Below are 41861 nucleotides of genomic sequence, written 5' to 3'. Positions count from 1 at the left end.
ACCGGGGTTTGTCAGTAATCTGAAAAGGACCCTAGGGTCCTTTTTTTAGTGCTAACACAAAGATTAACGGCCTTTAGCAATAATCTCCTGGGCCATAATATCGGCGACCAGGTGGGTAGATTTTTGCTCGCTGTCGGCGCGTTGGAAAATTTGCAGTAGGGTATCGTAAATTTGCTTTACCTTAGCGGTAGCGTCATCGGCATTGTAACCTTCCGGCCGCATTTCCATGTACACATTGATGATGCCACCAGCGTTGATGACATAATCCGGTGCGTACAGAATACCGCGTTCGCGCAACATGTCGCCATGACGGGCTTGTTGCAGCTGGTTGTTGGCGCAACCGGCCACTACTTTGGCATTCAGTTGTGGAATGGTGTCATCATTGAGGGTAGCACCTAAGGCACAAGGGGCGTAAATGTCGACATCCTGGGCATAGATTTCATCCAGAGCCACTGCAGTGGCCCCAAATTGCTGCACAGCGCGCTCAACTGCTTGTGGGTTGATATCGGTGACGAAAAGTTCTGCACCTTCTTTATGCAGATGCTCGCACAGATAAAAGCCAACACTGCCAAGGCCCTGAATAGCTACTTTCAGACCTTTCAGGGAATCCACCCCAAATTGATGTTTGGCAGCAGCACGAATGCCCTGGTAAGTACCGATGGCGGTGAAAGGCCCTGGATTGCCACTTTTGCCTTCCAGTCCTGCTACATAAGGGGTTTCCTTATTCACCATCATGATATCGCCAGTGGTGATATTGACATCTTCGGCACTGTAATAGCTACCGCCCAACCGGTGCAGGTGGCGGCCAAAAGCGCGGAACAGGGCTTCGGATTTAATGGTTTTGGCATCGCCGATGATAACGGACTTGCCACCACCGATCGGCAGGCCAGCCATGGCATTTTTGTAAGTCATGCCTTTCGATAAACGCAGTACATCACGAATGGCTTCTTCGTCATTGGCGTAGTTCCATAAACGACAACCACCCACTGCTGGTCCCAGAGCGGTGCTGTGAACCGCAATAATGGCTTTTAAACCGGTTTCCTGATCACTGCAAAAGACAACTTGTTCGTGCTGATCAAACTCTGTGTGATTGAATACGGCCACTTTGACTCTCCGCTGGCATAAAAGTAATGGGTCCGTACAGCCTAATAAGGCTGAACAGACCGTATTTTGCGCTGCGCAATGTATCATTTCAGACCGGGTTTCGCCAGTAGCTGACAGATTTATTGACTGCTCGGACCTGGCTAATTGTCGACAATCATGAACAAGCCCAAACAGACTTGATTGTCGGTTGGAGCTGGCATAGAGTAGCCTCATGGTTTAATGAAGTAGATAGTAAGCATGAATGAACAACTAACAGAGCAGCAACAAAGTGAGTGGGTGCGCAAGCAATTCCAAAAAGGCAATGAGTATCTGGCTGCCAAAGGCATCCTTCCTGATCAGGTGGTGGTGCAAGATTCACGTTATTTAGTGCCACTGATCGCGGTATGGCGGATAAAAAGCCAGGATCGCAAAGAGTACTGGGTGTTGACCGGAGATTTGCCAACGGATCATATGGCACTTAGTGCGGCGGCTGATGCAAAAGACGCCATTCGTGCCTTTTCATTGCATTGGCAACTAAAAGCGCAGCAGATATTGAATGCTAATCAGGGCGATAAAACGCAACTCGATTTCGCGGAACTCTTGATTAGCCGGGCACATAGCCTGTATGAGCTGTTTGACAATGATGCCATTTGGCAGAATCAACCATCGGAAACAGTGTAAAGATAACATGACATAGCCACTGTCAGCTGGCTATGTCATCAAGCCTTATTCCACAAAATACCAATAACCTTGATTGATCAATTGGGTGATAAAGGCCAAGCGCTCAGGGGTCTGACTGAAGTGTCGGCTTTGCTGTTCGTTTAATTGGATCTGATCGGTGAGCAAGCGGGCACTATCGAGCTCACTGGGTGGCAAAGGGAAGCGATCACCGTTAATAAATAACTGCACATCCGCATCGGCATCGGTTTGCTGGTAACAGCAGCGCAAGCCACCAAGACGGCCAAGCACTGAGCCTTCTGTCAAATACTCGGCAATTTCTTCAAGCTGATAATGCGGCTCTGGCTCTTGCAGATCCAGTTCGCGCTTGGCTTGGCTGATATAGCTGCCAAACCAGTGGCTTAGCAAATCATCATCTGCCAGCAGTTGCTGCATTAGTTGCCTTACCTGTGCCAGATCGCGGCTACTGATTTCACCCGGTGACTGGCAGCGCAACCTGCCAGGATCATTGAAGCGCTTTCCTTCCATTTGAAAGTCGAGCAGGTAATCGGCCAGGCCGCCTACCAGATCCTTTTGTGCCGGAGCGCGAAAACCAACCGAGTAATTCAGGCTGGGCTCAAGCGAGATACCATCGTGCGGACAGCCTGGTGGAATGTAGAGAATATCACCAGGCTCCATCACTTCGTCGATACAGGCGGTAAAATCACTGACCTGCAACAGACGTGGGTGAGGGCAGAATTGCTCCAGACTGGCATCGGGCATGCCAACGCGCCAGCGTCGTTTACCTGTTCCCTGAATGATAAACACATCGTACTGGTCCAGGTGTGGGCCAACACCACCTCCGGGCACAGAGAAACTGACCATCAGGTCGTCAATCCGCCAGTTGGGAATAAACCGAAAGGGCTCCAGCAGTCTGGCAGCATCCGGTTGCCAGTAATCGACGGCTTGCACCAATAAGGTCCAGTTTTGTTCACCGTATTTATCAAAGCTGTCAAAAGGGCCCTCATCCAGCAGCCACTGGTTACCCTCTTTTTGGATCAGACGGCCATCGACCTGCTCATCCAAAGCCAGCCCAGCCAGTTCATCGGCTGAAATAGGATCCTGAAAGTTGGCAAAACCGCCCTTGATAAGCAGTGGTTTTTGCTGCCAATATTCGGCCAAAAATTGTTCAACGCTGAGCGTGCCGAGGTGTAAGCTGTACATAATCTTTGCTCCAAAGCCATTAAGGCAAGCGATCAACCAGGGCGATGGCGTCCCCAATGTAACCTGCAGGGGTAAACTGCTGCATCATGGCTTTGCCTTCTGCCGGCATGTCTAATTGCTCAATAAAAGCATGTAAATCTGCCGGAGTTATCCGCTTACCGCGGGTGAGCTCTTTTAGTTTTTCATAAGGCTTTTCAATGCCAAACTTACGCATCACGGTTTGAACCGGCTCGGCCAGTAGTTCCCAGTTGGCATCCAGTTCGGCCAGCAGGCTGGCCTCGTTGACTTCCAGTTTGCTGATGCCTTTTAAAGTTGCCTGATAAGCAATCAGGCTGTAGCCGATGCCAACACCCAGGTTGCGCAATACCGTGGAGTCGGTCAGATCACGCTGCCAGCGGGAAACGGGTAATTTGGCAGCCAAGTGATCAAAAATTGCATTGGCCAGCCCAAGGTTGCCTTCCGAGTTTTCGAAGTCTATCGGGTTTACTTTATGCGGCATGGTGGATGAGCCAATTTCACCGGCGACTGTTTTTTGTTTGAAATGGCCCAGTGCAATGTAGCCCCAGATATCACGATCAAAGTCGATCAGGATTGTATTAAAGCGGGCGATGGCATCAAACAACTCGGCGATGTAATCGTGCGGTTCAATCTGGGTGGTATAGGGGTTCCAGCTTAAGCCCAGACTGGTAACAAACTGCTCGGAAATCTGGTGCCAGTCAAGCTTTGGGTAAGCCGACAAATGGGCATTGTAATTACCAACGGCACCATTAAATTTACCCAGCAGGCTAATAGCGGCAATTTGATCACGTTGCCGCTTGAGTCGCATATAAACGTTGGCCATTTCTTTGCCCATGGTCGTGGGGGATGCTGGTTGGCCATGGGTACGTGCCATCATGGGGATGCTTTTGTAATCGACAGCCAATTGGCGGATGGCATTTAGCAACTGATCGCAGTAGGGCAGGATCACTTGTTCGCGGGCATCTTTAAGCATCAGGCCATGCGATAAATTGTTGATGTCTTCCGAGGTACAGGCAAAGTGAATAAACTCCGTCACGGCATGCAGTTCGCTATTGGCTGCGACCTTTTCTTTGAGTAAGTATTCCACCGCTTTCACATCGTGGTTGGTGGTGCGCTCTATCTCTTTGACCCGTGCAGCATCGGCCAGGCTGAAATCTGCCACTATAGCGTCCAGCACGGCATTGGCCTGGTTGCTTAGAGCTGGTACTTCAGAGATACCAGCAATGCTGGCCATCTGCTGCAACCAGCGCACTTCCACAGTAACCCGGTATTTGATCAGGCCAAACTCGCTGAAAAAGTCGCGTAGTTCCGTGGTTTTACTGCCATAACGGCCATCCACCGGCGATAAAGCGGTCAGTGCGTTCAGTTCCATGGTGCTTCCTCTAAAGCTAAAAATAAAATTCGGTTAGTCTTGCAACGCTTTACGCGCCTCTTGGACCAAATGCTTGCGTTTAAACAGCAGGTGCCAACGGCTGCCTCCAGCCTGTCGCCATAGCACAGCAGCACGAACTGCTGCTAACAGCAAAGCGCGTACCTTATGTTGCACCTGAGTTTGCTTGAGCAGCTCAGGCTGGCCTGCCACCTGAATGCGTGTACCAAGGGTGCTAATGCATTCAATGTAAATATCCGCCATGTTTGCCAATAAGGTATCATCGGTAATGCTGAAATGCTCCAGTTGGCGTGCCAACTGCTGCAAGCGTTTGCCAAGGGCTGCCATATTGGAGCCGCTTTTTGCCAGGCGTCGCTCCAGTGCCAGCACAGCGACCACATAACGGGTAATTTCAACATCTTTGTTCGGGTTATCCCCCAGTTGTTGCAGCAACACTTGATAGCCGCTGCGCAAATGCCTTTGCTCGCCGCCATAAATATCCAGGGGGGTATCGGCATCCAGTATGGCGACACTGTTCAGCATCAACTCCAGCTCGGTTGGATCGACTTCTTTGGTTTTGGCGACAGCTTTCACCAAACTGAGTGCCTGGCACAAGGCCGCCAGGGCCATTACTTGGGTAGAAAAACTTGCTTGCATAGGTTAATTCAGTGCCTTATCAATAATGCCACCACCAAGACAGACTTCATCCAGATAAAAGACCGCCGACTGGCCAGGTGTTACGGCTTTTTGTGGGCTATCGAATTCGACAGCCATGGAGCCATTGGCTAATGGGGTAAGGGTACAAGGAATGTCGTGCTGGCGGTAGCGGGTTTTTACAGTACAGCGCAGTACTTGCGTGGGACCGGTACGATCTACCCAGTGCAATTGGCTGGCTATCAGGCCTTTTGCAAACAGGCTTGGATGCTCTGCGCCCTGAACCACCAGCAGGCGATTATTGGTTAAGTCTTTTCCTGCTACGTACCAGGGATCGTCGCCACTGTTTTTCAGGCCACCGATGCCAAGCCCTTTGCGCTGGCCTAGCGTGTGGTACATCAGACCTTCGTGCCGGCCTATGACGTCACCCTCTGGCGTGACGATATCACCGGGTTGGGCTGGCAGATACTGCTGCAAAAAATCTTTGAACTTGCGTTCACCAATAAAGCAAATGCCGGTGCTGTCTTTTTTGTCGTGGGTAATAAAGCCTTGCTGCTCAGCAATGGTTCGTACTTCATGCTTTTCCAGCTCACCAACCGGGAACAGGGTTTGCGCGATATGCTCTTCCCCTAGGGTGTACAAAAAATAGCTCTGATCTTTGTTTTGATCGAGGCCACGCAGTAATTGCCATTGGTTATTGAGCCTGCGGCGGCGGACATAATGGCCGGTTGCAATGTAATCCGCCTGCAGCGCCTCTGCAGCAAACTCAAGGAATGCTTTAAATTTAATTTCCTTGTTGCACATGATATCCGGGTTGGGGGTACGGCCTGCTTTGTATTCAGCCAGGAAGTACTCAAACACCTGGTCCCAGTACTCGGCGGCAAAATTCACTTTATGCAGTTTAATGCCCAGTTGGTCGCAAACCTGCTGCGCATCCGCCATATCTTCAGCAGCAGCACAGTATTCATCGTTGTCGTCTTCTTCCCAGTTTTTCATAAACAGGCCTTCGACCTGGTAGCCTTGCTGCAACAGCAAATAGGCGGAAACGGATGAATCCACACCGCCGGACATGCCGACGATGACTTTCTTTGGCGTGGAAGCTGACATGAGGCCCTTACAACTCGGAAAAAATTGGGCCGGATTATACCATTATTTTTTGCCCTTCACACCCGAAAAGCGCCGGGGTTTTGCCGGATAGGACTGGTCCGACACTGTGGTTTTGCCAAGGAAGCCGGCCGGGATACTCAGCTCACGGTGCTCCCCGGGGGCCAGGTTCTGCAAGTGCCAATCACCTATCGCTACCCGAATAAGACGTAAAGTAGGGAAGCCAACGGCGGCAGTCATACGCCGTACCTGACGGTTACGACCTTCGGTAATGGTGAGCTCAAGCCAACTGGTGGGGATCTGTTTACGTTGTCGGATCGGTGGCTGCCGTGGCCAGACCTCTGGACTGCTAAGCAGTCTGGCTTTGGCGGGCCTGGTTGGGCCGTCATTCAGCTCAACGCCCTGTTCCAGTAGCTGCAGAGCTTCTGCTGTGATACTGCCTTCGAGCTGTACCCAATAGGTTTTTTCCAGTTTGTGTTGGGGGTTGGCGATGCGGTGTTGCAGGGGGCCATGATTGGTTAATAACAACAAGCCTTCGCTGTCGTAATCCAGACGGCCAGCTGCATACAGATCCGGATAGGGGATGAAGTCTTTCAGCGTTTGCCGTTGCTTTGGGCTTTGATCGGTAAACTGACAAAGCACTTGATAGGGTTTGTTTAAAGCGATCAATCGGTAAGGTTCGACCTTGGTCGGATTGTGTTTTTTCGGCTTCACTGTAGGGTTCTGTGTACAAAAAGCGGTTGCGATGGCTGACAGGCTAGCATAAAAAACCATTTGGTTCAGGTTTGAAACTGTCAGCTGCTTTTTTTGCGCTTACTAGGCGTGGCTTAGGGGAGCTGTTATAATCCCGGCGTTTTTCTACCTATCCGGCTGCAGCTGAGTGTGTGGTGCATGCTGCCAGCTGCAGCCGGATAGGTAGCATGCTGTCAGGTTGTTAGTGCTTGCAGTACGCAGGGCTTTGTGTTTAAAACAACGCCGGGCCTGAGGGAACACACTGCAATTCCGGGCCCTTATCATGGGGAAGCCATTTCAATAGGAATCATTATGTCGACTGAAAACTCAAAAATTATCTACACTGAAACCGATGAAGCGCCAGCGCTGGCGACCTACTCCTTATTGCCAATTATCCAGGCTTTTACCAAAGCAGCCGGGGTTTCAGTTGAAACACGCGACATCTCATTATCTGGCCGGATTATTGCCAATTTCCCGGAGTTTTTAACGGCAGAGCAGCGCCAGTCCGATGCACTGGCTGAGCTGGGTGAACTGGCGAAAACGCCGGCAGCTAACATTATTAAGTTGCCGAATATTAGTGCCTCGGTCCCGCAATTAAACGCTGCCATTAAAGAGTTGCAACAGCAGGGGTATGCACTGCCAGATTACCCGGCTGAGCCAAAGACTGAACAAGAGAAAGACATCAAAGCCCGTTACGACAAAATCAAAGGCAGTGCAGTGAACCCTGTGCTGCGTGAAGGCAACTCTGATCGTCGTGCACCGGCATCGGTGAAAAACTACGCGAAAAAACACCCCCATAAAATGGGTGTCTGGAGCAAAGAATCCAAGTCGCATGTCGCTCATATGCAAGATGGTGATTTTTTTGGTTCAGAGCAATCCACTACTTTTGCGGCTGCCGATGATTTGCAGATCCTGCTCAATAGCAATGGACAGCAGCAAGTACTGAAAGCCAGTGTGCCAGTACAGGCCGGCGAAGTAGTCGATGCGGCTGTAATGAGCAAAAGCGCATTGTGTACTTTTTTCGAAAAAGAAACAGCGGCAGCTAAAGCGGAAGATGTGTTGTTGTCGCTGCACTTAAAAGCCACCATGATGAAAGTATCCGATCCCATTATGTTTGGCCATGCCGTCCGTGTTTATTTCCAGGCTCTGTTTGCCAAACACGCCGACACCTTCAAACAACTGGATGTGGACCCCAGCAATGGATTTGGTGATGTAGTTGCAAAAATTGCCCGGTTAGACGATGCCAAACGGGCAGAAATTGAAGCCGATATTCAAGCTGTCTATCAGCAGCAACCAGCGCTGGCTATGGTTAATTCTGATAAAGGAATTACCAACTTGCACGTACCGAGCGACATCATTATTGACGCCTCCATGCCGGCGATGATCCGTGAGTCTGGCCAAATGTGGGGACCGGATGGCAAGTTAAAAGATACCAAGGCGCTGATCCCGGATCGTTGCTACGCAGGTGTCTATCAGGAAACCATCGCCTTTTGTAAAGAGCATGGTGCTTTTGATCCGTCCAGCATGGGCACAGTGCCAAATGTTGGCCTGATGGCGCAAAAAGCAGAAGAATATGGCTCACATGACAAAACGTTTGAAATTCCAGCCGATGGTACTGTTCAGGTTGTGAACAAAGCTGGCGAAGTGGTGTTTGAACATAAGGTAGAGCAAGGTGATATCTGGCGCATGTGCCAGGTAAAAGACGCTCCAATTCGGGATTGGGTCAAGCTGGCGGTGAACCGTGCCCGTTTGAGCAATACCCCGGCGGTATTCTGGTTGGATAGCGAGCGTGCTCATGACAGCGAGCTGATTGCGAAGGTGGAAAGCTATCTGCAAGAGCATGATACCGATGGTTTGGAGCTGCACATTATGGCTCCGGTGGATGCAACCCGTTTTACCCTGCAACGGGTCAAAGCAGGTCAGGACACCATTTCGGTTACCGGCAACGTCTTGCGTGATTACCTGACTGATTTGTTCCCAATCCTTGAGCTTGGTACCAGTGCCAAGATGTTGTCCATTGTGCCATTGATGAATGGCGGTGGTTTATTTGAAACCGGTGCTGGTGGCTCTGCACCCAAGCATGTGCAGCAACTTGAAGCGGAAAACCACTTGCGCTGGGATTCCCTGGGCGAGTTCCTGGCATTGGCCGCGTCACTGGAGCACTTAAGCCAGGTAACCGACAATGCCCGTGCACAGGTGCTGGCGGATACGCTGGATCAGGCAACCGCCAAGTTTCTGGATACCAACAAATCACCTTCACGTAAGGTCAAAGAGTTGGACAACCGCGGCAGCCATTTCTATCTGGCACTTTACTGGGCAGAGGCTCTGGCCGCACAAAGCAAAGACAGTGAGCTGCAACAGCGCTTCAGTAAGCTGGCAGAGCAACTGACTGCCAATGAAGCGCAGATAGTGCGTGAGCTAAATGAGGTGCAGGGAATCGCTGTTGATCTGGGGGGCTACTATCGCCCATCCGCAGAGCTGGCCAGCAAAGTGATGCGCCCAAGCGCAACCTTTAATCAGGCACTAAGCAGCCTGTAAGGCAATGAAAATAGCCCCGGCCATAACATGGATGTTGTGGCCTCGCGGTTGGTTTGGTTGCGCCTTGGCTGACTAAGGGCAAAAATAAGCAATAAAAACCCAGGCACTGCATGCAGTGCCTGTTTGTTTGTACAGGAAAGTCGCTGCTGAACGGTGTTCAGATGTCGGACTTTTCCTCTCCAGGCAGTACGATATTGACGGCGTGCAGCCCTTTAGGGCCTTCCGCCAAATCAAACTGGACATCCTGCCCGGCTTTCAGGGTACGGTAACCATCCATCGAAATGGTGGAGTAGTGCGCAAAAATGTCTTCATCTCTGCCATCTTCCCGGATAAATCCAAAGCCTTTGGCATTGTTGAACCATTTTACTTTACCGGTAGCCATACTACTTACATCCTTCTTTGAGTGAGCTAAATTCTGTGTGCAGGTATAATAATTTCAGGGCAAATAGGTTACCCTAGTACTTAATGTAGATAATTCGCGCAAACAGTCAAGTTTTTTGCAATTAAATCTCCAGTTTTTTACGAAATGTTAATCTACAAAGGGCTTAAACTTGGAAGGTATGGCAATAGTCTATGAGTTGGTTTAAAGAGCTAGGTATAGAACACGAAGGTCTGGAGCAGTTAACCAGACAAAAAGTAGAGCCACCGGCTATGTACCGGGTAATTCTGCACAACGATGATTACACCCCAATGGATTTTGTGATTGATGTGCTGATCCGCTTTTTCAATATGCAATACGAGCAAGCGAGTGAGGTGATGTTACAGGTCCACCACAAAGGCAGTGCCACCTGTGGGGTTTTTACCGCCGAAATTGCAGAAACCAAAGTGCTGCAGGTGACCGAATATGCAAAATCCCACGAACATCCATTGCTTTGTTCGATGGAACGAGCTTAACTTAAGGTAACAGCATAAGCACCAACCTAAGATGCAGTCAGGAGTACATCTATGTTGAATAAAGATCTCGAGTTGACACTAAATCTGGCATTTCGTTTTGCCAGAGAACGTCGCCATGAGTACATGACTGTAGAGCATTTGCTGCTGGCATTGTTGGATAACCCTGCTGCCGGGGATGCACTGAAATCCTGTGGCGCTAATATTGAAAAACTGCGCCTTGAATTGGCTACCTTTATTGATTCGACAACACCATTGCTGCCTGAAGGGGATGCTGAACGTGATACCCAGCCAACCCTTGGCTTTCAGCGAGTACTGCAACGGGCTGTTTTCCATGTGCAATCATCAGGGAAAACCGAAGTAACAGGTGCCAATGTGCTGGTGGCTATTTTTAGTGAGCAAGAATCGCAGGCTGTGTATTTACTGAAAAAAGTCGATATCAGCAGGCTGGATGTGGTGAATTACATCTCTCATGGTGTCATTAAAACAGAAAAGTTAGAGCAACACGAAGAAAGCAGTCAGGATGATTTAGCAGAAGCCCCTGCCGAAGAGGCCCGCTCGCTGGATAATTATACTGCCAACTTAAATGCACTGGCCAGGCTGGGCCAGATTGATCCGCTGATAGGGCGGGACGCCGAATTAGAGCGTGCTATTCAGGTGCTGTGCCGCCGAAAGAAAAACAACCCACTGTTGGTTGGCGAAGCGGGGGTCGGCAAAACAGCCATCGCTGAAGGTCTGGCTTTTCGCATTGTGAACAAGCAAGTCCCTGAAGTGATAGAAAATGGCACTATTTATTCTTTGGATATGGGGGCCTTGCTGGCTGGCACCAAATACCGTGGCGATTTTGAAAAACGCCTGAAGTCCTTGCTAAAAGAGCTGGAGAAAGAAGAAGGCGCCATTCTGTTTATTGATGAAATCCATACGGTGATTGGTGCCGGGGCTGCCTCTGGCGGAGTAATGGATGCTTCAAACCTGATCAAACCATTGTTGTCCAGTGGCCGGTTGCGCTGCATTGGTTCTACCACGTATCAGGAGTTCAAAAACATCTTTGAAAAAGACACCGCTTTGGTGCGTCGCTTTCAGAAAATTGATGTTACAGAGCCAAGTGTGGAAGATACCACTCGTATTTTGCAAGGATTGAAAGAGCGTTACGAAAAGCATCACAGTGTCCGCTATACCCAAAAAGCATTGCGTGCAGCTGCGGAGTTATCGGCAAAATACATCAATGAGCGCCATCTACCAGATAAAGCCATTGATGTCATAGATGAGGCCGGTGCCAGTCAGCGCTTGTTGCCAGAGTCGCGGCGTAAAAAAGTGATCAATGTACCGGATATCGAGCATGTGATCGCCAAAATGGCCCGTATTCCGGAAAAGTCTGTGTCTGCTTCGGATCGTGATGTGCTGAGCAACCTCGACCGAAACCTGAAGCTGGTTGTATTTGGCCAGGATGCAGCAATTGACGCTTTGACGGCTGCTATTCGCTTGTCTCGCTCTGGGCTTGGCAGTGAAGAAAAGCCGATCGGCAGCTTTTTGTTTGCAGGTCCGACTGGTGTGGGTAAAACCGAAGTCACCAAGCAACTGGCCCGGGTGATGGGGGTAGAGTTGTTACGCTTTGATATGTCAGAGTACGTCGAGCGTCACGCTATTAGTCGCTTAATTGGTGCTCCTCCTGGTTATGTTGGTTTTGAGCAGGGGGGCTTGTTGACCGACGCGGTCTCGAAACATCCTTACGCGGTGGTGTTGCTGGATGAAATTGAAAAAGCGCACAGTGATATTTACAATATTCTGCTGCAAGTGATGGATCACGGCACTTTAACTGATAACAATGGCCGTAAAATCGACTTCCGGAATGTGGTACTGGTCATGACCACCAATGCGGGGGTGCAGGAAACAGTTCGGAAATCCATTGGCTTCCAGCAACAGGATCACAGCCATGATGCGATGGCCGAAATAAACCGGACTTTTACCCCGGAGTTTCGTAACCGGTTGGATAGCATTATCTGGTTCGAGCACTTAACCACAACCATTATTCTGCAGGTCGTGGATAAGTTTATTTGTGAGTTGCAAGCACAGTTGGATAAAAAGCAAGTGTCGTTGGAGCTATCGGCCGAGGCCAGAGCCTGGTTGGCAGAAAAAGGCTACGATCGTGCTATGGGTGCCCGTCCTATGGCCCGGTTAATTCAGGAGCAGCTTAAAAAGCCGCTGGCCAACGAAATTCTGTTTGGTCGCTTGCTACAAGGCGGAGATGTTCGGGTAGAACTACTGGAAGATAAGCTAAGCTTCCAGTTTCAGGAAGAGGCAGAACCTGCTTAATCCTAAGCACACAAAAAACCCGCAGTGCGGGTTTTTTGTTGTCAGCTACCGCTGAAAAAACGGTTTTAGCGCTGGCGGAATACGATACGGCCTTTGCTCAGATCGTAAGGTGTCAGTTCAACAGTGACTTTGTCGCCAGTCAGGATCCGAATGTAGTGCTTGCGCATTTTGCCGGAAATATGAGCTATGACCACATGGCCATTCTCCAGCTCAACTTTAAACATAGTGTTTGGCAAGGTATCTAAAATGGTGCCTTGCATTTCAATTACATCTTCTTTCGCCATTCAGCGTACTCGCCTCTGATAGTGTGAAAATTAAAACAGCGCAGATTGTGCCGAAATCCAGCAGCCTTGTAAAGCAAGACTGGCTTTTTTAAGCAATTGTCTGCCACTTTTCAGCAGAAAAGCGTTGTTGTGGCTGAAATTCTGCTTTGTAGGCCATTTTAGCACAGTCGGCAACGTAATAGCCGAGATACAGATAAGCTTTTTGTTTCTGTTGTGCTTGCTCAATCAAGCCAAGTATTGCCAGCACACCGGGAGAGTAGTGCTGATAATCCGGGTGATAAAAGGTATAGACGGCGGAAAGGGCCTTGTCCAGCACATCAACGACGGTTACGGCGATCAGTTGCTGCTGATGATAAATCTCCAGAACTTTGACAGGGAGCCAATTGCAGTGCAATAAAGAGTCGAGTTGCTCCGGGCTAGGTGGATACATGGCTCCATCGGCATGCCTGGCATTAATATAACGCTGGTACAGCGGGTAATAGTTTGACGATGGAGCAACCAGCCTGGTATGAAAGTGTGCCCGCTTTGCCCGTTGCAGGATACGCCGCTGACGCCGGTTTGGTGCAAAGTTACTGACAGTGAGTCGAACCGATTGGCATTGCTGGCAAGCAGGGCAGTGCGGCCGGTACACATCATTGCCAGAGCGGCGGAAGTTATGTTGCAGTAGCTGTTGGTATAATTGGGCATCTATCGGATGGTCAGGCAATAAAAATACTACCTGCTCTTGTTGCCCTGGCAGATAGCTGCAACGCTCTGGTGCAGTCAAACCAAAGGTCAGCTCAGTCATCGGTTCGCAACTGCAAAGGCTGTACCTGCCAGCAAGCAGGGTGAATGGAGCCTGTAGCTAAGGGTTGCAACAATCGCAGGTAATGAGCCCGGGGCATATGCAGCACGCCCAGGCTATTAAGGTAGTCATTGGGTAGCTGGCAATCAATCCAGCCCCCGTCATGCTGTTGCAGCTGTTGTTGCAATGCAATCAATGCCAAACGGGCGGTACCAGGTTGCCGGTTAAACATCGATTCACCACAAAACAGTTGCCCTATGCAAACACCATAAAGACCACCGACCAGGCTATCCTGTTGCCAGACTTCAATGCTGTGAGCATGTCCCTGCAGATGCAGTTGATAATAAGCTTGCTGCATTTGCGGCACTATCCAGGTATCACTTTGTCTGGCCCGGGGAGCTGCACAGCCTGCGACAACGCGTTGAAACGCCTGGTTTACACTGAACTGGTAGCCCATGCGGCGGCACTGCTTGCGCAAGGTGCGGTTTAACTGCAATTGATTGGGTTCAAACAGCGCCCGCACGGAGGGGCTCCACCACAGAATGGGATCGCCCTGGCAGAACCAGGGGAAGATACCTTGGTGATAGGCTGCGAGCAAACGGGCGGGGGATAAATCCCCCCCCATGGCCAATAAGCCGTCTGGCTCATGCAAGGCCTGGCTTAGTGGTGGAAAACTAAGCTGTTGTGTAAGTTCAGGCAGGAACACCGCCACAAAGCCACCAGGTTACTTTAATGCGTCCAGATAGCGCTCTGCATCCAGCGCTGCCATGCAGCCGCTACCCGCAGAGGTAATGGCCTGACGATAGATATGATCCATCACGTCACCTGCGGCAAAAACCCCTTCAATGCTGGTTTGGGTGGCATTGCCCTCGGTGCCGGATTGCACTTTTAAGTAGCCATTGTGCATCTCCAACTGGCCGGCAAAAATATCGGTGTTGGGCTTATGGCCGATGGCAATAAACACACCCTGCACATCCAGTTGTTCTGGTGCTTCACCCTTGGTGGATTTTAACCGCACACCAGTGACACCCATATCATCGCCCAACACTTCATCCAGTTCACGATGCAGGTGCAAAATAATGTTGCCACTTTCTACTTTTTTCATTAAACGGTCGATCAGAATTTTCTCTGAACGAAAGCTGTCACGCCGGTGTACCAGATGTACTTCAGCAGCGATGTTGGATAAATACAGGGCTTCTTCAACCGCAGTATTACCACCACCTACTACCACCACTTTCTGGTTGCGGTAAAAGAAACCATCGCAGGTAGCGCAAGCAGAAACACCTCGTCCACTAAAAGCTTGCTCAGACTCCAATCCGAGATACTTGGCGGATGCTCCGGTGCAAATGATCAGTGCATCGCAACTGTATGTGCCGTTATCACCTTGCAGGGTAAAGGGGCGCTGTGTCAGATTCACGGTGTGAATATGATCAAAAACAATTTCAGTATCAAAGGTTTCTGCATGTTCTTTCATGCGATCCATCAAAGCAGGGCCAGTCAGGCCGTGTGGATCTCCTGGCCAGTTTTCTACTTCAGTGGTGGTGGTGAGCTGGCCGCCTTGCTGCATACCGGTAATCAATACAGGTTTTAAATTGGCCCTGGCAGCGTAGACTGCAGCTGTGTAGCCGGCGGGGCCTGAGCCAAGAATAAGTAGTTGACTGTGTTTGATCTCTGACATCAGAGTACTCCATGGTTTTCGTTCTTAAGCATATGGGGCTGATTCTACGGAAAGGCAAGCATAAGCGAAAGCTTTCAGTTGCAAAATGCCGTTCTGGGTTAAAAGAGCAAAGCACAACCATGGACTAGGAAAATTTTGACGGCACTGGCGCTTCCATTTAAAGTGAGGGATATGCCAACCCGAATGGATTCCAGCCCTTGTTCAAACCCCTGGTTGCTCTGATCGCTCTGTTGTTCAGCCTGATGCCGCAAGTGGTTGAAGCCAATATTTATCGTATAGGCATAGATGATGGTTTACCCAACACCACTATTTTTGCCATCTTGCAAGACAAGCAAGGGTTTATCTGGCTGGGTACGACCGACTCGGGCTTACTGCGCTACGATGGGTATCAGTTTATTCAGGTACCTGTGCTTGATATGCAGCATGCGGCAGATGAGGACTTTACCGATGTTGGGGTTTTGCTGCTGGATAATCAGCAAAATCTATGGGCCGGTACCTGGGGGCAGGGGGTAAGCCGTCTGGCGGCCGATGGTTCGTCATTAACCCGATTTTTAAGCGATGGTTTTCAGGTGCAATCTATACTGCAGGCTGAGGATGGGGCTATTTGGGTTGGGACCACCAGTGGTTTGTTTCGGATTGATCAAGCTGATCAGATTGAGCAAGTGGGTGCCAGCGACAGTGCTGTACCGCTATTGCATCAGCGGGTCTGGAGTATGGCGGCCGGTCAGAATGGCGAGATTTGGATTGGGACCAGCCAAGGGGTGCACCGTTGGAGCCCCACTGATGGCCTGGATGCTGGCCGGCTGCTTTTTCCTGAAGCTACCAGCGCTGGCAGACAAAATGAAACCAGAGCACTTTATTACAACAAAAGTCAACTATGGGTTGGCTCCCGCACAGGTTTACTGGTGTTCGACACGGATAGCTGGCAGCGGGAAGTCTTTGCTGTGCCAGGTGAGGGGGAGTATGATTTCCCGCCAATCCTCAATACGATGTATGCCATATCCGATGACACTCTGCTACTGGGCAGTTACGAAGGGTTGTTTCAATTCGATCTAACCAGTAAAAGCTACCAACTGTTTCGGGAGCAAAGTGCTTTGCTGCCGAGCTTAAATATTCACTCGGTGTTGCTTGATCAAAGTGGTGTGCTGTGGATGGGAACCCGGGATGGCGGCCTGTACCATACCCGTTTCGCCCGTAGTGCTTTCAGTGATATTGCGCTTAACAGCCTGCGTGAGTGGCAGCGGCGTTATGAGCTTTCGGTCAGCAGTATTGATGCGAGCCATCCTGATGCTCTCTGGTTTGGCACTTCGGAGCGGTTGTACCGGCTCGAGCATGCCTCCGGTGCGATACGCAGCTTCGAAACTTCGGCCCGGGTGAACCGCATTCTTACATCCCATGACGGGATAACCTACATAGCGACGGATGCCGGCTTGTTTCGCTATCAACCAGAGCAAGATGTGCTTGAGCCCTACCTGACACCTTTTGCCAGTTTTGCCGCCAAACCCATTATTCGAGACATGCTGTTATTACCTGATGGCAGTTTCTGGTTTGGTCTTTGGGGGCAAGGGGTGTTGTATTATCAGAGCTCGAGCGGTAAGAGCCGGCATTTTATGCAAGATTTCCAACAGCAGCGGGCCAATGAAGTCGTACAGGTACTGCAAGCTATGCCGGATGGAAGGGTTTGGGCAGGCACCCGCTACGGCGGCCTGTATTTGCTGGATGCAACTGAAGGCGTGATGCAGCATGTATCAGTCAGCAACAATAGCTGGTTACCCTCGAATACCATTCAGTGTTTGGGGCAAGATAACCAGCATCGACTCATTATTTGTACCAACAGAGGCACACTGTTGTGGCATCAACCCTCAGATACACACAAGGTGCTGTATGCCAGTGATGGTCTGGCCAGCGATCACATGCATGGAACCTTGCATCTTGATGATCGTACCTGGTTGCTCAGTGCTCAAGGTTTAAGCCTGATCACCCCAGAGCTTGAACAAATCGTTACGTTTACCCGAAAAGATGGCCTCACCGCTACTGAAATCAATGCCGGTGCTATTTCTGCTGCACCCGATGGCACCTTGTATCTGGGAACCTTGACGGGGATCAGCAAAGTAGAGCCAGGGCAGATTTGGGTCAACCAGCATATACCAACGCCCATCGTAACAGCATACCGGCTCAACCATGGCGAGGTGGTGCCTTTGCATTTTGCCGAAGAACAGCCGGCTATTCAGCTTTATCCCGGGCAAAACAGTTTGGAATTGCAGTTTTCGGCCATGGACTTTCATGATGTTGGGCGGAATCGTTACCGCTACCGCCTGCAAGGCTTTGATGAACAGTGGGTCTATGCTGCTGAGCGGTCCAGCGCATTTTATGCCAATCTGGCACCCGGCCGGTATCAGTTTCAACTGATGGCGATCAATAGCCATGGCCTGATGTCGCCGGTAGTGGATGCGATGCTGATTGAAGTCTTGCCGCGCTGGTGGCAAAAAACCTGGTATCAGTTGTTACTGATTGCTTTGGTATTGTTGCTTGGCTTCGGATTGCACTGGTACCGGTTGCAACATATTCGTGAGATGAACCGTTTGCTGCGGCAATCTGTTGATGAAAAAGCGCAAGCCCAACAGTTGCTCGAAAGCAAAGTGACGGAACGTACGAAAGCACTGGAGCAAAGTTCAACAGCCTTATCACTGCGCAGCCGGCAACTGGAGAAAAGCATGCAGCAGTTATCACGGTCCAATGCAAGATTGGCAGAGCTAAACCAGTTGAAAGACGAGTTTATTTCTACGGTAAGCCATGAGTTACGTACCCCATTAACGTCGATTCGTGGGGCTTTGGCATTGATTGATAGTCAGGTCATTTCACCGGAGCAAGACGGCTATCAGGAGCTGGTGAAAACAGCGCTGCAAAACAGTGAGCGGCTGTCCGCACTGATCAATGATTTGTTGGATGTTCAAAAATTTGAAGCTGGAAAACTGAGCCTGAACAAACAAAAGCTTTCTCTTTCATTATTGATTGAGCAGGCGATTCAAGGCATTGCTGAGTATGGCAGCCGTTATCAGGTTGCTATCCGGTTAGAGCCATACGAGGGTGATTATGAAATTCATGCCGATGAGTTAAGGTTACGGCAAGTCATGGATAATCTGTTGTCAAATGCGATTAAATTTTCCCCTGCCGAGAGTTGTGTGCAGGTGCGCGTAGAACGAAAGGAGCATCTTGTCAGAGTATGGGTAATCGATCAGGGCAAAGGTATTGCTGAGTCCTTCCAAAAAAGGGTGTTCGAAAAATTCTCTCAGGCCGATGCGTCGGACAGTAAGCTGGTGCAAGGTACCGGCTTGGGTTTAGTGATTTGCAAAAACATCATCGAAGGCCATGGAGGCCGTATTGGCTTTTTCTCTAAGCTTGATAGTGGCAGTCAATTTTGGTTTGAACTGCCCGCCACCCAACGGGAATGACATCTGGTAACAAAATCAAACAGGAATAGGGACAATATAGCTTTTTTATCATAAATTTGTAGTTGGATTGGTGTTTTTTTTGACCTTGCTTCAAGGTATGTTCTGCAGCGAGGGACACACAGTGACAAGGAGGTGAACCATAATCAATCCAGGAACTACAATGAAAACGACAAAAACAACCAAGTTAGCATTGGCAATCGCTAGCACTTTTACTCTTTCGACCCTTCCTTTTGCTGTATCCGCAGACAACCTGTTTGGTTTACCAAGCTATGATGGCGAAATATCCTTGCCAGGTGGTGTACCGACTTTGCGGCCTGATACTGAAAAAGCTCAGCGCTACATTATCAAGTTTAAAGCGTTAGAGTTGATGCACCATGCTGGTATTCAGCCCGCAGCTGATTTTGAGCGTTTACCTGCAGCTGATGCTTTCTCTGTCCAGGCAGCCGAGTCGCTGCTTTCTCAGGTTCAGGCTGAGGCCATTATGCATTTGGATTTTGTGCAGGCCAGTGTTGCCACCTTAAGCCCTCAGCAACTGCGTGAGTTATCAAAACACCCAGCGGTAGAGTATATCGAGTTGGATCCGAAGCGTTACCTTGCTGATGTGGTCCAACCGATGGCGCAAACGACACCCTATGGTATCAACATGGTGCAGGCCAATCAGGTCAGCGATGCCAATGCTACCAATATGAATGTGTGTGTGATCGACACAGGCTATCAGCTTGGACACCCGGACTTACCCTCTGCAGGGGTTACAGGTTCAACCTTTTCTGGTCATGGAGCCTGGTCAACCGATGGCAATGGTCACGGTACTCATGTTGCAGGCACCATTGTCGCTCTGAATAACAACATTGGTGTGGTTGGGGTGCTGCCATCTGGTCTGGTAGGATTACACAATGTAAAAATATTTAATAACTCCGGCAACTGGACCAATGCATCCAATCTGATTCAGGCCATTCAATCGTGTCAGAATGCCGGCTCCAAAGTGGTGAATATGAGCTTGGGTGGCGGCAGCTCCAGTACCACGGAGCGCAATGCGATGAACAGCTTTAACAATAGCGGTATGTTGCTGGTTGCAGCTGCTGGCAATGCCGGCAATACCAGTTTCTCGTATCCGGCCTCTTATGATGCGGTAGTTTCAGTTGCGGCTGTCGACTCGAGCAAAAACCTGGCCAGCTTCTCGCAGCGTAATTCTCAGGTTGAAATTTCCGGGCCTGGTGTGAATGTCAACTCTACCTGGAACAATGGTGGTTATCGCAGCATCAGTGGTACTTCGATGGCTTCACCGCATGTGGCCGGTGTCGCTGCCTTGGTGTGGAGTAATCATCCACAATGCACCAATACGCAAATCCGTAATGTATTAAACCAGACCGCAGAGCGGCGGGGTAGCACAGGCCGTAATAACTCCTATGGTTGGGGTATTGTCCGGGCCAAAGTGGCGCACGACTGGATCACCAACAATGGGTGTGATGGTAGTGGCAATGGCGGTAATCCTGGGGGTGGTCAAACCTTCCACAACTTGTCTGGTTCTGCCGGTCAGTGGCTGCGTGGCAGTTACAACATTCCTGCCGGTGTTAGCCAGCTTACGTTCAGCATTACCGGTGGCACTGGTGATGCCGACTTATACATTCGCTATGGCAATGCACCCACTGAACAAGTATGGGATTGCCGGCCGTACAGAAACGGCAATGAAGAAGTTTGTACCTTCAATAATCCACAGGCAGGTACCTGGCATGTTGGCATTCGGGGCTATACGGCTTTTTCAGGTTTGACGTTTAGTTACCAGTATTAATATCTGAGCAAATAAAAAAGCTTGCCGGTTATGCCGGCAAGCTTTTTTTATATGAAGCGGCCTGTGAGACTTCGGCTTAGCGAGCTCCGCGTGGCATACGTTGATCCATGCCTATTTTATCCGCCCAAATCTTGGCGGCAGCTTGCTGCGCTAAAGGTCGGGCACTGGTTGTCTGGCTAGCTGCTGCTTTTTTCTTCGCTGCAGTTTTAGCCGCCGGCTTAGCTACCGCTTTAGCTGGTTTGGCTGTGCCATAACTCTGTGCCAGCTCTGCCAGCTCTGCCAGGCGAATATTTTTACCGCCATCGACACTGAACCAGCCTGGCTTTTGCTCCAACTGTGGCGCTTTACCAAAAGCAGCCTGATAAGCAGCAGTGAACTCAGCGATGACTTGGTCTTTATCCAGTTTACTCATTGACTCTTCCTGTTGTTTATAGAATAGGGTGCTGATTAGTTATACAACATTCACTGCTTTCTGACAAATTTGCTCCTTTGTCGGCTCGGTCGGGGCTGTTAGAATAGGTTGGATTAAAGGAGGACGTTATGGTGACCATTCATCGTCAGCAGCTGCTGTCATTACTAAGCAGCAAGTTGGCCCCGCAGCTGGTACAAGATTACTGCCCAAATGGGTTGCAAGTAGAAGGGAAAGCCGAGATTGGTAAAATTGTAACCGGTGTAACGGCTTCTCAAGCCTTGATTGATGCTGCGATAGCCGCTGGCGCAGATGCTATTCTGGTACATCATGGCTATTTCTGGAAAGGGGAAGCTGCCTGCATTACCGGGATGAAAAAAAGACGCCTGCAATCTTTGTTACAGCATGATATTAATCTCTTTGCTTATCATTTGCCGCTGGATGTGCACCCGGAGCTTGGCAACAACGCACAACTGGCAGCGTTGCTTGGCATAGAGAAAGCGCAGGCTCTGCACAGTGTTCAGCCTGAAGGCATCGTTATGCAGGGGCGTTACCCGACAGCAAGGCCCTTGAGTGAGATTGTTGCAGCGTTGCAAGATGCGTTGGGACGAACTGTACTGAGTCATAGTGCCGGCCCGCACCTGGTTCAGCAAGTTGCATGGTGCAGTGGCGGGGGGCAGGGCTACATTGATGCAGCGGCTGCTGACGGAGCTGAGCTTTTTATCAGTGGTGAAGTCTCGGAGCAAACCATTCATAGTTCACGCGAGCAAGGTATTCACTTTATTGCTGCGGGCCATCATGCAACCGAGCGCTATGGTGTGAAAGCGTTGGGGCAGTGGCTGGCTAATGAAACCAAGGTGGCCGTCGAGTTTATTGATATACCGAATCCGGCTTAAGGATCTTCCGGATCCCACCACAGCTTAAAGCTTTGTTGCCAAAGGCCCAGGTATTCATACTGAGCTAATGTCAGGGTGCGGATACCATGAGGGGACGGCAGATAACCAGTGATGCCGTGTTCTCCTGCTGCGCGTCGCACTTGGTAATGGGTTGGTGCGGCTGTCACTTCAGCACCATAGTAGTCAAACCAACGCATTGAACGGGGCATATGCATGGCGGATGTAACCAGCACATTCTGTTGATCGACGATGTAAGGTGCAATGGCGGCTGCTTCTTGCTGGGTATTGGTTGGCTCTGTTAAGCGCAGAATTTTTCGGGCATCCACACCCAAAGCAACTGCTAACTCTGCCGAAATCTGCGTATGGCTTTTGCGATGGGCAGGCAACTGACCACTGAGTATTAAACGTGCCTGTGGCTGTTGATGCCAGAGGACCAATGCCTCTGTTAATCGGCCCAGTGAGCAATCGGCAAGCTGGCTGCTCAGTGGCAATGCACTGAAATCACTGTGGTAGCATCCAAGTACAATGATATTATCGATGGCCGACGTTGATTGATAGGCAGGATAGCGCATTTCCAGTTGAGCGGCCAGACGCTCAGTGATGGCACTGCTGCTGCCAAGCCAAAGACTAAGAATGGCTGGTAAAAGAAGCCAGAGACCGGCTTTTTTCTTGCGTATACAAAGGATGGCAGCGCACACCAACCAAAGCATCAGTAAAGGTAAGGGCATTAACAAGGTTTTCAGCAAAGGATCCATCAGGCCGTCCATGAAAAAAAATAGCGATCGTAATTTTGACAGCATTGCGGATAAATTCCAACGCAACATTTATCAGACCAGTAAAGGGCAGTTGCGTCAGCAGGTGTTGTTGCGGGATTTGTTGGAGCTGCCTGAGATGCAGCAACCACAGCAACTGCTGGATGTTGGTGCCGGGCAAGGCCAGTTGGCATTGACACTGGCCAGCCATGGTCATCAGTTGTTGCTAACCGATATTTCCGGTGAGATGCTGGCTGTGGCCGAAAAAAATGCGCAAGAGCTGGGGGTGGCTGCCCAGATCCAATGCCAACAAAGCAGCTTGCAGCAGTTGTCTGAGCACAGTCAAACCTATGCGGTTGTGTTGTGCCATGCCATGCTGGAGTGGTTGGCAGAGCCCCAGCAGGCTATCAGCTGTTTAAAGCAGTTGGTTGCTCCGGGCGGTATTTTGTCGTTAATGTTTTACAATCTGGATGCCAAACGTTTTGGCAACCTGATTTATGGCAACTTTGATTATGTGGTGGCAGGGCTTAAACAGCGGAAAACAGTGTCGCTTAGCCCACAGCACCCGCTGGTGCCGGCGGATGTGCTGGCCTGGTGCGAAGCTGCAGGGTTTCAGTTACTCAGCAAAACCGGGGTCCGCTGTTTTCATGACTATTTGCGCCAGCCTGCCATGCAGCAAAGCCACTATCAGCAGCTGCTGGAGCTTGAGCTTGCGTACAACCGGCAGGAGCCTTATGCCTCACTGGGCAAGTACATACACCTGTTGCTGCGGGCAGTCTAAGTTTAGTTAAACTCAAAGCGATACAGCAAATCGACCGACTGCTCCAGTCCGGTAACACTTTCCAGGTACAGATTGCGCATCAGTCGGTAACGCAGGGTAAATTCACCGAAAGGTTCAAAAATGCCCACGCCATATTTAACCTGCAGATTGCGGGTGAGATAACCACTAACCGTGACTTGCGATTGATCACCGCTGCCTGCGGTATCCAATGCCAGATCCTGCACGCCGAATGCTTCACCTATACTGCCAACTAATTTAGAGCTGGAGGCAAGGCCAAGCCCTATCAGGCTGGTGGTGACCGGGTTGGCACCACTGCCGGATTCGCTATCCAGGTTTCGGCCAAGCAGCAGATACGAGGTGGCATTGGCCTGCGCCATCGCTGGCTCGGAAAAGATCTGCAAGTTTGGTTCATCTGCCGGTCCATTTACTCGGATGCCGGCAATGACATCGTCTTCAATGTTGTCTGGGTTACGAATGGCTTCCAGGTTTAGAAAGGGCTGGTCGGCTGGCCCATTAAACAAGATCTGGCCACGCCGGATCTGCAGATCCTGCCCATACGAGCGAAAAGTACCATCAACCAGATTGAGCTCACCATAGAGCCGCGGCTGATTGCTTTCCTGTCGTACCTGCAGATTGCCCCGAATATGGCTACGTAAACCGAAAGCGGCGAAGCGTACTTCATCTCCAAAGCGGATACGGATATCACTGTGAATTGGAAAGGGGCGGCTATCACTGCTGTCTGTCAGGGGCTCAAAGTGTTCATTGACCATGACTTCATCGCGGGATACGCTGACAGCAGCATCAGGCAAGCTGTCAATCACCAGACGCGCCCATGGGATATCAATAGCACCAGTCAGTAAAGCACGCTCCGGGGTGGCGGTTAATTGCAAATCTGGCTGCAGTCGCATACGGCCAAGAGGCATCTGCACCGACAAGGGATCGCCTTGCACCTTTAATGTCGCTTGCCAGGCTGCAAGATCGGCCCACTGGCTATCGCCTTGCATTCGAAGCTGTCCCTGAGGCGTCTGGATAAAGCCTTGCAGCACAGCACTGTCGTTTTTAAACTGAATAGCGACCTCACCGCGCTCTACGTCAATAGGTGAAAGCTGGCCCCGTACAGACAAGTCTCCAATGGTCAGATGGCCGGTAACTTCAGGTTGCAGCAAAGGCCCTTGTATTTGGATATGGCTGTTGAGCATAGCGGTTAATTGGCTGTACTCATCCAGTAAGGGTTGTAAAAACTCAAAGCTGAATTGATCTATATGCAATTCCGCCATTAGTTGGCGATCATTGCCAGATAGTTCTGTTAATTGCAATTGGCCGTGCATGGCACCTTGCTCTGTCACTGCTAGCTGCCAGTCCAACTCGAGTAAATCTTGCTGCAGGCGAGCTTGCAACTGAAGGTTGCTCCAGGGTAATTGAATGGGATGATCCAAGTGATAACCGGCGATACCCTGCGCACTGGAGACTTGTACTTCCGCTTGCAGGGGGCTGTCGGCACGCCAGTTAATATGGCTTTCTGCCTGAAGCTGGCCACTTAGTTCTGCATAAAGTGGCAGCCAGGGCTCCAGCCAACTGAGCTCAAATGCATGGAGTGCTAAACTGATATCAGCCCGCTCTGCCGACAGCTCACTGTCTTCTTGCAAGCAAAGGCTGGCATCTTGCCGAAGCCAGCAGTGGGCACCAATCAACAGTTGTTGCTCCATCGGTTGCAGTTGCAATGCCATGGCATGCTGTAACTGCCATGAACCAAGCTCAGTATCCAGACGGGCAGATTGCCAAAATCCTGACCAGCTTAGCTGCTCACGATCAAAGCGTCCGCTTAAGTGCATCTGGGCGCTCAGGGGCTTGCCAGCCAGTGTCAGCTGCAAGTGGTGATCGAGTTCATTACCCTCAAGTTGCAAGCTGGCACTATCCAGTGAGAACTGATCAAAGGATGCTTGTGCCAGCTCAAGCTGCAAGCTGGACTGGATGGGTTCACCGGCATCGATACTGCCACTAAGCTGAGCTAACCCCAGCTGAAACTCATTTTGCCAGCGGATATCGGTTGCTGTCAGCTCAAGCTCTGCTACCGGAGCCATGCGTGGGCCGGATAACAGGATGTGACTGTGAATTTGTCCCTCGGCATCAGGTAAGGAGTCAGCTAAATCATCGATCATCAACTGGGCAGTCATTTGCCATTGCTCAGTTAAGCGGCCCTGAAGTTCCAGCCGGTTTTGACCATGATGAATACGAAGTGGCAAAGCGCTTAGTTCGATAGCACCAGAGCCATCAAGATCTTGCAGTTGCAACTGACCATCCAGTCGCAGGGGGAATTGCCGCAACCAACCCGACAGCTGCATATCCGGGATGCGCAATTGCCAGCCTTGCTCTGCTGTGAGCTGACCTTCAATACGGCTGCTGCCAAACAACAGCCCCTGGTAGTCTGGCCAATGCTGTCCCGGGTCCAACTGTTCAAATTGCCACTGACTTTGCCAATTGAGTAAGGATGCAAAATTTAGCTCACCACTGCCATGGATTTTGCCACCGAGGGTGCCAAGCGTTAAGCGTTCAATGCGCAGTTGCTCTTTGTCGAGCTCGGCAGTCAGTGCCAGGCTGGCATCCGGTATGTCCTGGCCGGTCAGCATGGTTGTGAGCTGAGTTGTTAGTTGTTGCAGGTTACCATCTGCATCCAATCGGCTGTTACTGAGTTGATACTGCGCAGCTGCATTCAGCGGCCATTGCAAATGTTCGCTGCGCAGCTGCAAAGATAATGGCATATGTTCTTGCATAAGGTTGAGTTCAGCACTGGCAACGGCGGTCAGGGCCCCATCGACAGCAGCTTGTATCTGCAAAGAGCTTAGGTCCCCGGTTATGGCAAGGGTTGCTTGTGTCGCACTTTGCACTATATCGTGGTGATACAGACGTAGGCTGGCATCCAGCGGATACTGATGTTGTGGTTGTACGGTCAGTTGAGCATTGAGTTCCAATGCGTCATGCTGCAGAGTAAGATCAATCAGTTGCAGCTGGCGCCTGTCAACCAGTAAGCCAAACTGAAGGTGTTGCAACAGCAGCTCCTGGTTCAAGGACAGTTGATGCAGCTGAAACTCAACCATATCCAGTTGCAGAGGAAACTGGACAGTCGGAAGCTGTAAGCCAGCCCAGTGAAACGCCTGGTCTGCTTCAGGATCTTCCTGCGTCTCACTGACAATAGCCAGGCCATGCAGTTGTGTGGGCTGGATAACCAGGCGGTTGCCCCAAAAGTCAAAACCGCTTTGAAAATGCTCCAGCCGCAGATGAAGCTCTGGCATGTGCAGCTCGACAGCATGGAGCTGTAAGTCCCGAATGCCTACCGGTAATGGGTTCCAAATAGCCGGAAAGTTTAAATCCAGCGTTTCGTTGCCTGGCTCGGCTTCACTGGTGGCCAGCTCAATACGAACACCGTCTAACTGTAACTGGTTGACACAGAGGCTAAGGCTGAACAGGCACGGGATATGATTGTCCAGGCTTAGCTGCTCAATCTCGATAGAAAACTGCTCTTGTTCAAACTGCAGTTGATGCAGGGTGAAGCCATTCAACAGGTTACCCTGCACACTTGCAATACGCAGTTCAGGCACAAGATATTCAATCAGCCAAATATTAAAACGTAGTCCCGGCTGGCTAAAAGCCAATACAGCAGTTAACAGTACAAACAGCAAGATGCTGTACCAGAAGCCTTTATTTAAGCGGAGTAACCATTTCATAGCTCAGGGCCCAAAGAAAAGTGCAGTTGGAACTGCCGTGATTTATCTGAATCATGATCCAGGCCCCAGGCAAAATCCAGCCGCACCGGGCCGACAGGGGAGGCCCAGCGCACCCCAAAACCAATACCTCGTTTCCAGTCAGGATCTCGGCTCCAGGAGCTGCCATAGTCTGCAAAGGTCGCCAGCCACCAGTTCCCGCTTACCCGGTACTGGTATTCGGCGCTGCCGGTGACCATATAACGGCCACCCAGCAAGCGGTCTTCATCATCCAGCGGCGCTACGCGCTCATAGCCATAGCCACGGATACTGCCGTCGCCACCCGCAAAAAAGCGCAGGCTGGGGGGCAGGGCCGTGGCCTCTTCCAGCAAGATGGCACCGGCATCCAGCCGGGTTACTATGCGGTGATCTGTGCCAAAGCTGTTGATGTAATTGGCTCTGCTGCGTAAACGAATAAAGCGGCTGTCCGAGCCCCAGGCTCTGTCGGACGTTTCTACTGAAAACAACAGCCTGTCACCTCGGGTTGGCATCATGCCGCCTTGGCTGCGGCTGCGGGTAAAGCTGATACCAGGCATCCAGAGATTACTGCGGTCTTCTTGCTCTGCCTGGGTAAACTCAGAATAGAGCCAGCGAATGGACAGGGTGCGGTACCATTGATTGCTTAGCAGCCAGTGTCGCTCAGCGGCCAGCGTATAATCCTGTCCCTTGCCATCTCTGTTGTCAAAATTCTTAATACCGGTTTGAAACTGATAAAAGTCCTGCGCCACGTTGCGCAGTGGGAGGCGGTAAGACGACTCCAGGCTCTGTTCAACCCTTGATACCGCCAGTCGATTATTCAGGCTATGACCCCGGTCATTGAGCCAGGGCCTGTCCCAGTTGGCTTTTAAGCGCGCTCCCTGTACGTCCGCGTAACCCACCCCCAGCTCTACATTGTTACGGGTTCTGGGCTCCAATTGCACATGCAAAGGCACAATGCCTTCCCCGCGCTCAAGCGATTCGCTATCAGGCTCAATCAAAATGGAGCCAAACCAGTTGGTATTGGCAATGGCCTGGTTAAATTCGCCAAGCTGGCTGGCAAGGTAGGGATCGCCGCTTTGGAACGGGATAAGCGAATAGAGGCGTTGCTCCTGTATCTGCGAACCACTAAAGCGAACATCACCAAAGCGGTAGCGTGGGCCACTGTCAAAGTGTAGTTGCAATTGGGCTTGCTTGAGTGCTTCAGATACAGCCAGTTGAGTTCGGGTAAAATCGGCGTCAAAATAGCCTTTACGCAGACTTAGGTTGGCCAGGTTTGTTTTCAGTTGCTCGTATTGGCCATGATGAACGGCATCACCGCTATTAGGTGCTAACCGTTGTTTAAGACGGATAAAGTCCGGGTCATCCGCGGCTTCCCCTATGATTTGCACGTCCACCTTTTGGTAACTGGTAACCGGGCCTTGTGCAATGGTCATCACCAAAATACTGCCGCGCGCCTGCCGCTGCACGGTAAAATCAATGCTGGGGTGATAGTAACCAAGCGCCCTTAATGCGGTTCTTGCCTCTTGCTCCAGCCGGGCTTGAAAGCGCAGCGACGTTGAAACATCGCCATTGGCATAGTTTGCCAGGTAGAGCTCCACATTGTCTTTGACCGCTCCGGATATTCCCTGAATTTGCAGGCGGGTTTGGTCTGCGAAGGCTGAGACCGGCAGCAGCATGAGCAGTAAGATGGCAAGGGCGACTTGTCGAATCAAAGGGATCACAAAAAAGTAGTTCCTACACAAAAAAGAAAACCCAAAGCTGCACTTGCTTTGTGTGTGTCATGGCTATTATGGCCTATGCGACTGCTCACTGTATAGTGACGTGGTTGAATGGGGTATGAATAAAGCCGATGAGGATTATCATGGCTCCTGCTCAGACGGCCAGATAGCTATTGATTTTTAGAGATGATCTGGGTAGAGTAGCGCCGTCCATCGAATTCGATAGACCAGAAGAGGCGCGTTGTTCAGGTAGCCTGTGTCAGATGTCTGTTCATCGCAGCACAGGGGAGGGGAACATCGCCGAGGAGCGTACGGAACAGAACGTATGGCTTCGGTTGCCAGGGCTGAATCCCTGGGACTGTCACCTGAACCCTGGTGGAGAGCTTCTGGCCTTTGTGTACTGCTAAACAGCGCGCTTGTTTTTGCTGCCTGCCTGTTTCCGTTGTTATCAAATGCCGTGCTCTGCTTATTGTTGCTGCATAAGGAGAGATCCATGTCTGAACTCATCGTTGCTAAATTTGGTGGCACCAGTGTCGCCGACTTCCCGGCCATGTCCCGTTGTGCCGATATTGTGCTGGCCGATCCCCGTATTCGGGTGGTGGTGGTCAGTGCCAGTGCGGGTGTTACCAATCAACTCGTCGCCATTGCCCAACAAACCGAATTGCATGCCCGTTTTACGGCCTACACCGATATCGAGCGCATTACCATGGCGGTGTTGCAGGCGCTGCAGCACCCGGAAGCAGTGGCAGCACAAATTGATTTGCTGTTATCCGAGCTGCGCCAGCTGATTGAACAAGCCGGCCCGGTTTTTAGTGTGCAGCAAAAAGACGAGTTGCTGTCCTTTGGCGAGCGGTTAAGTTCGGTGCTGTTTACTCAGGTATTGGCCGAGCGTGATGCGGCTGTGGCCTGTTTCGACAGCCGGCTGGTGATGCGGACCGACAGTCACTTTGGTAAAGCGGAGCCCCAGGTTGAGGCCATCCGTGCTTTGTGCCAGCAGCAGCTGCAACCGCTGCTTGCCAGTGAGCGATTGGTGATGCAGGGTTTTATTGGTGCCGATGCTCAGGGGCAAACCACAACGCTGGGACGGGGCGGCTCCGATTACAGCGCCGCTTTGCTGGGCGAAGCCCTGGATGCGACTGTGGTGCAAATCTGGACTGATGTGGTCGGGATTTTTACCACTGATCCCCGATTAACCGAGCAAGCGCGTTGCATCCGCGAAATCAGCTTCGATGAAGCTGCGGAAATGGCGACCTTTGGTGCCAAAGTGCTGCACCCGGCTACCTTGTTGCCCGCTGTGCGGCAGAATATCCGGGTTTTTGTTGGCTCCAGCCGTGAACCGCAAGCCGGTGGTACCTGGATTGCCCGTGAGGTTACTGAGCGTCCGGCTTACCGCGCCATTGCTCTGCGTAAATCACAAACGCTGATCACGGTGAAAAGCCCGGCCATGTTGCATGCCGCAGGCTTTTTAACCCGGGTGTTTGATGTGCTAAGCCGTCATCATATTTCGGTGGATTTGGTCACCACTTCAGAAATCAGTGTGGCCCTTACTTTGGATGAAGCCCCAGGCAGTGCCTTTGACAGCTTAACGGAAACCGCCATTGAGGAGCTGCGCCAGTTGGGGGATGTTCAAGTGGAGCATGGCTTGAGTCTGGTGGCCGTGATTGGCAATCATTTGCACAGCAGCCGCGGCATTACCGGTGAGTTGTTCCAGGCGCTGGAAGGGGTGAATATGCGGATGGTTTGCCACGGTGCCTCCAAGCACAATCTGTGCTTTTTGGTGCAGGATGCCGATGCCAGTCCGGTGGTGAAACAATTGCATCAGAGCCTATTTGCGGTTTAACGCTAACTCAGGGAGCCGAAGGCTCCCTGAGTGCTGATTATTGGCAACTGCCACAACAGATGCCGTCACCATGGGCTGGCTGAATAAATAAGATCTCGTTCTCCAGCAAAATGTGCTCCATCAGATCCTCTTTTAACTCGCGCAGCCCCAGATACAGGGCGGTCCAGGTGTTGCAGGCGCCTTGCGGCAAACAAATGCCATCGGTGAGCTGATCCAGTTTTTCCAGCTCGTCACCGTGCTGTAAATGCTCTTGTTGCATCACATAAATGGGGCCTGCCGGGTAGATGCCCTGACGCAGCATCGGAAACAGGATTTGCTCTTCTTTTTGCATATGGCTTTCCAGCTCCTGCAGCATCGCATTCAGATGATCGGCCAGGCCAGTCGGACAGTCCGGGCTGTCGCCATGCACCTGCTCGACCCGGCGCGCCAGCCGGATCAACTCTGGTAGCTGCTGGCGGTGTTTGTCGTGGTAGCGCTGTAAAATGTAGTCAATCAACTCATGGGCCGGGGCCTGTCGCCAGTCTTTTGCCAGTGGCTTTTGCTGCAGCGCCTCCAAAGCTGCCAGCACCGGGCCTGTTTCCAGACCACGTTTTTGCAGGGCTTCAGCCAGGCTTTGCTGGCCGCCGCAGCAAAAATCCAGTTTGTACTGATGAAACACCCGGGTGGCACCACTGATTTGGGTGGCCAGTTTGCCAAGGGGTTGGGTTAGTAATTGCATGGGTACTCCTGCTATCGATTGGGTTGTCAGCTTGCTATTTGCTCCCTGCTAAGAGCAAGGGCCATGCCAGCAACTACCACCTTTGATTCCTATAGCTTTTTCGGGCTGCATGGTATATTGCACCCTAAAGCAAATGGTGAAATTAACCCTGGGTGGTGAAAATGACGGTATTACCAACCATCATACTGGCCGATCTGGTGACCGAGTTGCCGGCACCGGTCCGGCTGCAGCGGCTGGTCAGCAATCTGATGGCTGAGTTTGGCTGCGGCGCTGTGGTGTTGCTCCAAAAGCAGCAGGATTATTTAAAGCCGGTTGCGATGCAAGGGCTGGCTCGCGAAGCGCTGGGCCGGCACTTTGTGGTGGCGCATCATCCAAGGTTAGCGACCATTATGGCCAGCCGGCAACCGGTTCGGTTTGCACCGGACTCCAGCCTGGCCGATCCCTACGATGGCTTGCTGGATGCTCAGCCGGAGCAGCCCTTGGCGGTGCATGATTGCATGGGCATGAGTTTGTTTGTGGAAGGCGAATGCTGGGGCGCCATTACCCTGGATGCGCTACAAGCCGGCACCTTTGATGCGGCCAGTGAAGCACGCTTGCAGCACTACAGTTTTTTAATCGAGGCCATTATCCGGGTCTGTCGGCTGGAGCGGGACAACCGGGTGCTGCGGCAAAGCCGCAGCGACAGCGAGCCCCGACTTGTCGCCAGCCAGGCGGATAGCGGTATCATTGGTCAGAGCAAAGCCCTGCAGCAGGTGTTGCGACAGCTCGATGTGGTGGCCGACTCCGAGCTGCCGGTACTGCTGCTCGGCGAAACCGGTACCGGCAAAGAGCTCTTTGCCAGACGTTTGCACCAGTTATCTCCCCGCAGCAAAAAGCCGCTGGTGTACATCAACTGCGCGGCCTTGCCGGAAACCCTGGCCGAAAGTGAGCTGTTTGGTCATGTCAAAGGGGCATTTTCCGGTGCCGGCCAGGACAGGGCCGGCCGTTTTGAAGCCGCCGATGGTGGTACCTTGTTTTTGGATGAAGTGGGTGAGTTGCCACTATCCATTCAGGCCAAACTGCTGCGGGTGCTGCAAAACGGCGAAGTGCAGCGCCTTGGCACCGACAAGCCTTGCCAGGTCAATGTACGCATCGTCGCTGCCACCAACCGTCAACTGGCCGAGCGGGTGCAGCAGGGCGAATTTCGGGCCGACTTGTACCACCGGCTGTCGGTTTATCCACTGCCTATTCCGCCGCTGCGTGAGCGTGAGCTGGATATTTTGCTGTTGGCTGGTCATTTTCTGGAGCAAAACCGGGTGCGGCTGGGATTTCGTAGCCTGCGTTTTGCCCCCGAGGCGGAGCAATTACTGCTGCAGTACCACTGGCCGGGCAATGTGCGCGAGCTGGAGCATGTGCTGAGCCGGGCAGCCATTCAGGCGCTTAGCCAGGGCGCCAGCCGACAAGACATTGTGACGCTGCAGGCCGACTGGCTGCGGCTGGCTGATGCTCAGCAAACTGCTGCCACCGCGCTAACAGAAACGGCAGCTACAGCCGACTTGAACGGTTTAACACTAAAACAAACAGTCTTGAACGGTTTGACGATGAAACAAACAGTCTTGAACGGTTTAACGATGAAACAAGCCGTACAATGCACCCAGCGCCAGCTGATCCAGGCGGCTTTGCAGCAACATCAGCAGTGCTGGGCCGATGCGGCCCGTAGCTTAGGGGTGGATGCCAGCAACCTGCACAAACTGGCGCAAAAGCTGGGCCTGAAAGCGAGCCGGGGGCACCCATGAGTACTGTTAAAGCCTGGCACTGGTTAAAGGTATTGCTTTGGCGCTTGCTGGCTATTAAAGCCTTGCTGCTGGGGCTGCTTGGGATCCCATTGCCGGGCCTGCCTACCGTGCCTTTTTTATTGCTGTCGGCCTGGGCTGCGGGCAAAGGCTGGCCGGCGCTGGAGCTGTGGCTGCTGCAGCACCCGCGTTATGGCCCACCTATTTTAGCCTGGCGTCAGCACGGCGCTGTATCACGCCGTGCCAAATGGCTGGCCAGTCTGATGATGAGCGGCTCGGTGCTGCTGATGTGGTTTTCGGCGGCCCCTGTGCTGTTAAAAATTATTCTGCCACCCTTTTTAGCCGCTGTAGCCACCTGGTTATGGCTGCGTCCAGAGTCGGTATCGGTCAATCCGATGGAGAACCCCCATGACCAAAGCACGTAGAGAAGCGCTTAAAGAACTGACCACCGCACAAAGCATGCGCTACAGCCGCCATCTGATGCTGCCGGCGATGGATTTTGCCGGCCAGGAGGCCTTACTGGCCTCGCGGGTTTTGCAAATTGGTGTCGGTGGTCTTGGCTGCGCAGCGGCACCTTATCTGGTTGCCAGCGGCATCGGCGCTTTAACGCTGGTGGATGATGATACGATTGATAGCAGCAATCTGCAGCGGCAGATCCTATTTCGTGAAGCGGACCTGGGTCACTCTAAAGCCGAGGTGGCGCTGCGTCATCTAAGCGGTATGAACCCGGATACTCAGCTGAGTGCTCTTACCCGGCGATTCGAGCAACAGGAGCTGCAGACGATGCTGGCCGATTACGATTTGGTGCTTGATTGCAGCGACAACCTGGCCACCCGCAATGCCATCAATGCAGCCTGCTTTGCTACGGGCACGCCGCTGGTATCCGGTGCGGCCATCCGGCTGGAAGGCCAGGTGATCAGTTTCCCGATGGATGGCAAGCACGCCTGCTATCAGTGCTTAAGCCAGTTGTTTGGCGAGCAGCAGCTCAGCTGCATGGAGTCGGGCGTGTTATCGCCTTTGGTGGGCGTGATTGGCAGCATGCAGGCGCTGGAAGCGATTAAGATCCTGGCCGGCGTGGGCGAACCTGGCTATGGCCGGCTGCAATTGTTTGATGCGCTGCAAGGACAGTGGCAGTCGTTTCAGCTACCGGCAGATCCCCACTGCGCGGTCTGTGGCCAGGGGGCTGGTGCCAGTTAGGGCTAAGCTGCTGGTCCGGATCAGGCTTTAGTATGAACAGCCAGCTGTGGCAGCACTTCGGTTTGCACCTGATGCAGCAAGCGATAAGCGTCGCTGATGCTGCAATCCTGATGATCCTGTTTTTTGTAGCCGAGACTGGTTAGCTCCAGATGATAGGTCGGTACTATGTCGTGCTGCGCCAGGGTTTGGCGCACACAATTGAGTGGGCAACCATCAATGGCCAGGATTGGCCGGCCGGATTGCGCTACTTTCAATAGCTGTTTGACATGGCCGCCCACCCCGGCAATGCAAGACATCTGGGCCAGCCCCTGGCGATCCAGTACTACGGCCAGATCATTGGCCAACTGGGCGACATTGGAGCAGCCGGAACAGGCATAGACCAGGGGTTTTTGTGTTAAGTCGAGTTCTGTTGTTGCCATGCGTAGTGTTCCCATTTTTTTAGTCGGAAACTTCAGTGTAGGCAGCTGCAGCAGCAACAGTTTGATGTGCATCAAAGATGCGAAGCCCTTACCCCATCAGAGGTAAGGGATCCGTGGTGTACTTACCCCGGCCGGCCATCGGCTCTTGGCGTAGTGAGTACCGGCCAGTACAGCAGGCAGTAACAGCCAAACGCCAGCACCCAGCCGCCAATGGCCAGCTGGTACCAATACAGCGCAAAACCCGGTAGCCACTGCGCCAGTACCCGCAGCAGGACAGCAGCAATCAGCAGCACAAAAGCCGCCGCCATTACCGGTTTGGGTTGCAGCATACGGCCGGTATGGCCCAGTGAGACCCGCGCCATCATCGCCAGGATCATCACGCCCATGGCACCCGCCGTCAGGGCATGAATGGCGGTGCTTTGGCTGACTGCCAAACCTGCTGCTTTGGCAGCGAACAGCGCCAGCCCAACTGGAATAAAGTAGCAGGCGATATGCAGCGACCAGAGCAAGGCCACCCGAAAGGTCAGCCAGATTTTGACCCGGAGCAGTCGCCACAAGCAGAGTAAGGCAGCCGTGGCATAGAGCAGCGCCATCAGCTTGGTCGGTAGCCAGCTGGTCAGCAGAAAAAAGTGCAGTACAAAGATCAGCCAAAGCGAACCAAGCGCGGCCTTATCCAGCCAGGGCTTGGCTTCGATGCGCGGTGTTTGGGTGCCATTGGCGGTAAACATCGGCAGCACCCTACCGGAGACGATGGCCATCACCAGGGTAATCAACCAGATGGTATTCAGCATGCCGTGTTGGCTGTACAGCGGCTGGTCCAGCAGCACTCCGGCGTGCATCAGCGCATTGCAGGCGGTCAGTAGCAGCAGTACCGGCACAAAAAACAGATTACGGCTTTGGCCGGCTTTTAGCAGGATGCGGCCAAACAGCAGTGCCGCCAGAGGTAAAAAAGCCAGATCAACCGCTGCCACCACAGCGCCGGGCAGCGAACCACCAAACAGCATCAGGGCCCTGGCGGCCAGCCATACCAGGGTAAGCCAGAGCAGGGGACTGCCATGGGGAGCGCGCAGGCCGGTCCAGTTTTGTACGGCGGTCAGCAAAAAGCCGACAATAATGGCAGCGACAAAACCAAACAGCATTTCGTGTTGGTGCCAGAACAGCAAGTCGCCATAAGGCTGCAAGGTAATCAGGCCGCTGAGAGCCAGCCCCCACAGCAGCATGGCCAGCAAGCTAAACAGGGCACCGAATAAAAACAATGGCCGAAAGGCCTGGCGCAGCAGGGGTTTTAACGCTTCTTCCTGCTGTACATCAGTGATTTGCATCGTCGTTGTCCTCAAAAAAGTTACTGGCAAGAGCTGCCTGCAGTTGCTTTTGCACTTGTTCGCTGCGAATGGCAAAAAACATCATGGTCATGCACAGTGCCAATACGGCGTACAGCACCATAAAGCTGGCACTGGCAATGCCAAGCGCATCCTGAGCGGCACCAAAGGCAATCGGCAGGGTGCAGCCACCCAAAGCGCCGATGGTGGCGATAATGCCACCGACCGAGCCCATCTGCTGCGGGTAATGGTCGTGGGTTATTTTCAGCACACTGGCGCGGCCAAAGCCCTGGGCCACGCCGATGACAAAAATCAGCGCGGTAAAAAGCCAGACATTGATTTCAATGGTCAGCTCGACATCGCGCTCCAGCCCATGAATGGTCATGGTGGTGGGCGGATAGCTCAAGAAGAACAGACACACCAGGCAGACCCAGAACACGCTCCAGTTGACGGCGCGGCCACCGTAGCGATCGGCAAACCAGCCGCCCAGTGCCCGGGCCATGCTGGAGGTGGTGACAAAAAACAGTGTAAAAGCCATCGCCTGCTGCAGATCGAGCTGGTAGGCCTGCATGTAGTACTGCGGCAGCCAGAGGATCAGCGCCAAAAAACTGCCAAACACAAAATAATAATACAAGCCAAACCGCCAGACCTGGGAGTGACGCAGCGGCTTGAGCTGTTCACGCCAGGGGGGCTGATAGCTTTGCACATAGGCTGGCAACCTGGGAGCAAAACCAGCAAACAGCAACAGCATAAACAGCAAGCCAGCGGCATAGGCCGGCCCGGTCCAGCTCCAGCCCTGCCAGTACACCAACAAGGGCAGTAGAATCAGTGAAATAGCAGCACCGGCATTGCCAGCACCAAAAATGCCCAGCGCCAGGCCCTGCTGCTCGCGACTAAACCAGTCGGTGACATAGCGAATGCCCAGGGTGAAGGAAACACCACTGACGCCAATCCAGAGCCCAAGCCAGAAAAAGCCCTGAAAACTGCCAATCAACGGCAGCAGCAACAGCGCCGGTATCGTCAGCGCCATTTGCCACAGCCACAGGCTGCGGGCGCTTTGGTACTCCGACAGAATACCCAGCGGGAAACGCAGCAAAGCACCGGATAAGATAGGAGCCGACAGCAAAATACCCAGCTCGGTCCCGGTTAAGTCCAGCTTGTCCTGAAAATCGATGGCCAGTACCGCATACAGGGTCCAGACCGAGAAATTGGCAGCAAAAGCCAGGGTCGCAATAGTCAGGGCGCGCCAGGCGTGGGGCAAGGTCGCATTCATAGCATAAGGCTCATCTGGCTGTGGTTCCCGCGTTGGGTGATCTTTGTCATGATACCCAGCTTTTATCCGGCTTGCCCGGCTCCCAGGGAATACCCCGAAGAAGCTTTTATTCATGCACTGCTTCCTGCGACTACTCCGTTGGGGGTAGGGGGTTCAGTGGTGATCGGTGCTGGCGCTTGCGTGCCGTTATCACCAAAGAGGTAATCCAGCTTTTCCTTGTAATTTCAATGGTTTTTCCTGTTGATGCAGATCAAGTTATGCTCAGGCAAAGGCGCAGAAACTGGCGCCAGGAATTGTCCTTTCACACCCGAGGTGAGTTATGTCTGACACTGGCAGTCTGAATCTGCTGCGATTCAGCGACCCGAAAATTAAAACTTTGCACCTGACCTGGTTTGCGTTCTTTTTAACCTTTGCGGTCTGGTTTGCCCATGCGCCGTTGCTGTCGTCGATCCAGGCCAGCTTAAGCCTGACCGATGCGCAAATTCGCGCTCTGCTGATTTTAAACGTAGCCATCACCATACCGGCGCGGATTGTGGTGGGGATGTTGGTTGATAAGTATGGCCCACGCATTATTTACTCGATGCTGTTGGTGATTTCGGCTTTTCTCTGTATCGGTTTCGCTTTTGCCAATACGTACACCAGTCTGGCGATTTTCCGCTTCTTATTGGGTTTTGTCGGCGCTGGTTTTGTGATTGGCATTCGCCTGGTCAGTGAGTGGTTTCCGGCACATCAGGTGGGTACAGCAGAAGGCATTTACGGAGGCTGGGGCAACTTTGGCTCGGCGGCGGCGGCCATGTTACTGCCCACCATTGCGCTGATGTATGGTGGCGATGATGGCTGGCGCTACGCCATTGCCAGTGTCGGCGTGGTGTGTGGCCTCTACGGCCTGGTGTTTTACAAGTACGCCCGCAATACCCCCAAGGGCTCGATTTACTTCAAGCCAAAGAAAACCGGGGCGATGGAAGTCACCAGTTGGGGCGATCTCTGGTTGTTGATTGCGATGAACATTCCAATGTACCTGGCACTCGGGATCCTGGCCTGGCGCTTGTCACCGGCCGGTGTAAACCTGTTTGATGAGAGCTGGATGTATATTTTCCTCGGCGTTCTGGTGGTGCTCTTTATCTTCCAGACCCAGCAAACCTGGCGCATCAATGCCGAGCATTTGCGCGAGGGGGTGCCGGAAATGCAGAAGTATTCCTTTAAGCAGGTGGGGATTTTGAATGTGGCCTACTTTGCCACCTTTGGCTCGGAGCTGGCGGTGGTGTCGATGTTGCCGCTGTTCTTCCTGCAAACCTTTGAAGGCTTAACGCCGGTCACAGCGGGCTTATTGGCATCCGGCTTTGCCTTTATGAATCTGGTATCGCGGCCGATGGGCGGCTGGTTCTCGGATAAATTTGGCCGTCGTCGCAGCATGCTGGTGCTGATCGCCGGTCTGGCGGTGGGGTATTTCCTGATGGGGCTGATTGACATCTACTGGTGGATCCCGCTGGCGGTGCTGGTGACCATGGCCTGTTCCTTCTTTGTGCAGGCCGGTGAGGGCGCTGTGTTCTCGATGATCCCGCTGATCAAACGCAGCATGACCGGCCAGATCGCCGGTATGGCCGGCGCTTACGGCAATGTCGGCGCTGTGGTCTATTTGACCGTGCTGAGTTTCGTCAGCTACAGTACTTTCTTCTTTGTGATTGCGGCTTCGGCGCTGGTAGGGCTGGTGGCGATTGTGTTCCTGGACAATCCGAAAGGCCATATCACCGAAGTGCTGCCGGATGGTACCGTTCACACCATCGACGTTGGCCATAAATAACGGGGATTGCATTGAGCGCACCGCTGCTGCAACTGACCATCGCCGCCAGCTCGGAAGCTGGCGGCAAAACCGGCAACGAGGATGCGGTCTGCTGGCAGCTGCCGGACGATCCCTACCTTCGTACCTACAAAGGCGCGGTGCTGGCACTGGCCGATGGGGTCAGCAGTGCCGAAGCTGGTCGCGAGGCCAGCCAGGCGGCCGTCACGTCTTTTGTGCAGGATTACCTTAATACTCCCGATACCTGGTCGGTCCGCCAAAGCGCCGAACAGGTGCTCTCTACCGTTAACTTACGCTTGTACCGCCGCAGCCATGCCTTTGCCAATGAACTGAAAGGCCATTTGTGCACCTTCAGTGCTCTGGTACTGAAATCCCATACCGCGTATTTTTTCCATGTTGGTGACAGCCGCATCTGGCACTGCCGAGGTAGCCAGCTCAGCCAGCTTAGCACCGATCACAGCACGGTATTGCAGGACAAACGGCAGTTTCTGGCGCGGGCGCTTGGCATGAGCAACCAGTTGCAACTGGATGCTGGCCGCCAGCAGCTGCAGCCAGGGGATTGGTTTGTGCTGAGCAGCGATGGCCTGCACGACTTTGTGACTGAGCAGCAATTGCTGGAGCAACTGCTTAGCGACAGCAGTGCCGAACAAAAAGTGCAGGCACTGACTGAGCTGGCGCTTCGTCAGGGCTCGGATGACAATATTTCCATCGTGCTGGCCCGGGTGGATGCACTGCCCGCCGAGAGCATCGACGATTACAACGAGCGCTTAACCCGGCTGCCGTTTCCGCCGGTGCTGGCGCCAGGGATGAAAGTGGATGGCTACCGCATCGAGCGCGAGCTCTATGCCAGTGAACGCAGCCATCTGTATCTGGTGACCGATACCGACACGGAAAAGAGCCTGATTTTAAAATGCCCGTCGGTCAATTACAGCGACGATCCCAATTACATTGACCGCTTTATCCGCGAGGAGTGGATTGGCAGCCGCATTCAAAGCCTTTATGTGGTCAAAGTGATCCGGCAAAGCCGGCCGCGCAGTTTTTTGTATTATCTGATGGAATACGTGCAGGGTCAGAGCCTGGAGCAGTGGATGGCGCAGCAGCAGCCGGTCAAACCTGGCCGGGCCATCAAGCTGGTGGAGCAAATTGCCAAGGGTCTGCAGGCCTTTCACGACTGTGAGGCCATTCATCAGGATCTAAAACCAGGCAATATCCTGGTCACGGCCGATGATCAGGTCAAAATCGTTGATTTTGGCTCGGTGTTTGTTGCCGGGGTGGCCGAAATTTTTGTGCCGCTGGAGCACGAAGCGGCGCTTGGCACCGCCAGTTATTCCGATCCTTTGTACCTGCAAGGGCACAATTCCGGCATTCAGGGCGATGTCTATTCACTGGCCACCATCTGCTACGAGCTGTTTACCGGCCAGTTGCCTTATGGCAGTAAAATCGAAGATTGCCGCACCGCCAGTGATTTTGATCGCCTGCGCTACATCCCGGCCCGTGAGCACAACCCACGTATTCCGCTGTGGTTCGACCGGGCGCTGGAAAAAGGCGTGGCCTTTGACCTGCAGCAGCGTTACACCACCTTGCAAAGCCTGCTGCGCGATTTAAAACAGCCCAACCCGGACTTTCTGCGCGAGGAAGTCAAACGCAACACCCGCACCAGCAGCCTGCTGTTCTGGCAGCTGCTGTCCGGCTTTTGGTTTATTACCTTGCTGCTGGTGATTTGGTTGTTTTTGTTGCAGCGCTAGGCTGGCAAGCCCGTCCTCAAAAATTAAAAAGAAATCGTTCCTGAGTTTTATTGCAACAACTTGCGAGTTTCATGCTTGTAGGCTGCTGTAACAAAAAATAAGGCAGAAAAAATCCCTTGATTTACATTTAGATGCAGGCTTAGACTGGAAAGATTGAATAACTCAAAGGACGTTTTGGTCGCAACTTGCGGGTTCTTGTCCTTTGAATAAGCTGTTAGAGGTACTCATGCCGAACTCCGAAACTAAGTTAAAGCAAGCGCTAGCTGAGGCGTTGAGTAAAGCCGAGGAGAGAGGTGATCTCGTCATTGCTACCAGCATCGTGAGTGATATTACAGCACCAATGGCTGAAGCAGTTAAAGCTGCATACGCGGGCATATTCACGACCCAAGAGTTGGCGGCTTTGAGCAATCTAGTTTTCCAGGCTACTTCTGACAAAGATTTTTATGATTGGGAAATGCCAACTCTAGTTGGCTATACACATGAAGAGATGCTGAAACTAGGTGCAAAGCTCCGTGCACTCGCAGTCCTCTAACAATCGGCTGTTGTCGCCCCTCCGGGGCTGGGACGGCCTTTTCGCCACTACGCGGCTACAAGTCCGCCCCAAAGCCGGGCGTTGGTATGACTCCCCACGTCAAGCAGGTTGAGCATATTTCTGCTCACTAAAGAACCATCTTTTTTGCTGTTAAAGCGAGTTAATGCACCAGATGAAGCAGGTAATTTCGTCGGTTTACATGCTGGTATCCGTGGATTATCAGCTGTCGCTGACAGCGCCTACCTTACTTTCTCCGCCGTGGCACCTGTCTTCAGTCTAGGTTCGAGGTTCAACAGCCGCAAGGCTGTTGCCATCCTAACGCCGTCGGTGGTTGTGCCACACCCGATGCTTGATCCAATGCATTAACTCTAACCTGTTGCTCATG

Annotated in this window: 34 protein-coding genes and 1 riboswitch; of the genes, 15 read left to right on the top strand and 19 right to left on the bottom strand. The window is 52.3% G+C overall.

The annotated features are described in order from the left end of the window. Positions 1-63 precede the first annotated feature (63 nt). A complete protein-coding gene (locus QWF21_RS17380) occupies positions 64-1104 on the bottom strand; it encodes a Leu/Phe/Val dehydrogenase (RefSeq protein ID WP_330089323.1) in 1041 nt (346 codons plus the stop codon). Between the two features lie 237 nt (positions 1105-1341). On the opposite strand from QWF21_RS17380, the gene QWF21_RS17375 reads away from it, so the two are divergent. Beyond that, the gene (locus QWF21_RS17375; protein ID WP_330089322.1) at positions 1342-1764 is read left to right on the top strand and encodes a DUF4826 family protein; all 423 of its coding nucleotides are present in this window, start codon (positions 1342-1344) and stop codon (positions 1762-1764) included. Positions 1765-1809: 45 nt separating this feature from the next. Here QWF21_RS17375 and QWF21_RS17370 read toward each other — a convergent pair whose 3' ends face one another. From QWF21_RS17370 to QWF21_RS17350, 5 genes are read right to left on the bottom strand one after another with little or no spacing between them, the layout of a single operon-like run. After that, positions 1810-2964, bottom strand: coding sequence for a ribosomal protein uL16 3-hydroxylase (locus QWF21_RS17370; RefSeq protein ID WP_330089321.1), 1155 nt, complete (start codon positions 2962-2964; stop codon positions 1810-1812). Between the two features lie 19 nt (positions 2965-2983). Further along, complete coding sequence (purB, locus tag QWF21_RS17365) at positions 2984-4354, bottom strand: adenylosuccinate lyase (protein ID WP_330089320.1); 1371 nt, start codon at positions 4352-4354, stop codon at positions 2984-2986. A 33-nt stretch (positions 4355-4387) separates the two neighbouring features. Beyond that, positions 4388-5008 carry a high frequency lysogenization protein HflD gene (gene hflD, locus QWF21_RS17360; protein WP_330089319.1) on the bottom strand — a complete coding sequence of 207 codons (621 nt, stop codon included), beginning with the start codon at positions 5006-5008 and terminating at the stop codon, positions 4388-4390. 3 nt (positions 5009-5011) lie between these two features. After that, positions 5012-6112: a tRNA 2-thiouridine(34) synthase MnmA gene (mnmA, locus tag QWF21_RS17355; RefSeq protein WP_330089318.1), complete on the bottom strand. Its 1101-nt coding sequence runs from the start codon at positions 6110-6112 to the stop codon at positions 5012-5014. Positions 6113-6154: 42 nt separating this feature from the next. Beyond that, the gene (locus QWF21_RS17350) at positions 6155-6823 is read right to left on the bottom strand and encodes a pseudouridine synthase (RefSeq protein WP_330089317.1); all 669 of its coding nucleotides are present in this window, start codon (positions 6821-6823) and stop codon (positions 6155-6157) included. A gap of 330 nt (positions 6824-7153) precedes the next feature. Here QWF21_RS17350 and QWF21_RS17345 point away from each other — a divergent pair, with 330 nt between their 5' ends. After that, complete coding sequence (locus tag QWF21_RS17345) at positions 7154-9379, top strand: NADP-dependent isocitrate dehydrogenase (protein ID WP_330089316.1); 2226 nt, start codon at positions 7154-7156, stop codon at positions 9377-9379. A gap of 157 nt (positions 9380-9536) precedes the next feature. Here the strand turns inward: QWF21_RS17345 and cspD are convergent, their stop codons facing one another. Continuing rightward, a complete protein-coding gene (cspD, locus tag QWF21_RS17340) occupies positions 9537-9761 on the bottom strand; it encodes a cold shock domain-containing protein CspD (protein ID WP_330089315.1) in 225 nt (74 codons plus the stop codon). Positions 9762-9952: 191 nt separating this feature from the next. Between cspD and clpS the strand changes: the two genes are divergently transcribed. Both clpS and clpA read left to right on the top strand, forming a co-directional pair. Further along, positions 9953-10273 carry an ATP-dependent Clp protease adapter ClpS gene (gene clpS, locus QWF21_RS17335; RefSeq protein WP_330089314.1) on the top strand — a complete coding sequence of 107 codons (321 nt, stop codon included), beginning with the start codon at positions 9953-9955 and terminating at the stop codon, positions 10271-10273. Positions 10274-10324: 51 nt separating this feature from the next. Next, a complete protein-coding gene (gene clpA, locus QWF21_RS17330; RefSeq protein WP_330089313.1) occupies positions 10325-12583 on the top strand; it encodes an ATP-dependent Clp protease ATP-binding subunit ClpA in 2259 nt (752 codons plus the stop codon). Positions 12584-12648: 65 nt separating this feature from the next. Here clpA and infA read toward each other — a convergent pair whose 3' ends face one another. From infA to trxB, 4 genes are all read right to left on the bottom strand, one after another. Continuing rightward, complete coding sequence (infA, locus tag QWF21_RS17325; protein ID WP_091341339.1) at positions 12649-12867, bottom strand: translation initiation factor IF-1; 219 nt, start codon at positions 12865-12867, stop codon at positions 12649-12651. 88 nt (positions 12868-12955) lie between these two features. After that, positions 12956-13654, bottom strand: coding sequence for an arginyltransferase (locus QWF21_RS17320; protein ID WP_330089312.1), 699 nt, complete (start codon positions 13652-13654; stop codon positions 12956-12958). Continuing rightward, positions 13647-14363, bottom strand: a complete 717-nt coding sequence (gene aat, locus QWF21_RS17315) for a leucyl/phenylalanyl-tRNA--protein transferase (RefSeq protein ID WP_330089311.1) — start codon at positions 14361-14363, stop codon at positions 13647-13649. The genes QWF21_RS17320 and aat overlap by 8 nt, the downstream gene beginning before the upstream one ends. Positions 14364-14375: 12 nt before the next feature. Then, complete coding sequence (gene trxB / locus QWF21_RS17310) at positions 14376-15329, bottom strand: thioredoxin-disulfide reductase (protein ID WP_330089310.1); 954 nt, start codon at positions 15327-15329, stop codon at positions 14376-14378. A 197-nt stretch (positions 15330-15526) separates the two neighbouring features. Between trxB and QWF21_RS17305 the strand changes: the two genes are divergently transcribed. Next, a complete protein-coding gene (locus tag QWF21_RS17305; RefSeq protein WP_330089309.1) occupies positions 15527-18781 on the top strand; it encodes a two-component regulator propeller domain-containing protein in 3255 nt (1084 codons plus the stop codon). 160 nt (positions 18782-18941) lie between these two features. Then, a complete protein-coding gene (locus QWF21_RS17300) occupies positions 18942-20570 on the top strand; it encodes a S8 family serine peptidase (RefSeq protein ID WP_330089308.1) in 1629 nt (542 codons plus the stop codon). Positions 20571-20646: 76 nt separating this feature from the next. On the opposite strand, the gene QWF21_RS17295 is transcribed toward QWF21_RS17300, so the two are convergent. Further along, the gene (locus QWF21_RS17295; RefSeq protein ID WP_330089307.1) at positions 20647-20982 is read right to left on the bottom strand and encodes a hypothetical protein; all 336 of its coding nucleotides are present in this window, start codon (positions 20980-20982) and stop codon (positions 20647-20649) included. 128 nt (positions 20983-21110) lie between these two features. On the opposite strand from QWF21_RS17295, the gene QWF21_RS17290 reads away from it, so the two are divergent. After that, positions 21111-21875, top strand: a complete 765-nt coding sequence (locus QWF21_RS17290; RefSeq protein WP_330089306.1) for a Nif3-like dinuclear metal center hexameric protein — start codon at positions 21111-21113, stop codon at positions 21873-21875. On the opposite strand, the gene QWF21_RS17285 is transcribed toward QWF21_RS17290, so the two are convergent. Then, positions 21872-22630, bottom strand: a complete 759-nt coding sequence (locus tag QWF21_RS17285; protein ID WP_330089305.1) for a YdcF family protein — start codon at positions 22628-22630, stop codon at positions 21872-21874. The genes QWF21_RS17290 and QWF21_RS17285 overlap by 4 nt on opposite strands. Positions 22631-22640: 10 nt before the next feature. Here QWF21_RS17285 and QWF21_RS17280 point away from each other — a divergent pair, with 10 nt between their 5' ends. Beyond that, positions 22641-23408 (top strand): methyltransferase domain-containing protein, encoded by a 768-nt coding sequence (locus QWF21_RS17280; protein ID WP_330089304.1) that lies wholly within the window; start codon positions 22641-22643, stop codon positions 23406-23408. Positions 23409-23410: 2 nt separating this feature from the next. On the opposite strand, the gene tamB is transcribed toward QWF21_RS17280, so the two are convergent. Further along, the gene (gene tamB / locus QWF21_RS17275) at positions 23411-27130 is read right to left on the bottom strand and encodes an autotransporter assembly complex protein TamB (protein WP_330089303.1); all 3720 of its coding nucleotides are present in this window, start codon (positions 27128-27130) and stop codon (positions 23411-23413) included. Continuing rightward, positions 27127-28866 (bottom strand): autotransporter assembly complex protein TamA, encoded by a 1740-nt coding sequence (tamA, locus tag QWF21_RS17270; protein ID WP_330089302.1) that lies wholly within the window; start codon positions 28864-28866, stop codon positions 27127-27129. Before tamA ends, tamB begins: the two co-directional genes overlap by 4 nt. Before the next feature lie 220 nt (positions 28867-29086). Then, positions 29087-29257, top strand: a riboswitch (Lysine riboswitch). 99 nt (positions 29258-29356) lie between these two features. On the opposite strand from tamA, the gene lysC reads away from it, so the two are divergent. Continuing rightward, complete coding sequence (gene lysC / locus QWF21_RS17265; protein ID WP_330089301.1) at positions 29357-30703, top strand: lysine-sensitive aspartokinase 3; 1347 nt, start codon at positions 29357-29359, stop codon at positions 30701-30703. A 37-nt stretch (positions 30704-30740) separates the two neighbouring features. Here the strand turns inward: lysC and ytfE are convergent, their stop codons facing one another. Continuing rightward, positions 30741-31421 carry an iron-sulfur cluster repair protein YtfE gene (ytfE, locus tag QWF21_RS17260; protein ID WP_330089300.1) on the bottom strand — a complete coding sequence of 227 codons (681 nt, stop codon included), beginning with the start codon at positions 31419-31421 and terminating at the stop codon, positions 30741-30743. Between the two features lie 161 nt (positions 31422-31582). On the opposite strand from ytfE, the gene norR reads away from it, so the two are divergent. From norR to QWF21_RS17245, 3 genes are read left to right on the top strand one after another with little or no spacing between them, the layout of a single operon-like run. Then, a complete protein-coding gene (gene norR, locus QWF21_RS17255) occupies positions 31583-33196 on the top strand; it encodes a nitric oxide reductase transcriptional regulator NorR (RefSeq protein WP_330089299.1) in 1614 nt (537 codons plus the stop codon). Further along, positions 33193-33618 (top strand): YbaN family protein, encoded by a 426-nt coding sequence (locus tag QWF21_RS17250; RefSeq protein ID WP_330089298.1) that lies wholly within the window; start codon positions 33193-33195, stop codon positions 33616-33618. Before norR ends, QWF21_RS17250 begins: the two co-directional genes overlap by 4 nt. Further along, complete coding sequence (locus tag QWF21_RS17245) at positions 33602-34390, top strand: HesA/MoeB/ThiF family protein (RefSeq protein WP_330089297.1); 789 nt, start codon at positions 33602-33604, stop codon at positions 34388-34390. Before QWF21_RS17250 ends, QWF21_RS17245 begins: the two co-directional genes overlap by 17 nt. 20 nt (positions 34391-34410) lie before the next feature. On the opposite strand, the gene QWF21_RS17240 is transcribed toward QWF21_RS17245, so the two are convergent. From QWF21_RS17240 to QWF21_RS17230, 3 genes are all read right to left on the bottom strand, one after another. Further along, a complete protein-coding gene (locus QWF21_RS17240; RefSeq protein WP_330089296.1) occupies positions 34411-34809 on the bottom strand; it encodes a putative zinc-binding protein in 399 nt (132 codons plus the stop codon). A gap of 122 nt (positions 34810-34931) precedes the next feature. After that, complete coding sequence (locus QWF21_RS17235; protein WP_330089295.1) at positions 34932-36131, bottom strand: NnrS family protein; 1200 nt, start codon at positions 36129-36131, stop codon at positions 34932-34934. Next, a complete protein-coding gene (locus QWF21_RS17230) occupies positions 36118-37401 on the bottom strand; it encodes an MFS transporter (protein ID WP_330089324.1) in 1284 nt (427 codons plus the stop codon). The genes QWF21_RS17235 and QWF21_RS17230 overlap by 14 nt, the downstream gene beginning before the upstream one ends. A 319-nt stretch (positions 37402-37720) precedes the next feature. On the opposite strand from QWF21_RS17230, the gene QWF21_RS17225 reads away from it, so the two are divergent. The 3 genes from QWF21_RS17225 to QWF21_RS17215 all read left to right on the top strand — a co-directional run bounded on the left by QWF21_RS17225 (position 37721) and on the right by QWF21_RS17215 (position 41476). Beyond that, complete coding sequence (locus QWF21_RS17225; RefSeq protein WP_330089294.1) at positions 37721-39202, top strand: NarK family nitrate/nitrite MFS transporter; 1482 nt, start codon at positions 37721-37723, stop codon at positions 39200-39202. A gap of 11 nt (positions 39203-39213) precedes the next feature. Next, positions 39214-40944 carry a protein kinase domain-containing protein gene (locus tag QWF21_RS17220; protein WP_330089293.1) on the top strand — a complete coding sequence of 577 codons (1731 nt, stop codon included), beginning with the start codon at positions 39214-39216 and terminating at the stop codon, positions 40942-40944. Between the two features lie 226 nt (positions 40945-41170). Next, positions 41171-41476 carry a hypothetical protein gene (locus tag QWF21_RS17215; RefSeq protein ID WP_330089292.1) on the top strand — a complete coding sequence of 102 codons (306 nt, stop codon included), beginning with the start codon at positions 41171-41173 and terminating at the stop codon, positions 41474-41476. Positions 41477-41861 lie beyond the last annotated feature (385 nt).

It is taken from the genome of Alkalimonas mucilaginosa, from assembly GCF_036327005.1.
In the GTDB taxonomy this organism is placed as follows: domain Bacteria; phylum Pseudomonadota; class Gammaproteobacteria; order Enterobacterales; family Alteromonadaceae; genus Alkalimonas; species Alkalimonas mucilaginosa.
This window is presented reverse-complemented; position numbering and strand designations above follow the sequence as displayed.

Coding starts and splice junctions, on each gene's coding strand:
- QWF21_RS17370 (WP_330089321.1), bottom strand. CDS start 2,964: ATGTACAGCTTACACCTCGGCACGCTCAGCGTTGAACAATTTTTGGCC.
- trxB (WP_330089310.1), bottom strand. CDS start 15,329: ATGTCAGAGATCAAACACAGTCAACTACTTATTCTTGGCTCAGGCCCC.
- QWF21_RS17235 (WP_330089295.1), bottom strand. CDS start 36,131: ATGCAAATCACTGATGTACAGCAGGAAGAAGCGTTAAAACCCCTGCTG.
- hflD (WP_330089319.1), bottom strand. CDS start 5,008: ATGCAAGCAAGTTTTTCTACCCAAGTAATGGCCCTGGCGGCCTTGTGC.
- QWF21_RS17240 (WP_330089296.1), bottom strand. CDS start 34,809: ATGGCAACAACAGAACTCGACTTAACACAAAAACCCCTGGTCTATGCC.
- QWF21_RS17295 (WP_330089307.1), bottom strand. CDS start 20,982: ATGAGTAAACTGGATAAAGACCAAGTCATCGCTGAGTTCACTGCTGCT.
- QWF21_RS17230 (WP_330089324.1), bottom strand. CDS start 37,401: ATGAATGCGACCTTGCCCCACGCCTGGCGCGCCCTGACTATTGCGACC.
- purB (WP_330089320.1), bottom strand. CDS start 4,354: ATGGAACTGAACGCACTGACCGCTTTATCGCCGGTGGATGGCCGTTAT.
- tamB (WP_330089303.1), bottom strand. CDS start 27,130: ATGAAATGGTTACTCCGCTTAAATAAAGGCTTCTGGTACAGCATCTTG.
- QWF21_RS17290 (WP_330089306.1), top strand. CDS start 21,111: ATGGTGACCATTCATCGTCAGCAGCTGCTGTCATTACTAAGCAGCAAG.
- QWF21_RS17285 (WP_330089305.1), bottom strand. CDS start 22,630: ATGGATCCTTTGCTGAAAACCTTGTTAATGCCCTTACCTTTACTGATG.
- ytfE (WP_330089300.1), bottom strand. CDS start 31,421: ATGCAATTACTAACCCAACCCCTTGGCAAACTGGCCACCCAAATCAGT.
- QWF21_RS17300 (WP_330089308.1), top strand. CDS start 18,942: ATGAAAACGACAAAAACAACCAAGTTAGCATTGGCAATCGCTAGCACT.
- mnmA (WP_330089318.1), bottom strand. CDS start 6,112: ATGTCAGCTTCCACGCCAAAGAAAGTCATCGTCGGCATGTCCGGCGGT.
- cspD (WP_330089315.1), bottom strand. CDS start 9,761: ATGGCTACCGGTAAAGTAAAATGGTTCAACAATGCCAAAGGCTTTGGA.
- QWF21_RS17375 (WP_330089322.1), top strand. CDS start 1,342: ATGAATGAACAACTAACAGAGCAGCAACAAAGTGAGTGGGTGCGCAAG.
- infA (WP_091341339.1), bottom strand. CDS start 12,867: ATGGCGAAAGAAGATGTAATTGAAATGCAAGGCACCATTTTAGATACC.
- clpA (WP_330089313.1), top strand. CDS start 10,325: ATGTTGAATAAAGATCTCGAGTTGACACTAAATCTGGCATTTCGTTTT.
- lysC (WP_330089301.1), top strand. CDS start 29,357: ATGTCTGAACTCATCGTTGCTAAATTTGGTGGCACCAGTGTCGCCGAC.
- QWF21_RS17345 (WP_330089316.1), top strand. CDS start 7,154: ATGTCGACTGAAAACTCAAAAATTATCTACACTGAAACCGATGAAGCG.
- QWF21_RS17280 (WP_330089304.1), top strand. CDS start 22,641: ATGAAAAAAAATAGCGATCGTAATTTTGACAGCATTGCGGATAAATTC.
- norR (WP_330089299.1), top strand. CDS start 31,583: ATGACGGTATTACCAACCATCATACTGGCCGATCTGGTGACCGAGTTG.
- QWF21_RS17320 (WP_330089312.1), bottom strand. CDS start 13,654: ATGACTGAGCTGACCTTTGGTTTGACTGCACCAGAGCGTTGCAGCTAT.
- QWF21_RS17225 (WP_330089294.1), top strand. CDS start 37,721: ATGTCTGACACTGGCAGTCTGAATCTGCTGCGATTCAGCGACCCGAAA.
- QWF21_RS17250 (WP_330089298.1), top strand. CDS start 33,193: ATGAGTACTGTTAAAGCCTGGCACTGGTTAAAGGTATTGCTTTGGCGC.
- QWF21_RS17245 (WP_330089297.1), top strand. CDS start 33,602: ATGACCAAAGCACGTAGAGAAGCGCTTAAAGAACTGACCACCGCACAA.
- clpS (WP_330089314.1), top strand. CDS start 9,953: ATGAGTTGGTTTAAAGAGCTAGGTATAGAACACGAAGGTCTGGAGCAG.
- QWF21_RS17215 (WP_330089292.1), top strand. CDS start 41,171: ATGCCGAACTCCGAAACTAAGTTAAAGCAAGCGCTAGCTGAGGCGTTG.